Origin of the sequence: Pseudomonas nicosulfuronedens (assembly GCF_005877905.1) — a bacterium.
Classification (GTDB): Bacteria; Pseudomonadota; Gammaproteobacteria; order Pseudomonadales; family Pseudomonadaceae; genus Pseudomonas; species Pseudomonas nicosulfuronedens.
The window spans coordinates 56,939-113,342 of the sequence record NZ_SWDV01000022.1; the positions used below are offsets into that span (position 1 = coordinate 56,939).

A 56,404-nucleotide genomic window follows, 5' to 3' on the forward strand; every position below is an offset into this window, starting at 1 on the left:
GAAACTGAACACCAGCGCCGGGACGATGATCAACCCGCCGCCGACGCCGAACAGGCCGGCGAGCACGCCAGCGCAGGCGCCAAGCACCAGGTAGAGCACGAACTCCATGGGCAACCTCGGGCAACAAAGCGGGCATGGTAGCCGAAGGCTCCCGGGCGCTCCAGCCACTCCGGGACATCGGCGGATGTTGATAGACTGCCGGAACACCACGGAGTTCGACCCATGTGCCTGATCGTCTTCGCCTGGCGTCCCGGCCACGCCACGCCCCTGATCGTCGCGGCCAACCGCGATGAGTTCTATGCCCGCCCGACGCTGCCGCTGGCAGCCTGGGAGGACTACCCCGGCCTCTACGCCGGCCGAGACCTCGAGGCCGGCGGTACCTGGCTGGGCGTGGCGCCGGATGGCCGCTTCGCCGCCCTGACCAACGTGCGCGACCCCGGCCAGCCGGTAGGCCCGCGCACCCGTGGCGAGCTGGTGGCGGCCTTCCTGCAGGGCCGGCAAACACCGCTGGAGTACCTGCAGCAAGTCGCCCGCCGCGCGGCAGACTACAGCGGCTTCAACCTGCTGGTGGGCGACGCCGCGCAGCTCTGCTACTTCAATCCTCGCGTCGGTCCGCCGGTGGCGGTGGCTCCGGGTGTGCACGGGCTGTCCAACGCCGCGCTGAACACGCCCTGGCCCAAGCTGCTGAATGCCCGTAACGGGCTGGAAGCTGTATTGGAGAGGCCGGCCACCGGCTCACTGGTGGCGCTGCTGGCCGACAATCGCCAACCCAGCGAAGCCGAACTGCCGGACACCGGCGTCGGCCTGGCGACGGAGCGCCTGCTTTCCAGCGTGTTCATTGCCAGCCCGACCTACGGCACCCGTGCCAGCACCGCGCTGATCGTCCACGCCGACGGCCGCCGCGAGCTGCTGGAACACAGTTTCGGCCCCAGCGGTGCGCGCCTGGGCGAAGTCGTTCTGTCTCTCTAGCAGGTGACGATGCAGTCGCGCTGACGCTTGGCGCGGTAGAGCCCGTCGTCCAGACGGCGCAACATCACCATCAGGTCCTCGCCGGGCCGCATCGCGGTCACCGAGAAACTGGCGGTGAGCTGGGTGGGTAGTGAGATATCCGCCCGACGCAGGCTCAGGCGCAGCCGCTCGGCCAGCTCGCGCGCTGCCTCGCAGGCGGTCTCCGGCAGCAGCACGATGAACTCCTCGCCGCCCCAGCGGGCGAAGCAGTCCTCTTCGCGCAAACGCCGCCGCACCACCTCGGCCACCGCCACCAGTACGCGGTCGCCAGCCTGGTGCCCGAGGCTGTCGTTGATCCGCTTGAAGTGGTCGAGGTCGAACATCATCAGCGAGCAGCCGTGGCCATGCCGCTGCAGTCGCTGCCATTCCGCATGCAACTGATGCTCGAAGCGCCGCCGGTTGGCGATCTGCGTCAGCGGGTCGATTTCGGACAGGCGCAAGGCAACAGCGGCCTGTTCGGCCAGCGCCTGGTTCGCTTCGCGCAGGGCCTCGGTGCGGGTCTGCACCAGCAGTTCCAGGCTCAGGTTGAGCTGGTGGAGCTCGTGGTTCTTCTCCTGCAGCGCCAGTTCCGCCAGCTTTCGCTCGTGGACGTTACGGTGAGCACCGATCATCCGTGTTGGCTTGCCGTCATCATCGAACTCGAAGAAGCGCCCGTGATCGCTGACCCAGAGGTAGTTGCCATCCAGGCAGCGGCAGCGATATTCCTCGCGGTAGACACCGCTGCGCCCCTGCACATAGGCATCGAAGGCGAACATGACCCGACCGAAATCCTCAGGGTGGATAATCTCGTGCCAGGTGGCGACGTTCTCCGGAAGGCTGTCGGGGTCATAGCCCAGCATGACGTACCAGCTCGGGCTACGAGTGACATGGTTGCTGCGGATGTCCCAGTCCCAGATGCCATCACTGACGATGCTCAGGGCGTAGCGCAGGGTGCGGGCGCTGGTATCGGCCTCCGTGCAAGGCGTGACGTCGAGCTCTTCCATAAGCTTCGTCCTGGCCGGTGTGCCGGCCTTGTCGTCTTCGAGCCTCCCGGAAATGCACGGCTCCGGGGGCGTTGTTCGCCAGCGTCAGGCCTGGATGGTCGCCGCCGGGTTGATCACGCGGCCGAGGCCGAGGTTGCGCAGGGCCAGGTGCAGCGAGCTATGGATAACCTGCGGGTTGTCGAAGGTCATCAGCTGGCCGAGCAGTTCGCGGGCCCTGGAGAGAGTCATCTGGCGCAGCAGCCATTTCACCTTGGGCAGGTTGGTGGCGTTCATCGACAGGGAATCGAAGCCCATGGCCATCAGCAGCACGGCAGCCGCCGGATCGCCAGCCATCTCACCACAGATGCTGACTGGTTTGCCTTCGGCATGGGAGTCGTCAACCACCTTCTTCAGCGCCTGCAGAACCGCCGGGTGCAGGTAGTCGTAGAGGTCGGCGACGCGCGGGTTGTTGCGGTCCACGGCCAGCAGGTACTGGGTCAGGTCGTTGGAGCCGACCGAGAGGAAGTCCACCTGGCGCGCCAGCTCGCGGGTCTGGTACACGGCCGCGGGGATCTCCACCATCATGCCGATCGGCGGCATGGGGATGTCGACGCCCTCGTCGCGCACTTCGCCCCAGGCGCGGTGAATCAGGTGCAGCGCCTCTTCCAGCTCGTGAGTACCGGAGATCATCGGCAGCAGGATGCGCAGGTTGTCCAGGCCTTCACTGGCCTTGAGCATGGCACGGGTCTGCACCAGGAAGATTTCCGGGTGGTCGAGGGTGACGCGGATGCCGCGCCAACCGAGGAAGGGGTTGTCTTCCTTGATCGGGAAGTAGGACAGCGCCTTGTCGCCGCCGATGTCCAGGGTACGCATGGTCACCGGCAACGGATGGAAGGCGGAGAGCTGCTCGCGGTAGATGGCGAGCTGTTCCTTCTCGCTGGGGAAGCGGTCGTTGATCATGAACGGCACTTCGGTGCGATACAGCCCGACACCCTCGGCACCGCGCTCCTGGGCGCGAGCCACGTCCGCCAGCAGGCCGGTGTTGACCCACAGCGGCATGCGATGGCCGTCCAGTGTCTCGCAGGGCAGCTCGCGCAGCGCGGCCAGGCCCTTGCTCAGCTCCTTTTCTTCGGCGACCACTTCGCCGTACTGCTTGACCAGCTGCGGCGACGGGTTGGTGTAGATCTCGCCGTGGTAGCCATCGACGATCAGGTCGATGCCGTCGACCTTGGAGTACGGCAGGTCGACCGCGCCCATCACCGTGGGAATACCCATGGCGCGGGCGAGGATGGCAACGTGGGAGTTGCCCGAACCCAGTACCGAGATCAGACCCACCAGCTTGCCCTCGGGCACCTCGCCGAGCATGGCCGGCGACAGCTCCTCGCTGACGATGATGGTCTGGTCGGGGTAGGTCAGGGACTGCTTACGCTCTTCCTGGAGGTAGGCAAGAATGCGCCGGCCGATGTCCTTCACGTCCGATGCGCGCTCGCGCAGGTAGGCGTCGTCCATCAGCTCGAAGCGCTGCACGTGCTCCATGACCACCTGGCGCAGCGCGCCCTGTGCCCACTGGCCGGTACGGATGATGCGTTTGACTTCCAGCCCGATGGAGGCGTCATCGAGCATCATCAGGTAGACATCGAACAGCGCCCGCTCTTCCTTGCGCAGCTGGGTAGCCAGCTTGCTGGAGAGGTTGCGCATGTCTTCGCGGACCGATTCCAGCGCCTGCTTGAAGCGCTCGACCTCGGCCTCGACGTCGTCGATGGGTTTGTCCGGGACTACTTCCAGGTCGGCCGGCGGCAGCACCACGACGGCCTTGCCCACGGCCACGCCGGGGGCGCCGGGAACGCCGACGAACTTGGCTTCGCTGATGCCCTTGCCCATCTTGCCCAGGCCGCGGATCGAGCCTGTCGCCTCGGCGTGGGCGATAACGCCCGCAAGCTGGGCGCTCATGGTGACGAGGAAGGCTTCCTCGCCTTCGTCGAACTGGCGTTTTTCCTTCTGCTGCACGACCAGAACGCCCATCACCCGACGGTGGTGGATGATCGGTGCGCCGAGGAAGGAGGCGTAGCGTTCCTCGCCGGTCTCGGCGAAGTAGCGGTAACGGGGGTGTTCGGAGGCGTTCTCGAGGTTCAGCGGCTCCTCGCGGGTGCCGACCAGGCCGACCAGGCCCTCGTTGGGCGCCATGCTGACCTTGCCGATGGAGCGTTTGTTCAGGCCCTCGGTGGCCATCAGCACGAAGCGGTTGCTCTCCGGGTCGAGCAGGTAGACCGAGCACACCTGGGTGCCCATCGCCTCCTTCACGCGCTGCACGATGATGCCCAGCGCCGCCTTGAGGTCCTTGGCGGAGTTCACTTCCTGGACGATCTTACGCAGCGTGTTGAGCATGGCGTGGGGGTCTAACTCCTTGAACTTCGTGCTAGTCGCGCGCCAATAGGCGCGGTGCCAATTCCTTCAGGGCCCGGCGGTAGACCTCGCGCTTGAAGGTCACGACCTGGCCCAGCGGGTACCAGTAGCTCACCCATTTCCAGCCGTCGAACTCGGGTTTGCCGGTGACATCCATGCGCACCCGGCTTTCCTCGCCGGTCAGGCGCAGAAGGAACCACTTCTGTTTCTGCCCGATGCACAGCGGCTGGCTGTTGGTACGCACCAGGCGTTGCGGCAGGCGGTAACGCAGCCAGCCCCGGGTACAGGCAAGGATCTTGACGTCCTGCTCTTCCAGGCCGACTTCTTCGTTCAGTTCGCGGTACAGCGCTTCCTCAGGGGTTTCTCGGGCGTTGATGCCACCCTGGGGAAATTGCCAGGCTTCCTGGTTGATGCGCCGTGCCCACAGTACCTGTCCGACATCGTTGCAAAGGATGATGCCGACATTGGGGCGAAAACCATCGGGATCGATCACGGCGGTACATCCTCGAAATCGCGTGTGCCCGCATTGTTCCATAAAGCTTGTGACAGCGGCAACGCGGGCTGCGGCGTCCTGTGCTGGGTGGGCAAAAGCCGTTACTCTAGGCGACTTTTCCGTATTGGCAACTGGCGGTAATTCATCGTGCGACTGGCTCTCTTCGATCTCGACAACACCCTCCTGGCCGGCGACAGCGACCACAGCTGGGGCGAATGGCTCTGCCAGAAGGGGCTGGTGGATGCCGGCGAGTACCAGGCGCGCAACGATGCCTTCTACGCCGACTACGTCGCCGGCACGCTAGACGTGTTCGCCTACCAGGCCTTCACCCAGGCCATTCTCGGCCGCACCGACCTGGCCCAGCTGGCCACCTGGCACCGCCAGTTCATGGACGAGGTCATCGAACCCATCATCCTGGCCAAGGGCGAAGCCCTGCTGGCCGAGCACCGCGCCGCGGGCGACAAGTTGGTGATCATCACCGCCACCAACCGCTTCATCACTGCGCCCATCGTCGAGCGCCTGGGCGTGGAAACCCTGATCGCCACCGAGTGCGAGATGCAGGACGGCCTCTATACCGGCCAGACCTGCGGCGTACCCTGCTTCCAGGGCGGCAAGGTGACCCGCCTGAACCGCTGGCTGGAAGAAACCGGTCTGACGCTGGACGACGCCTACTTCTACAGCGACTCGCGCAACGACCTGCCGCTGCTGGAACAGGTCGCCAATCCGGTGGCCGTCGACCCCGACGACACCCTCCGCGCCACCGCTATCGAGCGCGGCTGGCCGGTGATCAGCCTGCGCTGACTCGCCGCCGCCAGATAAGGGACCAAGAGATGAAGCGGATACTGGTTCTTCTACTTGGCATGCTGGCGCTGCCTGCTTGTAGTACCGGCCCCTACCTGCACCCCGAATCGGAGTCGGGCCAGCTCCGCAGTATCGACAGAACGTGCCCTGGCGCCCAGCAGGCGCTGCAGTATTTCAATGCGGATCGCTCGGAAAGCTTGCTCGTCTATGTGGCCTTGCCCATCGCGGGCCAGTCCGAAGGCACCGAGTTGAGACTCTTCACCTGGCGCTACGGCAAATCTGACGCGAAACCTGCAAGGATCAGTGCCGACTCTCCCGATGTCGAGTGGGTGCTGCCCTCAGGAGAGCGCCGGACCGTTCGCGCGTCTTTGCTGGAAGGCGGTTTCCAGAGCAACGATCCACGGATCAACAATCGCTCCCGCGGTACCAAGCTCTACGAAGGTGATCTGGAGGAGTTCATCCTGTTCTTGCCAGTCATCAGGGTGAACGGCGAAGCCCTCGATATCCGCCCCATCCACTTTCACAAGACACAGTCGCGCTACGCGCCCGTATTCAATTGCTGATAGGCGACCGGGCCAGCCTGTCCTATGGTGACTTGTTGACCATCAGGTAGAAGATCGCCAGGAAGGCCAGGAACGCCGGCCAACCCAGGGCGAACCACCAGCGCATATAGAGGAAGGCTCGCGGCGGCAACGCGGCGCCTTCCCGGTGCGCAGTCTCAGCCATGTCCCGCATGCGGATCTGCAGCCAGACCACCGGCAGCCAGCAGGCGCCCGCGAACACATAAAGCCCCAGACTCCACAGCAACCAGCCCGAATCCAGCGGCCAGCCGGCCATGTGCGCCATGGCGATGCCGCTCAACGGCTGGAACACCGCCGTGGTAGCGATGAACAGCCAGTCGGCGGTAACCAGGTGGCGGAAGGTGATGCGGATCGCTTCCAGGTTGCCGCTGCGCCAGGCGCGCCAGCTGTAGTAGGCCGAACCCAGCCCGGTACCGAACAGCAGCGTGGAAGACAGGATGTGCAGGGTCTTGAGCAGCAGGTAGAGGTTCACGCGGCGGGCATCACACCGGCTTGCTGATCATCAGCACCAGGATGGCAATCACGCACAGCAGCGCCAGTGCGAAGAAGGCCAGGCCGAACTTCCACTGCCGTGCCGCGCCGGCGGCGATTGGCTCGCCACTGCCCTGTGCCGCCAGTGCCAGATTGCGGATCCGCCACAGGCGGGTGGTGAACAAAAGCCAGAAGATCGTCGCGACGATCAGCAGACAGGCGCTCCCCAGCAGCCAGGTCTGCCCCAGCGGCCAGCCGATGGTCTGCACCATGCGATAGCCGGTGACCGGCAGGCTGGCGACGCTGCCGGCGACCAGCACCCAGCCGATCAGGCCGATGCGCTGCAGCGCCTTGGCGATCACCCCGGCGTCGCCACCGCGCCAGCTGCGCCAGCCGTACCAGGCCAGGCCGATGATGGCCAGGAATGGCAGCACGGCGGCGATGCCGTGGAGGATGCGCAAGGTCTGCAGGCTTTCCATTTCAAGTCCCTGTGAAGAAGGCGGCGTTCCGACAAGCCTAGCAGCAGTCGCGCCGCCTCGGCCTGATCCTCAGCCGAGGAACAGGCGATAGGCCGGGTTGTCCGTCTCGTCCCAGTAGGGATAGCCGATCTCTTCCAGCGCAGCCGCCACCAGGTGACGCTCGTCTTCCGGAACCTGCAGGCCCGCCACCACGCGACCATCGGCCGCGCCGTGGTTGCGGTAGTGGAACAGGGTGATGTTCCAGCGGCCGCCCAGGCGGTTGAGGAAGTTGAACAGCGCGCCGGGGCGCTCAGGGAACTCGAAGCGGAACACCTGCTCGCCGGAAACGCGCGGCGAATGGCCGCCAACCATGTGGCGGATGTGCAGCTTGGCCAACTCGTTGTCGGTCAGGTCGAGCACCGGGAAGCCCTGCTCCTGCAGCTGCTGCACCAGCGCCGCGCGCGGGTCGTTCTCCGGGTGCGTCTGCACGCCGACAAAGATGTGCGCTTCGCTGTCGGTGTTGTAGCGGTAGTTGAACTCGGTGATCTGGCGCTTGCCGATGGCCTCGCAGAAAGCCTTGAAGCTGCCCGGACGCTCCGGGATGGTCACCGCGATGATCGCCTCGCGCTTCTCACCCAGCTCCGCGCGCTCGGCCACGTGACGCAGGCGGTCGAAGTTGATGTTGGCGCCCGAGTCGATGGCCACCAGAGTCTCGCCCTTCACGCCTTCGCGCTCGACGTACCGTTTGATCCCGGCCACCGCCAGCGCGCCGGCCGGCTCGGTGATCGAACGGGTGTCGTCGTAGATGTCCTTGATCGCCGCGCAGATCTCGTCGGTGCTGACGGTGATCACCTCATCGACGTAGTCCTTGCACAGCTCGAAGTTGTGCTTGCCGATCTGCGCCACGGCCACGCCGTCGGCGAACAGCCCGACCTGGCTGAGCACGACGCGCTCGCCGGCGGCCTTGGCGGCCTGCAGGCAGTTGGAGTCGTCCGGCTCGACACCGATGACCTTGATCTCCGGGCGCAGGTATTTGACGTACGCGGCGATGCCGGCGATCAGGCCGCCGCCGCCGACGGGCACGAAGATCGCGTCGATGCGGCCGGGATTCTGGCGGAGGATTTCCATGGCCACGGTGCCCTGACCGGCGATCACGTCCGGATCGTCGTAGGGGTGGATGTAGACGTAGCCCTTCTCTTCCACCAGCTTCAGCGAGTGCGCCAGGGCGTCGGGGAAGGCATCACCGTGCAGCACGGCCTTGCCGCCACGGGCGCGTACGCCCTGGACTTTCAGCTCCGGCGTGGTGCGCGGCATCACGATGGTGGCCTTGATGCCCAGCTCGCGGGCGGCCAGCGCCACGCCCTGGGCATGGTTGCCGGCGGAGGCGGTGACGACGCCACGGGCGAGTTCTTCCGGGCTCAGCTGCGCCAGCTTGTTGTAGGCGCCGCGAATCTTGAAGGAGAACACCGGCTGCAGGTCTTCGCGTTTCAGCAGAATCTGGTTGCCCAGGCGCTCGGAGAGCTGGCGGGCGGGCTGCAGGGGCGTTTCCACGGCAACGTCGTAGACACGCGAGGTGAGGATCTTCTTGACGTAGTGTTCGAGCATCGGAAGGGCTATATCGGCGGCTTTTCGAGGAACCGCGAGTCTACTCCAGCGGGCGCGGCGCGGGCCACCGAACAATCCGCGCGCAGATGACCGTAACAGTTGCCCGGCGGCGCAACACCGGCACGCCCCGGGCCGCTATAATCCGCCCTCTCGACTATTCCCCGGCGCTTTTGCGCCCAGCCAGGTAAGAAGACCCTTCGCCATGAACCAGGATCAGCTCAAGCAGGCAGTGGCCCAGGCCGCCGTCGACCACATCCTTCCGCACCTCGACAGCAAGAGCATCGTCGGCGTGGGCACCGGCTCCACCGCCAACTTCTTCATCGACCTGCTGGCCAAGCACAAGGCCGAGTTCGACGGCGCCGTGGCCAGCTCCGAAGCCACTGCCCAGCGCCTGAAGGGTCACGGCATCCCGGTCTACGACCTGAACACCGTCAGCGAGCTGGAGTTCTACGTCGATGGCGCCGACGAGACCAACGAGCGCCTGGAGCTGATCAAGGGCGGCGGCGCTGCGCTGACCCGCGAGAAGATCGTCGCGGCGGTCGCCAAGCAGTTCATCTGCATCGCCGACGCCAGCAAACTGGTGCCGATCCTCGGCGGCTTCCCGCTGCCGGTGGAAGTCATCCCCATGGCCCGCAGCCACGTGGCGCGCCAGTTGGTGAAGCTGGGCGGCGACCCGGTGTACCGCGAGGGCGTGCTGACCGACAACGGCAACATCATCCTCGACGTGTACAACCTGCGCATCGACAGCCCGGTGCAGCTGGAAGAGGCGATCAACAATATCGTCGGCGTGGTCACCAACGGCCTGTTCGCCGCGCGCCCCGCCGACCTGCTGCTGCTGGGCACCGCTGAAGGCGTGAAGACGCTCAAGGTCTGAGCCCGCGAGGCGCCTTCCGCCGGATGGCGCCTTCCAGAGCCACTGCTGCGGTCTACGCTGGGATGACCTCAATCCCCAAGGGAGATGCAGCATGGCCGCCAAATACCATCTGAAGAAGGCCAGTGATGGCCAGTTCCACTTCAACCTGCACGCCAGCAACGGCGAGATCGTCCTGACCAGCGAGCTGTACAAGGCCAAGACCTCGGCCGTGGACGGCATCGAGTCGGTGCGCAAGAACTCCCAGCGCGAAGGCGCCTTCGAGGTCAAGGTCGCAGCCAACGGCAAGCACTACTTCGTGCTCAAGGCCACCAATGGCCAGGTTGTCGGGCAAAGCCAGATGTACGCCAGCAAGGCCACTGCCGAAGCCGGCGTGGCGGCGGTCAAGCGCTACGCGCCAGACGCACCTATCAGCGACGACACCTGATAACGCACCGTTTCGGTGAGCGCTTCGGCGCACCCGCTGCGCACGGCCGACCTTGTCGCCGGCCGTGTATCACCGCTGTTACAGTGACGCGACACCCTCGGTCACTGACGCGTCAAATTCCGTCCATCTCCGGCGAACCGGCCTGCATCCTGCTTTCCTCCGGCGCACGTATCGAAGACCGATGCGATTCCAATCGACACAGAGGAAAGTGCCGTGTTCAAACCTTTAGCCGTTGCGGTCAGCCTGGGCTGCGCTGCGCTGGCGACCGACGCCAACGCTTATGAATACGGGGAGTATGCCGGGGACACCCTCGACACCCTGATCAACGATTACCCCGGCCGTTACCGTGGCACCGCCAGCTTCGCCGGCGCCACAACACTGATGCAGTCACGCCTGGCCTTCGGCTACCAGACACAGCTCCAGGACTTCACCTGGGCCGGTAACCGCAGCTCGCAGAACGTCATCGCCAGCGCTCCGGGCAGCAGCGGTCAGTACGTGGTCCTCGGCGCACACTACGACACCTACTACGGTCGTCCGACCCTGCAGGGCCTGGACGACAACGGCTCGGGTGCCGCCGTGCTCACCGAGATCGCCCGCAACCTGGGCGGCATCGAACTGGAGAACGGCCTGGAAGTGGTCGGCTTCGGCGCCGAGGAAGAGGGCCTGCGCGGCTCCCGCGCCTATGTCGCCTCACTCAGCGACGAGCAGCGCAGCAACCTGCTGGGCATGATCAACCTCGACAGCCTGATCACCGGCGACAAGATGTACGCCCACGCCGGCTTCAACAGCGTCGACAACCCCGCACTGGGCGCCTACCGCGACCAGCTGCTGCGCATCGCACAGGAGCTGAAGATCCCGCTGTTCACCAACCCCGGCCTGAACGAGGAATACCCCGCCGGCACCGGTTGCTGCAGCGACGGAGAAAGCTTCGAAGGCCTGAACGTCCCGGTGCTGTTCATCGAGGCCACCAACTGGGAGCTGGGCGACCTGGATGGCTACGAGCAGACCGACAATCCCGCCATTCCCGGGGGCGCCACCTGGCACAACCCGACCCTGGACAACGAACAGGTGCTCACCAACGCTTTCGGTCAGGAGCGCATCGACCAACGCCTGCGCGACTTCTCCCGCCTGCTCACGCGACTGGTGCTGGAACTGACCAATGCCGACCTGCTCGCCTCTACGGCTTCGGGCGGTGCCATGGCCCGGCAGATGGAAGACCAGCTGCAACGCCAGCACCTGGCCCTGACCCGCCTGCACGACCGCCGCTGGCTGACCCTGCTGGGCAGCTCGCGCCCCGTCGGCAGCTTTGACGGCGCCGTCGGCGTCGAAGGCGAAACCACCCCCGAGAGCGGCTTCGATATGCCCGGCGACCCGCGCTCGCACCGCGCCGGCGTGAATCTGCTGGGTGACTACCGCGCGAGCGAAGCTGTGACGGTCGGCGGCAGCCTGAGCTTCCAGCGCAGCCGCGACAACCTGGACCACAGTGCCCGCCTGGAAGCGGAAACCTGGCAGCTGGGTCTCTACGGCCTGTTCAACGATGGCGGCCCGGCCTGGCTGGGCGGCGAGCTGAGCGCCGGCTATGCCGACCTCGACAGCAAGCGCTCGGTTTACCTGAAAGCGAACAATGGTCCGGTGCTGCTCGACCAGCGCATCGACGGCGACACCAACGCCTGGTTCTGGGGCGCACGGGTCGACGGCGGCTACGATTTCGACATCGCCGGCATCAGGACCGGGCCGCAGGGTGGGCTCGACTTTGTGCACTACAAAATCGACGACTTCAACGAAGACGACGACCTGCGCACTGCACTGGGCTATGAGAAGCAGGACTACGATTCGGTAGAAGCCAGCCTCGGCTGGGGCCTGCGCGGCGAGCTACCGCTGGGTAACCGCATGGCCGTGCAGCCCTATGCCAGCGTGCGCTGGGTGAAGGAACTGGCCGACGGCCGCCTGGACGATATCGCGCTGACCGCCCTGGGTGATGGTCGCACCCGCAACGCCGGCCTGGGCGACGTGGACAAGGACTTCGGCCGCGCCCAGGCCGGCGCCCTGCTGGCCGTCACCGAGCAGTTGGGCGTGTTCGCCGAGGCCAATTCGCGCTTCGCTCACAGCGAAGGCAGCCAGGCGTCCTACTCCCTTGGCGTGCAGTGGCAATTCTGATCGAAGGAAAGCGAGGCGCCCTCAGGGTGCCTCGCGCTTCTTGAACACATAGAAGAGATTGGGCTCGCTGACCAGGTACAGCGTGCCCTGATCGTCCATGGCGATACCCTCGGCCTGCGGCACGCTGCGCCGCAGGCCCTGCATGCCGCGCAGCAGGGACAGCGAGCTGATCGGCTCGCCATTGGCACTCAGCTCCAGCACCAGCCGGGACTCGTCGGACAGCGCCAGCAGGTGCCCGCTGCGCTCGTCGTACTGCAGGCTGGACAGGTCGCGGACGAACAGGTTGCGATTGTGCTCGAGGTCTTCCACCACATGCACCGCGGTCGGCTGCGCCGACTGCTCGTAGGGGAAGCCACGCACCTCATAGATATGCACCGGGTTACGTTCCTTGGCGACGAACAAACGCTTGCCCAACGAGTCGTAGGCCAGCCCCTCGAAGCCGCTGTTGCCGCCGCGCCCCAGGGCCAGGGCGAGCTGCTGAGCGTCCTCGGCGTGCAACTCCTTCGTGTCATCGTGCAGTTCCACACGCAGCAGGCGCTGGTGGGTCTCGTCGGTGATCACATAGACGTTGCGGCTGATGTATTCGATGGCCTCGGTATCGCCGAAGCCGTGCAGCGCGATCCTGCGCAGCACCTTGCCTTCCAGCGATAGCTCGACCAATTCGTTCTGCTTGTTGGTGACGGTGAACAGGGTCTGCCGGTCCGGATCGTAGGTCAGTGCCGAGACGTTGTCCTCCAGCCCCTCGATCGGCTGCGCCTCCAGCACCACGCGGTAGTCGGGCAGCCAGATTGACTGTTCCTGCCACTGCGCGGCATGGCGCCACTCGTTGAACTTGAACCAGACGCGCTCGTAGACCCGGAAGCTCTGGCCCAGCGCAAGCAATGCAGCCAGGGCCAGCAGCGCCAGCAGCGAAAACAGGCGGCGGGGTTTGAGCAGACGGCGCATGGAGGACTCGGGCTGGGGATGGCGTGGCAGAGTGACAGCAGCGCCTGAAGCCAAACTTAAAGGCCACCAGGCACTGCGGGCAGGCTAGAGTCAGCTTAGCGCAAGCCCGTCCGATCCCTCGCAAGAGACGCACCGATGGCCCAGCATCTGCTTCCCGAACAACGCCAGCAGGCGACCCTGCACACCGTGGTGCTGGCAACCGAAGTGCTGCACCACGCTGGCGTGCCGCGCCCGAAGCTGCTGGAGGGCAGCGGCATCGGCGAGGCGGACCTGCTGACGCCGGAGAAGCTGATCACCCATGCACAGGAACTGCGGGTCTTCGCCAACGCCCTGAATTGCCACCACGATCCAGCGCTGGGCCTCTACCTCGGCCTGCGCATGCATGTCTCGGCGTACGGCATCCTCGGCTACAGCATGCTCGCCAGCCGCACCCTGCGTGATGCTCTGCAACTGGCACTGTCGTTTCCCGAGCTGCTCGGCACCTACTTCCGCCTGGCGCTGACGCCGCAGGGCGACGAAGTCCACCTGACCGCCGACGGCTACCGCTACGCGCCGGAGCTGACAGTGTTCAACACCGAGCTGTGCCTGACCTCACTGCTGACGGTGATCCGCGACCTGCTCGGCGAGTCTGTCCGCCCCCGGCGGCTACTGCTGGCCTATCGACCGCCGCTGCACGCGGAAACCTACACCGAGCGCCTGGGCTGCCCGGTGGATTTCGGCGCCCCCACCAGCGCGCTGTGCTTCAGCCCGGCGCTGCTGGACCGGCCACTGCCGCTGGCCGACCCGGTCAGTTGCCACAACGGCGTACAACAGTGCCTGCGCATGAGCGGGCTACTCAGCGCCCGTGGCGATGTGATCGACCAGTTGCGCCAGCACTTGGCCAGCCACCTGCAGGACACCGCCAGCCTGGACAACGTGGCGCGCCACCTGCACCGCTCCACCCGCACCCTGCGGCGCCACCTGCAGCAGCAGAACACCAGTTATCAACAGGTCCTCGACGAGGTGCGCTTCGACCGCGCGCGGCAACTGCTCAAGGACACCGACCTGCCGATCTACCTGATTGCCGAGCAGCTGGGCTACAGCGAGACGGCCAGTTTCCGGCATGCCTTCCAGCGCTGGAGCGGGGCGAGTCCGAGCTTGTACCGAGGCTGATGCCCAGACGCCCATCCTACAACCTGCCACGCCCATTGTTTCTCACCACCTCCACGCCCCCAGACCGTCCAGCACAGCAATCCGCTGACGCCCGAAATCCAGCATGTCAGAGTGCATTTTCAACTTGGCCTGATTTATCCCTTATTGGCCTGATCTATCGTTCTGCGTATCCCGGCGCTTGGTCATTATCAATCCGCAGCTAGGTGAAACGGTCCTAGAAACCGTAAAACCTCAACAATAACAACTGCTTAACTGCATGGTACGAGCATGACCAGCGCGATCACCATCGAGCGGATATGCATGGAGTTCGGTACACCCGGACAAGGCCTCAAGGCCCTGGACGACGTGTCACTGGAAATCCGCGCCAACGAATTCTTCACCCTCCTCGGCCCATCCGGCTGCGGCAAGACCACCTTGCTGCGACTGATCGCCGGCTTCGAACAACCCTCCTCCGGCAGCATTCGCCTGTATGGCGACGCGATGGAAGGCCTTCCGCCCTTCAAGCGCCCGGTCAATACCGTCTTCCAGAGCTACGCCCTGTTCCCCCACATGACCGTGGCGGAGAACATCGCCTTCGGCCTGGAAATGCAGGGCAAGCAGCGCAGCGACATCGACGCCACCGTGCAGAAGATGCTCGACCTGGTGCGCCTGCCCGACGTCGGCAAGCGCCGCGCCGACCAGCTCTCCGGCGGACAGCAACAGCGCATCGCCCTGGCCCGTGCCCTGGCCAGCCGGCCCAAGGTGCTGCTGCTCGACGAATCGCTTTCCGCGCTGGACCTGAAGCTGCGCAAGGAAATGCAGATCGAGCTCAAGCGCCTGCAGCACGAGACCGGCATCACCTTCATCTTCGTCACCCATGACCAGGAAGAAGCGCTGACCATGTCCGACCGCATCGCGGTGATGAGTCGCGGCAAGGTCATGCAGATCGGCACACCCACCGAGATCTACGAGGCGCCGGTCAACCGCCTGGTGGCCGACTTCATCGGCGAGACCAACTTCCTCGAAGGCGAATCCAGCGGCGACAGCGTGCGCCTGGCTGACGGCCAACTGCTCCCGGCCGCCACCACCCTGCCGGGCAAGGTGACCCTGGCGATTCGCCCGGAGCGCACCGAGCTGGCGCAGGACGGCCAGCTCGAAGGCGTGGTCGAGAACATCGTCTACGTTGGCACCGACACCGTGTACCACCTCAATGTCGCCGGTCAGGGCGGCTTCCGGGTCCGTCAGCAGAACCGCGACGGCGCCCTTTCCACCCACGCGCCCGGCGCGCGGGTGCGGGTCCGCGTTCCCGCCACCGCCATCCGGGTGCTGGCCGAATGAGTACAACACTACGCGCACAAGCGGAACGCAAATCGCTGTTCAACCGCCTGGCCCTGACCAGCCCGGCGATGATCATGCTGATCGTATTCCTGGTCCTGCCGCTGGGCATCATGTTCGCCGTGTCGATCCAGGCACCGGGGGACTACGGCGGCGTGAAGTGGGGCCAGCACACCGTCGAGGCCTACATCAACTTCCTCTGGGAACGCGACCTGGACGACAGCCTGTCGTTCAACGCCGACTACCTGGGCATCTTCCAGCGCTCGTTCTGGCTGTCGATCCTGACTACCCTGGGATGCGTGCTGATCGGTTTCCCCACTGCGCTGTACCTGGCGCTGCAGGACGAACGCCGGCGCAACCTGCTGCTGTTCCTGGTCACGGTGCCGTTCTGGACCAACCTGCTGGTGCGGGTCTATGCCTGGATGCTGCTGCTGCGCAATGGCGGGCTGATCGACGAAGGCCTGCACGGGCTGGGCTTCTCCGACGCCTCCCTGGGCATCCTCTACACCGACAACGCGGTGATCATCGGCCTGCTCTACACCTACCTGCCGTTCATGGTCCTGCCCATCTACACCAGTCTGGAGAAGATGGACTGGCGCCTGGTGGAGGCGGCCTTCGACCTGGGGGCCAACCGCTGGAAGGCGCTGAAGCGAATCATCATCCCGCTGGCCATGCCCGGCATCGTCGCCGGTTGCATTCTGGTGTTCATTCCCTCGCTGGGCAGCTACATCATTCCCGAGTTGCTGGGAGGCGGTAAGTCGCTGATGATCGGCAACCTGATCCAACTGCAGTTCGGCACGGCACACAACTGGCCGTTCGGCGCAGCGCTGTCCTTCGCCCTGCTGGCCTTCGTGCTGCTGGCGATGATGATCTACAGCATGCGGTTCAAACAGGGCGCGTCGGGAGGTCATCCATGAAGTCGGCCAACCCGCTCTGGCGCTTCACCGGGGTCCGGCCCGCCGCCTGGCTGTTCTTCGCCTTCCTCTACATCCCGATCTTCGTGCTGGTGGTGCTGAGCTTCAACAGCGGCCAGTCAGCCACGCTGTGGGAAAGCTTCAGCCTGAAGTGGTACTCGGTCGTCGCGGACGACCCGGAGATCCTTCGCGCGGCGAAGAACTCGCTGATCGTCGCCACCCTGGCCACCGTCGTCGCCACCACCCTGGCCACGCTCGCCGCACTGGGGATGCGCGGTCGCTCGTTCCGCGGGCAGACGCTGATGAGCGGCGTACTGGGCCTGCCATTGCTGGTGCCGGAGATCGTCACCGCCGTGGCGACCCTGATGTTCTTCGCCTTCATCGGCCTGAAGCTGTCGCTGTTCACCATCCTGCTGGCGCACATCGTCTTCTGCATTCCCTTCGCCTACCTGCCGATCCGCGCCCGCCTCGAAGGCATGGACCCACGGCTGGCGGAAGCGGCGGCGGATCTCTATGCCTCGCCGTGGAAGACCTTCTGGAAGGTGACCTTCCCCCTGCTGACGCCGGGGATCGTGTCGGGGGCGATGCTGGCGTTCATCATCTCGATGGATGACTTCGTCATCACCTACTTCGTCGCCGGCGCCGGGGCCACCACCCTGCCGGTGTACATCTTCAGCTCCATTCGAATGGGGATTTCCCCGAAGATCAACGCCATATCTTCAATAATACTGTTGATTTCCATCGCGTTCGTTGCGTTGTCGTACTACGTCGGCCAGCGTCGCCGCTGACCTCCTGCCGCCAAACAAAACAACATTGCAAGGAGCTTCACCGATGAAATTCCGCCGTACCCCCATCGCCCGCGCGCTCGTCGCCGCCAGCCTGCTGCTGGCCGGCAGCGCCCACGCCGAAGGCACCCTGCACTTCGCCAACTGGTCCGACTATTTCCCGCCGGAGCTGCTGAAGAAGTTCGAGAAGGACACCGGCATCCACGCCACCCTGGACTCCTACGACAGCAACGAAACCCTGCTGGCCAAGCTCAAGGCCGGCGGCGGCGCCTACGACGTGGTCGTGCCGTCGGACAGTTTCATCGAGATCTTCGTCAAGGAAGGCCTGCTGCAGAAGCTCGACAAGTCGCAGCTGCCGAACCTGGCCAACCTGAAGGACAAGTTCAAGACCCTGACCTACGACCCGGGCCACGACTACTCCGTGCCCTATCTGTGGGGCACCACCGGCTACAGCTACGACAGCGCCAAGGTCCCCGGCGGCAAGCTGGATGAGAGCTGGAAGCCGTTCTTCGAGCCGCCGGCCGAGCTGAAAGGCAAGGTCGTCGCGCTCAACTCCATCGAAGAGCTCTACGCCCCGGCATCCTATTACCTGGGCGTCGACGAGTGCACCGAGGACCCGAAAGAGGCGGCGAAGATCCAGGACCTGCTGCTCAAGCAGAAACCGATGCTGGCCATGTACAACAGCGACGGCACCATCGAGCGCATGGCCGCCGGCGAGGTCTCCATGCACCAGCAATGGAACGGCGCCTTCCACCGCGCCCACGCCCAGCGCGCCAGCCTGGTCTACGTCTATCCCAAGGAAGGCGTGCGCCTGTTCATCGACAACCTGACCATTCCCAAGGACGCCACCAACATCAAGGAGGCCCATGCCTTCCTGAACTGGATGATGCAGCCTGAGAACATCGCCCTGGCCTCCAACTTCGCCAAGTACAACAACGCGATCGAAGGCTCGGACAAGTTCATGGACAAGGAGCTGTTCGACGACCCGGCGATCAACACCCCGGCGGACAAGCTGGATCGCCTGAAGCCCTTCAAGCTCTGCTCGCCCAAGGCCCTGCAACTGCGCTCCAAGGTCTGGACCAAGCTGAAGAAATGACCCACAGGTCACCCGGCGCGGCGGTGCGCGCCGGGTGATTCTGACAGCCATTTTGGCCATTTCGATCCCTTTTTGACCCTTTGCAGGGTTCTGCCCGACACCCTCGGTTGCTAGAGTCGGGCGGCTCGCGCAGGGAGCGGCTGGAAAGGCGGCCAGCCCTTGCACCATCACAGATGGCGCAGGGATTTCCCGAGGGAACGCGAGCGCGTTATCCACAAGAACAAATGCCCCGAGAACGCCCATGACCAGCTTTTGCGTCAACCTGCAGCACACACCCTCATTCCTCGCGCGTCGTCAGCACTGCGGCTGAGCCGTAAGCCGACGACATCAGGACGGCCACCGAACGCCGCCCGCAAGCCATCATAAAAATCGCGAGGATTCCCCCATGGCCAGCCAACACAGCGCCAGCACTGCACCTACTCCAAAGACCGCTCCAAAGAGCGCTCCACAGAACACCCAACAGGGCACCCCGGCCAGCGCCGACGCCCGCCTGAAACGCGTCCTGGGCCTGCCCGCCCTGGTCTTCTTCGGCCTGGTCTACATGGTCCCACTGACCATGTTCACCACCTACGGCGTGGTCACCGAGATGACCGGCGGCCGTACCGCCACCGCCTACCTGATCACCCTGCTGGCGATGCTGTTCACTGCAGCCTCCTACAGCTTCATGGTGCGCAAGTACCCGATCTCCGGCTCCGCATACTCCTACACCAGCCTGAGCTTCGGCCCGGTGGTCGGCTTCCTGTCCGGCTGGTCGCTGCTGCTCGATTACCTGTTCCTGCCGATGATCAACTACCTGCTCATCGGCCTGTTCATGAACATCGCCTTCCCGGAAATCCCGGCCTGGATGTTCGTGGTCGCCTCCATCGCCCTGGTGACCGTGCTCAACGTGGTCGGCATCAGCCAGGTCGCCGGCATGAGCAACGTGATCGTCGGCGCGCAACTGGTGTTCATCGTGGTGTTCGTGGTCATGTCGATCAAGACACTGTCCGGCGGCGCGGCGATCGACTTCAGCCTGCCCTTCGTCGGTGATGGCAGCCAGCCTGGCTTCGCCCCGCTGATGGCCGGCGCCGCGGTGCTGTGCCTGTCGTTCCTGGGTTTCGACGCGGTATCGACCATGGCCGAGGAAACCCGCGACGCCCGCCGCGACATTCCCCGCGCGATCATCATCACCACCGTCATCGCCGGCCTGATGTTCACCCTGCTGGCGATCATCAGCCAACTGGTGTTCCCCGGCAGCGTGTTCCAGAACGCCGACTCGGCGGCCAACGAGGTGATGCTCAAGGCCGGTGGCCAGTTCCTCGGCAACTTCTTCACCTCCGCCTACATCGCCGGCTGCATCGGCTCGGCGCTGGCGTCCCAGGCTTCGGTGTCGCGCATCATCTTCACCATGGGCCGTGACGGCATCCTGCCGCGTAGCCTGTTCGGCGTCCTGCACGCACGTTTCCAGACCCCGGTGGTGGCGATCCTGGTGGTCTCGGCGGTTTCCCTGCTGGCCATCGTGCTGGACCTGACCACCCTTGCCTCGATGATCAGCTTCGGCGCGCTGGTGGCCTTCTCCGTGGTCAACCTGGCAGTGATCCGTACCTACCTGGGGGTCGAGCGCCGCCGCGGCGCGAAGAACGTCCTGCTGTACGGGGCGATTCCGTTCATCGGCCTGTGCCTGACCCTGTGGCTGTGGACCAGCCTCTCGCAGCTGACGCTGGTCGTCGGCCTGAGCTGGTTCGCGGTCGGCTTCGCTTACCTGGCGGTGCATACCGGCGGCTTCCGTCGCAAGGCACCGAGTGTGAATTTCGAGGAAAACGCCTGACAACCAGAACCCAACGGGCGCCCGGAGGCGCCCTCAGGAGCGCGTGATGTTGACGATCTATACCGACGACCATCGCTTGCACCACGGTCAGCACGAGCTGATCGGCGGCCAGTTCACCCCCTGCTTCGAAAAGCCCAGCCGCGCCGACATGGTGCTGGACCGGGCCAAGGCGGTAAAACTGGGCGACATCCAGGCCCCGCGCGACTTCGGCCTGGACCCCATCCTGAGGGTGCACAGCGAAGGCTTCGTGCGGTTTCTGCAACACGCCTGGCGTGACTGGCTGGCCACCGGCCGGACCCACGACATGCTGCCGATCTGCTGGCCGACCCGCCGCCTGCGGCAGAAGGAACCGGACAGCATCGACGGGCGCCTGGGCTACTACAGCCTGGACGCCGGCGCGCCGATCACCGCCGGCACCTGGCAGGCGGTGCTCAGCTCGGTGAACGTAGCGATGACCGGCCAGGCCGAACTGGCCAAGGGCGCGCGCTCGGTGTTCTCGCTGTGCCGTCCGCCGGGTCACCACGCCTCGGCGGACTTCATGGGCGGCTACTGCTTCTTCAACAACGCGGCCATCGCCGCCCAGTCGATCCTCGACCAGGGCGCCAACCGCGTGGCCATCCTCGACGTCGACTACCACCACGGCAACGGCACCCAGGACATCTTCTATGACCGCGCCGACGTGCTGTTCACCTCGATCCACGGTGACCCGCGCTTCGAGTATCCCTACTTCCTCGGCTACGCCGACGAAAAGGGACAGGGCGTGGGCGAAGGCTTCAACTTCAACTATCCGCTGGCCTCGGGCAGCGACTGGTCGGTGTGGAGCCTGGCGCTGCAGGCGGCGATCCGGCAGATCTCGGCGTACAAGCCCGACGTGCTGATCGTGTCGCTGGGCGTGGACACCTACAAGGAAGACCCGATCTCCCAGTTCAAGCTGGACAGCCCGGACTACCTGCGCATGGGCGAAGCCATTGGCAAGCTGGGCCTGCCGACCCTGTTCGTGATGGAAGGCGGTTACGCGGTGGAAGAGATCGGCATCAACGCGATCAACGTGCTGCAGGGGTTTGAAAGCATCGGTTGAAGTGCTGTGGGATTGAACGCCTGAGCCTTCGGCGCGGGCCGGAGAGCCCCTCTCCCTAACCCTGGCTACGCGCCCCGCTCCGAAGGGAGAGGGGACTGAGCGGCATCAAGCGAAACTCCACACTTTCCGGCAACGCCGAACGACTCCCTCGCCCTTCAGGGAGAGGGCCGGGGAGAGGGAGCCAAAGAGTCTTCCAGCGCGACCACCAAGGGCAAGGAATGCAAAAAAAGCCGCGCCGGGGATGGGGTTCCCGGCGCGGCTTTTTATCGAGAGTGGGTTACTGGAGGATTTCCACGCGGTCCACATCGATGTCCGTGGGCTTCTGCTTGTGGTGATCGACTTCACCGGTCAGACGCACCTTGGTGTTCTCGGAAACCGAGGTACCGGCCGGCCAATCGTCGTGGTCGATCTCGACCTGGATGCTGCCGGTGGCGTCCTTGAACTCGTAGTGCTCGCTGCTGATGCGCTTGGTGATGGTGCCTTCGAGTACGACCTTGGTGTCATCGGCGGCGGCCTGGGCCTGTTTCACCGTGGTGATCTGGCCGGCGGCAGCGGCCGCGGGCTGGGCATCGCTGCCCGGGCCGGTGTAGCCGCCAGCGGCGAAGGTGACGGTGGAGAACAGGCCAACGGCGGCGATCAGCGGGAGGTGAGTCAGTTTCATGGAAGTGCCTCCTGGGGCGTTTTTGATGGGTTCAGCTTAGTGCCGACGGCTGAAACCATCCTGAATCGGGACTTAATCCAAGCTTAAGACCGCAAACGCCCGCATTGCTCCGATCTGGATCAGTTCCCCTCGCCGGACTGCGCCTCGCGCTTGAACACGTAGAACAGGTCCGGCTCGCTGACCATGTAGATGGTGCCCTGCTCGTCGATGGCCACGCCCTCGGCACGCGGGATGCGGTCGTCCAGGCCGTTGAGCCCGCCGAGCAGGCTGATGAAGCTGATCGGTTCGCCCTTCTCGTCCAGCTCCAGCAGCAGGTGTGACTCCGCCGACAACACCAGGGTATGGCCGGTCCGCGGGTCGATGCTCAGCGCCGAGACGTTGGTCATCAGCAGATCGCTGGGCATGGGCTGGAGCGCACCGCTCAGGCTGGCCCCGCCGTCACTGGCGAGGCTGAACAGCGCCAGTGGGTCACGCTCCTGGCCCAGCACCAGGCGATGCTGGCGGGGGTCCCAGGCGATGCCCTCGATGCCCTTGTTCTTCTTGCCGCGCGGACCGAGGTCGAAACTGGACAGCTTTGCGGTGCTCAGTTCGCGTGTCTGCGGGTCGACGTGGAAGATGGTCAGGGAATTCTGGCGCTCGTCGGTCACGGCGATATTGCCGTTCTCCAGCACCGCCACGCCTTCGGGGTTGGACATGCCCAGCAGGGGGATCACCCGCAGAACGTCACCGGTGAGCGACAGCTCGGCCAGCAGCGGTTTCTTGCCGGTCACGGTGAACAGGGTGCGGGTCACCGGATTGTAGGCCAGGTCGGAGGTCTCCTGCCCTTCGATGCCACCCCGGAGCGGTTTGGCCTGGATCACCGCCCGGTAACCGGGCAGCCAGATGCTTTCCGAGCGCGCCTGGGTACTGGTGTCCTGTTCGCGCAACCAGAGACGCGCGCGGTCATCCCAGTGGAAGCGGGACGTCAGGTAGCCGAGCACCACCAGGATGAACAGCAGGGCCAGCAGCAGCCAGCGAGGACGAAGGATGGACATGGTCATGAAGACTCTTGTTGGTCAGCACGGCGAGGTGCCCCGCAACAAGCGAAGGCCGCACAAACGGCGGCCTTCGGCGGGACAACGGAGTTAAAGCACGCGGCTTTCGAATCGGCTGGCACCGGGAAGTTCCAGCACCACGTCACTGCCGCTCTTGAGCGGGCCGACGCCGACCGGGGTGCCGGTGGAGACCACGTCGCCGGGCTGCAGCGAGAAGTGCCCGCAGATGTGCTGGATCAGCGGCACGATGGGGTTGAGCATGTCGCGGCTGTTGCCGTCCTGGCGGACTTCGCCGTCGATCACCAGGCGGATGCCGATGTCGGTCGGGTCAGGGAAATGATCAGCACTGACGAAGGGCGCCAGCACGAAGGCGCCGTCGAAGGACTTGGCCAGCTCCCAGGGCAGGCCCTTTTCCTTCAGCTTGGCCTGTACGTCGCGCAGGGTCAGATCCAGCGCCGGGGCATAACCGGAAATGGCATCCAGCACTTCCTCGGCGCTCGGCTTGCGCGACAGCGGCTTGCCGATCAGCACGGCGATTTCCGCCTCATAGTGCACCGAGCCACGATCTTCCGGAATGGCGAAGCCACCCGCCTGGGAGACGGTGCAGGAACCCGGCTTGATGAACAGCAGCGGCTCGGTCGGTACCGGGTTGTTCAGCTCCTTGGCGTGCTCCGCGTAGTTGCGGCCGACGCAGACCACCTTGCCCAGGGTGAAATGGATCGGGGTGCCATCGACATACTGGTGCTGGTAACTCATGACCGACTCCTGAACGCATGGAAGAGATGATCCGCGCGGGCCTCGTGATCCCAGGCGGTTGCCCGCATCCTGCCGGCGCACGCGCCACTTCCCGTGACGCTGACGTACGAAGGGCCGGCCCCTCTATTCCAAAGAGCCGGCCCTTCTGGATACCGCAGCTTATTCGGCGAAGATCTTGCCCGGGTTCATGATCCCGTTGGGATCGAACACCGCCTTGACTGCCTTCATGTAGCCGATTTCAGCCTCGGAGCGAGAGTAACCCAGGTAGTCGCGCTTGGTCATGCCCACACCGTGCTCGGCCGAGATGGAGCCGTTGTACTTTTGTACCGTCTCGAACACCCACTTGTTGACGGTCGCGCACTTGGCGAAGAACTCGTCCTTGGTCAGGTTCTCGGGCTTGAGGATGTTCAGGTGCAGGTTGCCGTCGCCGATGTGGCCGAACCAGACCACTTCGAAGTCGGGGTAGTTGGCCGCGACGATATCGTCGATGTCCTTGAGGAAGGCCGGGACCTTGCCGACGGTGACGGAGATGTCGTTCTTGTACGGCGTCCAGTGGGAGATGGTCTCGGAGATGTACTCGCGCAGCTTCCACAGGTTCTGCAGCTGCTGCTCGCTCTGGCTCATCACGCCATCGAGGACCCAGCCCTGCTCTACACAATGTTCGAAAGTGGCCAGTGCCTCGTTGGCCACTTCCTCGGTGCTCGCCTCGAACTCCAGCAGGGCATAGAACGGGCAGTCGGTCTCGAAGGCCGGCGGCACGTCACCACGGGCCATGATCTTGGCCAGGGCCTTGTCGGAGAAGAACTCGAACGCGGTCAGGTCCAGCTTGTTCTGGAAAGCGTGCAGCACCGGCATGATCGAATCGAAGTCCGGGGTGCCCAGGACCATCGCGGTGAGGTTCTTCGGCTGGCGTTCCAGGCGCATGGTGGCCTCGACCACGAAGCCCAGGGTGCCTTCGGCGCCGATGAACAACTGGCGCAGGTCGTAGCCGGTGGCGTTCTTGATCAGGTCCTTGTTCAGCTCCAGCAGGTCGCCCTTGCCGGTGACGACCTTCATGCCAGCGACCCAGTTGCGGGTCATACCGTAGCGAATGACCTTGATCCCGCCAGCATTGGTGCCGATGTTGCCGCCGATCTGGCTGGAACCCGACGAAGCGAAGTCCACCGGGTAGTACAGGCCGTGCTCTTCGGCGAAGGTCTGCAGCTGCTTGGTGATCACGCCCGGCTGGCAGACCACGGTGCGATCGAACTCGTTGAATTCCAGCACCTTGTTCATGTAGTCGAAAGCCACGACCACTTCGCCGTTGGCCGCGACAGCAGCGGCGGACAGGCCGGTACGACCACCGGAGGGAACCAGCGCGACCTTGTGCTCATTGGCCCAGCGGACGATGGCCTGGACCTGCTCGGTGCTCTTGGGGAAGGCGATCGCCAGGGGCGCCGGGGCGAAATGCTTGGTCCAATCCTTGCCGTAGGTGTCGAGGGAATCGGCGTCTGTCAGCAGCTTCCCGGCATCCAGCAGGGGCTTGAGCGATTCGATCAGGGCGTCGCGGGTCATTGGAGGAACTCTCAAATGGTTCATGGTCGTCCTGAGAACAGCTCAGGTCGCAACCGGGCAAGGAAAAGGGAGAACATGCTAGCATACGCACCCCACGCAGATCGCCACCTGGCGCCAAGCTTGGCACCGGCCGGTCCGGCCTGAGCTGTTCAATTTCTCGCCACATCCCGGGACTACAGGTTCAAAGCAGATGAGCAAGACTTCTCTCGACAAGAGCAAGATCAAATTCCTTCTCCTTGAAGGCGTGCACCAGAACGCCGTCGACACCCTCAAGGCAGCCGGCTACTCCAACATCGAGTACCTCAAGACCGCTCTGTCCGGTGACGAGCTGAAGGAAAAGATTGCCGATGCCCACTTCATCGGTATCCGCTCCCGCACCCAGCTGACCGAAGAAGTCTTCGACGCTGCCAAGAAGCTGATCGCCGTTGGCTGCTTCTGCATCGGCACCAACCAGGTCGACCTGAACGCGGCCCGCGAGCGCGGCATCGCCGTGTTCAACGCGCCCTACTCCAACACCCGTTCGGTGGCCGAACTGGTGCTGGCCGAGGCCATCCTGCTGCTGCGCGGCATTCCGGAGAAGAACGCTTCCTGCCACCGTGGTGGCTGGATCAAGTCCGCCGCCAACTCCTTCGAGATCCGCGGCAAGAAGCTGGGCATCGTCGGCTATGGCTCGATCGGCACCCAGCTCTCGGTCCTGGCCGAGGCCCTGGGTATGCAGGTGTTCTTCTACGACACCGTGACCAAGCTGCCGCTGGGTAACGCCCAGCAGGTCGGCAACCTGCACGAGCTGCTCGGCATGTCCGACATCGTCTCGCTGCACGTGCCGGAGCTGCCGTCCACCCAGTGGATGATCGGCGAGAAGGAAATCCGCGCCATCAAGAAAGGCGGCATCCTGATCAACGCCGCCCGTGGCACCGTGGTCGAGCTGGACCACCTGGCCGCCGCAATCAAGGACGAGCACCTGATCGGCGCCGCCATCGACGTGTTCCCGGTCGAGCCCAAGTCCAACGACGACGAGTTCGAAAGCCCGCTGCGCGGCCTGGATCGCGTGATCCTGACCCCGCACATCGGCGGCTCCACCGCCGAAGCCCAGGCCAACATCGGCCTGGAAGTGGCCGAAAAGCTGGTCAAGTACAGCGACAACGGCACCTCGGTGTCCTCGGTCAACTTCCCCGAAGTGGCCCTGCCGTCACACCCGGGCAAACACCGCCTGCTGCACATCCACGAGAACATCCCGGGTGTGATGAGCGAAATCAACAAGGTGTTCGCCGACAATGGCATCAACATCTCCGGCCAGTACCTGCAGACCAACGACAAGGTCGGCTACGTGGTGATCGACGTCGACGCCGAGTACTCGGACCTGGCGCTGGAGAAGCTGCAGCACGTGAACGGCACCATCCGCAGCCGCGTGCTGTTCTAAGCGCGGTTAGCAGCAAAGAAAAAGGAGGCCCTTGGGCCTCCTTTTTTCATGCCTGGAAAACGATCACTTCACGTTGACGGTGATCTGCTGCGACTCCACCGGCGGGTCGAAGGGCACGTGGTTCTTGTCGCCCACCAGCAGCTGCAGGGTGTGCTTGCCTGGCGGCAGGGTCACCTGGGTCTCGGTCTGGCCCTTGCCGAAGTGCTTGATCTGGTCGGTCATCGGCAGCGGCAGGTTCATCGCCGGCTGCTCCTTGAGGTCGATCAGCAGGTGGTGGTGGCCGGTGGCTGGCGAGTCCACGCCCGCCGGCGCGACGCCCATGCCCTTGAGGCCGAATTTGACGGTGAAGGTCTTGTCCACCGTGGCACCGTCGGCCGGCTCGATGAAGTACACCTTCGCGCCTTCCGGAGCCGGGGTACGCGGGATATCGGCGGCAACGGCAGAGGTGCCGGCGAGCAGCGCGGCAAGGCCCAGGCAAGGCAGCAGGGTTCTCATGTTCTTCTCCTTCTACATGGAAATCGAAAGGCGAAGGACCCGCTCAGGCCGGCCTCGCCTCACGCATGGAACGCACAAGCATAGGCGCCACGGCGCGAGGCTCAAGCAAAATAGTGCATCTTCGAGTGACGGCGAGCGCTCTAGCCTCCGGCTTCCAGCCCGGCCAGACAGACGGCGGCGGCATCCAGCTCTTCCTCACTGAACACCAGCACGCCCATGCGCTTGAGCGCGGCGGCAGTGACGCCTTCACCGGCAACCTTCTGGCCGCTGAAGCTGCCGTCGTAGTTCTCGCGGTTGCCGCAGGACGGGCTGCGCGCCTTGAGCACCGCCAGGCGAATGTCGTGGCGACGCACCAGCGCCATCGCCTCCTCGGCGCCGAGCAGGAAAGCGTCGCTGACGTCCTCGCCCTCCACCGTCATCACCGGGCGCGCCCGCTCCAGCACCGCCATGCCCTGGCCGCCAGGGATCTCCGCCGGGGCGCGGGGCGTCGGCAGACCACCGGCCACCTCCGGACACAGTGCCACCACCCGCCCCTGGTCCAGCCAGCGCGATAGCAGGTCGAATGGCCCGTGCGCGCCGCCGTCGTAGCGGACGCGATGGCCAAGCAGGCAGCGGCTGACGAGAACCTTCTGCATGGGCGAATCACTCCCTTTTGGAAGGGGACAGACTAGCCGCTCGCCGTTTGCCGGTCACGCCGGGTAACTCAACTTTCATCGGTGCGTCTGTCGCAACAGGTTTCCGCCCCGCCGAAAGTCGGGTCCTTGAGCGGCTCGCCGGCCGTCGGCACAGCGCTGAAACACAACCTTCGACGGGAACAGCCGTCCGGCACTGGCCGCCAGGCAGGCCGCCACCCAGACTCGCGCATCGGCCAATCGCCATGGAGCCTCCGTCATGCCTCGCCTCTTGCTCTGCACCGCCACCTTCGCCGCGCTGTCCTACCTGCCCTTTGCCTTCGCCGAGCTCCAGGCCCTGGATAACGAGCGCCTGGGCGCCATCAGTGGCCAGGACGGCATCAGCATCCGCGCCGACGTGCTGGCGCGCATGGACAGCGTGGCGTGGAAGGATGACGGCGGCAGTGTCTCACTGCGCAACGTGTTCATCGACAACGGCTGCGTGAGCGCCGGGGACTGCCCCGACGGCCGTGGCGGCAGCCTGCCTTATGGGCCCGCGCAACTGGGCCTGAGCCTGCCGATCTTCGGCATCGAGCAACCGACCCTGCAGGTGGACGTGGTGCAGGGTGCCGGCGGCCAGCAGCAACTGGCGCTGACCCTGCCCGACCTGACCACCATCAACCAGCAACTCAATGCCAGCGGGCTACCGTCACAGACTATCCGCCTGCGCGTAGCCGGCGATCTCTACGTGGGCGGCGGAAAGCTGGGAAGCATCGAAGTACGCGACATCCAGGACATCAGCGGCACCCTGAAGATCTGGGGCCACTGACGCCTCGGGGTTCGGAGCGAGGCTTAGCCGCGGCGGCGGAACCAGCCGGTGAGCGACAGACGCTCGTGGCTGGCCGGCAACACCTCGTGGGGGAACTCGCCAGAGAGGAACACCACCAGCCGGCCGGCCAGCGGCGACAGGTCCAGTGTCCGTTCGTCGGAGAGGTACATCCGCAGTTCGCCGCCCTGCGCCACCGGCCAGTCGCGATTGAGGTAGAACACGGCGGAGAGGGCGCGGCGGTCATCGTCGCGGAAACGGTCCAGGTGCTTCTGGTAGAACGCCCCCGGCGGATAGAGCGCGAAGTGCCCTTCGAAGTCTTCCAGGCCTAGGTACAGCGAGCGATTGATTTGCTGGCGCAGCGCGTCCAGCGCGCCCAGGTAGAGGTCACAGGCCTCGGACTGGCCGGGCTCCAGCCACTGGATACGGTCGCCGCGAATGCCTTCGCGCACGGCCTGCCCCTCACCCCTTCCGATGGCCGCGGAGGCCAGCTTGCCGGCCGCGTCGCGGGCACGGCATTCCGTCGCCAGCTGCGCGATCAGGGCATCGGGAAGGAAGGCGTCCTGCTGCGACCAGCCCTTCTCGGCGAGGTCGTCAACGATGCTTTGCAGGAGGGGGCCTTGCACGAATGGAGAAGGGGCGTCGAAATGCATGGCGTATTGTAACGTCCGGCGCCAGTGTCTCGACAAGCGGGGCAAGCCTTGCCGACAATAGCCTCCGGCGAGCGAACCCTGCCGCCCAAAAGGAGTTGCAATGCGCGTACTGCTGGCCCTCACCCTTCTTGTACTGGGCATGCCTGCCCTGGCCGACAACTACCAGCGCCTGTACCAGGCCGCCGGCTGGCCGGAACAGCGAGCGCACTTCAATGACGCCCTGCATGCCGCGCAGAAGCGCTACCAGGGCAACCTGCCGCCGGCGCTGTACCAGACGCTGGTGGACAACAGCAACCAGCGCTTCGCCCCCGCCGACATCGACCAGCGCGCCCTCAACGGCCTGCGCCAGAGCCTGCCGGACAGCACGGCGGCGGTGAATTTCTTCGAATCCCCGCTGGGCCGCAAGGTTGCCGGCGCCGAGACCCTGGCCACCCGCAGCGACCAGTTGCAGAAGTACGCCAACGGCCTGCCACGCCAGCAGGCCAGCGATGCGCGCAAGCAGGTCGTCCATCGCCTGAGCCAGGTGCTCCCTGCCCGCGAAGCCGGCGCCGAAGTCAGCCTGGCGTTGGCCAGCGTGGCCGCCGACAGCCTCAGCCAGATGCTTCCCGGTCTGCTTGGCGGCGGCACCACCCAGGGCATGCTCGAAGGCCAGCGGCAGAAGCTGATGAGCCAGATCGGCGCCGATCTCGACAACACCCTGCTGTACGTCTATCGCGGCCTGAGCGATGCCGAGCTGGGGCAGTTCGCCGACTTCAGCGAGTCGCCGGCCGGCCGCGACTACTACCGCGCCGCCCTGGCCGCCCTCAAGGCTGGATTATCGGTTTCCTCCGACGGACAGTGATCGGAAAAGACCGACACCGCTAGAGGACCACTCCGAGGAACGCTCCTCCTAGAATGGCACCCGCTGTACAGAGGGTGGCGCCTGAGGATCATGGCGCAAGGAGTGAAGGACACACCCTCGACTACAGCGAATCCCTCCCCCGCATCTGCCTCGCTATGCCATCCGCTCACTGAGAAAATCGAAGTAGCGCCTGCGTAACGTCTCGCTTTCGTTTGCAAGGTGGTGCCGTGCACCAGTAAGCAGCAGGCATTCGATCTTCTCGAACTTCTCTTCCAGCACCTTCAGGTTATAACGCCAGTCCACCGTCTCGTCGGCGTCGCCCTGCACCACCAGCAGGCTCTGCGCGCCATGGCCGGCCGCCTCGATGCGGGGAATCCAGCGCGCCAGCGCGCCGACCCAGGCCGTGGGCAGGGTCTTGGGTTGCAGCGGGTCGCGGTCGCGCAGGAAGGCGAGGAATTCGGCGTCGTTGGAATTATCGCTGAAGCGCCGCGGGATCGAGTCCACGAAGGGCCGCAGCAACTGATAGCTGAACTTCGACCAGCCCCAGGCCCGCGGTCGAACCAACGGCGCCAACAGGATGGTACGGCCCAGCTCGGGGCGCGGTGCACCGGTAAGCAGGTAGTCCAGCAGGATCGCCCCACCGGTGCTCTGCCCGCAGAGGTGCCAGGGTTGCGGCAGCTCCAGCGTCTGGGCTTGGTCGAGCAGGGCGCCCAGCACCACCTGGTACTCGGCGAAATCGCCAATGCTGGCGACAGCACCGCCGGAAAGCCCATGCCCCGGCAGGTCGCAGGCCAGCACGGCAAAGCCCATGTCCAGCGCCCAGTCGATCACGTGGCGGTAAAGCCCCATATGGTCGTAGTAGCCGTGCAGCAGTACGACGGTTCCCCGCGCCAGCACCGGTCGCCAGTACTGCGCGGCAATCTGGTAACCGCCGGCCTCGAAGATGCCCAGCCGGCTCTGCAGGCCCGGGTGACGGGCGTGCAGGTCAAGGCCGTAGAAATGCTGGTACAGCGCGATGCCCACCTCGTTCGCCTCTGCGGTCAGAGGTCGCAGCAGGGAGCGCAGCAGATCGGGCTGGAAGGCTTCAGGCATGGGCTTTTCGCTTCTGGCAGGCGGGTGACGAAAGGAGCGCGGGCAGCAGCGGGATATTCTGCCGCGCTCGCCCCCGTGGCAAGCTTGTCGGCTATCTTACCGACTCTGTCACTGGTCGCCGCCATGTCCTCACGCCGAAAATCGCTGCTCACCTGGCTGATCGCCGCGCTCTGCCTGGGCGCACTGCTCGCCACTTACTGGTGGTACGAGAACCGTTTCATCCGCCCGTTCAGCCACCAGCCGCAGCTGTTTTCCGGCGACCACCTGATGCTGCCCGCACAACTGGCCGGCCCCGGCAAGATTCGCCTGGTGCACTTCTGGGACCCGGCCTGCCCGTGCAACGTCGGCAACCAGCAGCACCTCGCCGAGCTGATCCAGCGCTTCGGTCCGCAGGGCGTGGAGTTCTTCGCCGTGCAGAAGCCCGGCAGCCGAGGACATCTCCCCGACACACTGAAATCGATGCGTGCGCTGGACTCCCTGCCCGGGGCCGAACAGTTGCCGGCGAGCCCCGCCGTGGCCATCTGGGACGCGCAGGGCAAGCTGGCCTACTTCGGCCCCTACAGCGAAGGCGCGGTGTGTACCTCAGGCAACAGCTTCATCGAACCGATCCTTGACGCGCTGGTGCAGGGGCGCCAGGTCAACGCGACCCACACCCTGGCGGTGGGCTGCTATTGCCCCTGGGATGGCGCGAAGCACTGAGCCGCATCAACGAAGACGATGGCCAATCCGTGACTACACTTGGATCGCCGGCCCATGAAGGGCCGATCGCTACCAAGGAGCTTTCCGCATGCGTCTTCCTTCCGCCCTCGCCTTCTGCGCCATTCTCTCCACCGGGTTTGTCCTGCCCCTGGCCGCCCACGCCGAAGATGCCCCCAACAGCAAACAGGTGATGGAGCAGCACAAGCAGGCCATCAACAACCGCATCGCCGACATCGACTACAAGCGCAAGCGCATCGTCGAAGCCAACATGAAGCTCACCCCCCAGGAAACCGAGAAGTTCTGGCCGATCTACAACAGCTACCGTACCGAGGCGGACAAGCTGAGCAAGCAGACCCTGGCAATCATCATCGATTACGCCAACAGCTATAACACCGGCTCGGTGAGCAACGACGACGCGGCAAAACTGCAAAAGCAGGTGCTGGAGCTGCAAGACGACAAGCAGGACCTCAAGGAGAAGTACCTCAAGCGCATCGCCAAGGAAGTCTCGCCGCAACGCGCGCTGCGCTTCCTGCAGATCGAGGACCAGCTCGACGCCATGGCGCTGCTGGAAGTCAGCCGCGAAATCCCGCTGGCCGAGTAATCCTCAACCTTCGGTGCCGCCCTGCAGGCGCTGGCGATAGCGTTCGGGCGGCATCGCATACCAGCGTTTGAACGCGCGATAGAACGGCGACAACTCGGCGAACCCACAGGCCCGCGCCACTTCGCGGATCGCCTCGCCCTGCTCCAGCAATTGCGCCGCACGCTGCCGGCGCACCTCCTCCCGCACTTCCCTGAAGGTCTGCGCGCGGCTCGCCAGGTTGCGCTGCAGCAATCCAGGGCGCACGCCCAGCTCGCGGGCGCAGCTTTGCAGCGTGCATTCCTCCTCCCCCAGGCGAATGCCGAGCAGGTAGCGCAGGCGGTTGAGCAGGTCGTTCTCGTCCAGCGTCCCCAACTGTTCCCGCGCATGCTCGGTGAGCAAACGGTGCAGCACCGGGTTGCCGGTGCGCGAAGGCCGGGCCATTTGGGCACGGTCGAACAGCAGTGCGTCATTAGGCTTGCCGAAGCTCGGCGTCAGGCCGAACAGCCGCCGGTGCTCACTCAGCCGACGCGGCTGCGGATGGCGGAACTCAATGGCCTGGACGCGGAATTCATCGTCGGTGATCAGCGCCAGCAGCTTGAGGAACAGCAGCATCAGGCACTCCATCTGCTGCCGCAGGTTGCTGGTGCCCAGGTAGTTGAGGTCGAGGATCAGCCGAATCTGCTCACCCTCCTCGCGCATCTGCGCGGCAAAGCCACCGGAGAGGATGTGCTGGAAGCGCAGGAAGCTGTGCAGCGCCTCGCGCAGGTCGCTGCTGGCCATCAGCAGGTAGCCGACCACGTCGAGTAACCGCGGCTTCATCGCCTCGCCCAGGTGCAGGCCGATATCGGCGTCGCCGGTAATCTCGTCCAGCGTCGTCCAGAACAAGGGGGCGTCGTCGTGCACCAGACGACCGCTCTGCGCCGGCGGCGGCAAGCGCACCTTCTGCAGGGCCTGGCGGTAGATGTCGGTGGGGTCGAAGCCCAGCACCGAAAGCGCCTCATACAGCTGGCGGCGCAGGGTAGCGGACTGGGTCAGCGCCGGGGTGGCGGGAAAGTTCAACTTGGGGGCGGCCATGGTCACTCCTGGAATTGACCGGAGAATTCCAGCCACGAGACATTTGGTCAATGAGCGACGAGCGGCATCCACTGCAAAATCGCCGCATAACAACAAGGAGTTGCCGCATGAAACGCACTTTGACTGTCCTCGCTGTCGTCATCGCCGCTGCAACGGCCGGTGCCGGCTGGTACCTGCACGGCAAGCAGCCGGTACGCGATGGACAACTGCCCCTGGCCGGCCTCGCCAGCGAAGTCACGGTCCGCTACGACGAGCGTGGCGTGCCGCACATCAAGGCCGGCAGTGAGGAGGACATGTACCGGGCGATTGGTTATGTCCACGCCCAGGACCGCCTGTTCCAGATGGAAATCCTGCGGCGTCTGTCCCGTGGCGAGCTGGCCGAGGTGCTCGGGCCCAAGCTGGTGGACACCGACCGCATGTTCCGCAGCCTGCGCATTCGCGACCACGCGGCGGAGTACGTGAAGACCCAGGACAAGAATTCCCCCGCGTGGAAGGCGCTGGTCGCCTACCTCGATGGCGTCAACCAGTTCCAGGACAGTCACCCGCGCCCGGTGGAGTTCGACATCCTCGGCATTCCCAAGCGCGCCTTCACGCCCGAAGACACCGTCAGCGTTGCCGGCTACATGGCCTACAGCTTCGCCGCCGCCTTCCGTACCGAGCCGGTGCTGACCTACGTGCGCGACGAGCTGGGCGCGGACTACCTGAAGGTCTTCGACTTGGACTGGCACCCCGAAGGCGTGATGACTCCCAAGGCGCTGGCCGCCGCCGACTGGCAGGACCTCAGCGCCATCGCCCGGCTGAGCCACGCGGCGCTGGAGAAGGCCGGCCTGCCGCAGTTCGAGGGTAGCAACGCCTGGGCCGTTTCCGGTAGCCGCACCAAGAGCGGCAAGCCGCTGCTGGCGGGCGACCCGCACATCCGCTTCGCCGTGCCGGCGGTGTGGTACGAGATGCAGGCCAGCGCACCGGGCTTCGAACTGTATGGCCACTACCAGGCGCTCAACCCCTTCGCCTCGCTCGGCCACAACCTGCAGTTCGGCTGGAGCCTGACCATGTTCCAGAACGACGACGTCGATCTGGTCGCCGAGAAGGTCAACCCCGACAACCCCAACCAGGTCTGGTACCACGGCCAGTGGGTGGACCTGAAGAGCGAGGAGCAGAGCATCGCAGTGAAGGGCGAGGCGCCGGTGAAGATTACCCTGCGCAGCTCGCCCCACGGCCCGCTGGTCAACGACGCGCTGGGTACCGCCTCGGGCAAGACCCCAGTGGCGATGTGGTGGGCCTTCCTGGAAACCCAGAACCCGATCCTCGACGCCTTCTACGAACTGAACCGCGCCGACACCCTCACCAAGGCGCGCACGGCGGCGTCGAAAATTCAGTCGCCGGGACTCAACGTGGTCTATGCCAATGCCCACGGCGACATCGGCTGGTGGGCCTCGGCGCAGTTGCCGGTACGTCCGGACGGGGTCAACCCGAACTTCCTGCTCGACGGCGCCAGCAGCCAGGCCGACAAGACCGGTTTCTACCCCTTCAGCGAGAACCCGCAGGAAGAGAACCCGGCGCGCGGCTACATCGTCTCCGCCAACTTCCAGCCGGTGCCGGCCAACGGCCGACCGGTGCCCGGTTACTACAACCTGCCCGATCGAGGCCAGCAGCTGAACAAGCGCCTGTCCGACAACTCGGTGAAGTGGGACCTGCAGAACAGCCAGGCGCTGCAACTGGACACCGCCACCGGCTATGGCCCGCGCTTCCTCAAGCCGCTGCTGCCAATCCTGCGTGAGGCCGCTGCGACCGACGAAGAAAAGGCGCTGGTGGAGAACCTGGCCAACTGGCAGGGCGACCATCCGCTGGATTCCGTCACCGCGACAGTTTTCAACCAGCTGCTCTACCAGGTGGCCGATGGCGCCATGCGCGACGAAATGGGCGACGCCTTCTTCGACAACCTGCTGTCCACCCGCGTGCTCGACGTGGCCCTGCCGCGTCTGGCCGCCGACGAGCAGTCGCCCTGGTGGGACAACCGCAAGACGCCGCAGCGGGAAACCCGCGCCGATATCGTCAAGGCCGCCTGGAAGGACAGCCTGGCGCACCTGCGCGCAAAACTCGGCCAGGACTCGGAGCAGTGGCAGTGGGGCAAGGCGCACACCCTCACTCACGGCCACCCGCTGGGCCAGCAGAAGCCGCTGGACCGACTCTTCAATGTCGGCCCGTTCGCCGCGCCGGGCGGCCACGAGGTGCCGAACAACCTCTCCGCCCGTGTCGGCCCGGCGCCCTGGCAAGTGGTCTACGGCCCGTCCACTCGTCGCCTGATCGACTTCGCCGACCCGGCCCATAGCCTGGGCATCAATCCGGTCGGCCAGAGCGGCGTGCCGTTCGACAAGCACTACGACGACCAGGCCGAGGCCTATATCGAAGGCCAGTATCTGCCACAGCACTATGACGACAACGAAGTGAAGGCCAATACCCACGGCATCCTGCGACTGATCCCCGTCCGTCGCTGATTCGTTCTGTTAGAAATGAAAAACCCCGCTTCGGCGGGGTTTTTCATGGGTGGATGTAGAGAGTGCTGCGGGAGATGCCAGAGGCTCCCTGGCGCGGTATTTCCCCTGGGATAACGATCGGGGTGTTGTATTGGGCGCCGTCTCCCGCACGGAGTGCCAAAAGGCGTCACTGGAAGTTTGCCGGCTGCGCGGCCCGGCCCTGGTTCGGGGGGTGACCGGACAACGCATCCGAACACTTCAAGCGTAGTTGGCAATCGGCCGGGAGCGAGACTTTGCGACCCACGGATTTTTCCGATAAGTCCCGATTTTCCAAGCACTTCGGAATAACGTGTGAGCAAAAAACACGGGCCACCCGAAGGTGGCCCGTGGTTCGACAATCGCCGGATACAACCGGCCGACAAGACGGCGTCAGGCGGTGGCTGTCGAACCCTTCTGCCAATCGGTCGCGTTGGACTCCATGGCTTCCTGGATCGCACGCTTGCGACGTTCCTCGGCCTGACGGGTGAAGTACCAGGCGAAGAAGGTGAACAGCGAGACAGTCAGCAGGATCAGGCTGGCGACGGCGTTGATCTCCGGCTTCACGCCCAGACGCACGGCGGAGAACACTTCCATCGGCAGGGTGGTGGAGCCAGGGCCGGACACGAAGCTGGCCAGCACCAGGTCATCCAGCGACAGCGCGAAGGACATCATGCCGCCCGCCGCCAGCGACGGGGCGATCATCGGGATGGTGATCAGCATGAACACTTTCCAGGGCTTGGCGCCCAGATCCATGGCCGCTTCCTCGATGGACAGGTCCAGCTCACGCAGACGCGCCGACACCACCACTGCCACGTAGGACGAGCAGAAGCTGGTGTGGGCGATCCAGATGGTCACGATGCCGCGTTCCTGCGGCCAGCCAATCAGCTGGGCCATGGCAACGAACAGCAGCAGCAGCGACAGGCCGGTGATCACCTCGGGCATGACCAGCGGCGCGGTCACCATGCCGCCGAACAGCGTACGGCCACGGAAGCGCGGGATGCGGGTCAGCACGAAGGCAGCCAGGGTACCCAGGGCCACCGAGGAGATCGCGGTGTAGCAGGCGATCTCCAGCGAGCGGAACACCGAACCGACCAGCTGCTGGTTGTCCAGCAGGCCGACGTACCATTTCACCGACCAGCCGCCCCACACGGTCACCAGTTTGGAGCCGTTGAAGGAGTAGATGACCAGGATGATCATCGGCACGTAGATGAAGAGCAGGCCCAACACCAGCATGATGTTGGAGAACGACCAACGCTTGTTCATACCTTGCCCTCCAGCTCTTTAGCCTGGTTCTTGTTGAACAGGATGATGGGGATGATCAGGATCGCCAGCATCACGACAGCAAGGGCAGATGCCACCGGCCAGTCACGGTTGTTGAAGAACTCCTGCCACAGCACCTTGCCGATCATCAGCGTCTCGGGGCCACCCAGCAGTTCCGGGATCACGAACTCGCCCACCGCCGGGATGAACACCAGCATGCAGCCGGCGATGATGCCGTTCTTGGACAGCGGGACGGTGATCTTCCAGAAGCTGGTGAAGCTGCGCGCACCGAGGTCGGACGCGGCTTCCAGCAGGCTCATGTCGTGCTTCACCAGGTTGGCGTAGAGCGGCATGACCATGAAGGGCAGGTACGAGTAGACGATGCCGATGTACACCGCGAAGTTGGTGTTCAGGATCGTCAGCGGCTCGTTGATGATGCCCAGCCACATCAGGAAGCTGTTGAGCAGGCCGTTGTTGGACAGAATGCCCATCCAGGCGTACACGCGGATCAGGATCGCCGTCCAGGTCGGCATCATGATCAGCAGCAGCAGGACGGTCTGCATTTCCTTGCTGGCGCGGGCGATGGCGTAGGCCATCGGGTAACCGATAACAAGGCAGAGGAAAGTGCTGATCGCCGCCATCTTCAGCGAGCCCAGGTAGGCATCGATGTAGAGCGGGTCGTCCGTCAGCATCAGGTAGTTGCCCAGGTTCATCACGACCTGGAGCGTCTGGTCGGCGTACTGGAACACTTCGGTGTACGGCGGAATGGCCACGTCTGCGGCTGCCAGACTGATCTTCAGCACGATGGCGAAGGGCAGCAGGAAGAACAGGAACAGCCAGAAGAACGGCACACCGATCACGGCATGCCGGCCCGTAGGCAGGCGCTTCATGAGCGATTTGCTGATGTTCATGATTGCAGTACCACACCGCTGTCGTCGTACCAGCTGATGTAAACCGGCTGGTCCCAGGTCGGACGCGCCACGTGGCGCTCGGCGTTGGCCATGAAGGCCTGGACGATGAAGCCGGAGGCCAGCTTGATGTAGTACACCGAGTGGCCACCCAGGTAGGCGATGTCGTGGACGGTGCCCTGGGCGACGTTGAAGCCTTCGTGCTCGAGGTTTTCCGGCTTCTGCGCGCTGACCATGACCTTTTCAGGACGCAGCGCGTAGGTCATGCGCTTGTTCTCGGCACGGGTGCTGATGCCGTGGCCGATGTAGATCGGGTTTTCCAGCTGCGGGCAGGCAATGACCGCGTGATCCTGCAGGTCCTCGACGATCTCGCCATCGAACAGGTTGACGTTGCCGATGAACTCGCAGATCAGGCGGCTGGCCGGCGTCTCGTAGATGTCCATCGGGCTGCCGATCTGCTCGATGCAACCCAGGTGCATGATGGCAATGCGCTGGGCCATGGTCATGGCCTCTTCCTGGTCGTGGGTCACCATCACGCAGGTCACACCTACGCGCTCGATGATCTCTACCAGTTCCAGCTGCATCTGCGAACGCAGTTTCTTGTCCAGGGCGCCCATGGGCTCGTCGAGCAGCAGCAGCTTCGGGCGCTTGGCCAGGGAGCGGGCCAGGGCGACACGCTGACGCTGGCCACCGGAGAGCTGGTGCGGCTTGCGCTTGGCGTACTGGGTCATCTGCACGAGCTTGAGCATCTCGTCGACGATCTTGTCGATCTCCGCCTTGGGCAGGCCGTCCTGCTTCAGGCCGAAGGCGATGTTCTGCGCCACGCTCATGTGGGGGAACAGGGCGTACGACTGGAACATCATGTTGATCGGCCGCTCATAGGGCGGCAGGTCGGTAATGTCCTGGCCATCGAGGAAGATGCGACCTTCAGTGGGACGCTCGAAACCAGCCAGCATGCGAAGCAGGGTCGACTTGCCCGAACCCGAACCACCCAGCAGGGCGAAGATCTCGCCCTTCTTGATGTCCAGGGACACGCTGTCCACAGCCAGCGTTTCGTCGAACTGCTTGCTGACCCGGTCGATTTTTACCAGAACCTCTTTAGGCTTCTGGTCGCCACTCAAGGCTTTCTTGTAGGCACCGGAGGCTATTGCCATTACCACAACTCCCAAATCATAGAGGCCCGGCCCCCGCGGCCGGGCATGCTTGGTATTACAGGGCTGGCGCAGTTTACGTGCGCCGGAAAACCTTTCGAGAGGCTCTCCGACGCTCCGTGCCCGCGCGGACGGATTTGGGGAAAACCGTCTTACTTGCCCGACTTGATCTTGGTCCAGGAACGGGTCATGAGGCGCAGGATCTTCGGCGGCAGCTCATGCTGCACGAAGAGTTTGTCGAGAACCTCCTGGGATGGGTACACCTCAGGATTGTTGCGCACGGACTCATCCATGAATTCGCCAGCCTTGGGGTTCGGGTTGGCGTAACCGACGTAATCGCTGACCTTGGCGATCACTTCGGGTTTGAGCAGGTAATTGATGAACGCGTGGGCCGCCTTCGGGTTGGAGGCATCCTTCGGCACAGCGAGGATGTCGAACCAGAGGTTGGCGCCTTCCTTGGGAATGGCGTAGGCGATGTTCACGCCCTTGCCGGCTTCCTTGGCGCGGTTGGCGGCCTGGAATACGTCACCGGAGAAACCGGCGGCCACACAGATGTTGCCGTTGGCGAGGTCCGAGATGTACTTGGAGGAGTGGAAGTAGGTGACGTACGGACGCACCGCCATCAGCTTCTCTTCCACCTTCTTGTAGTCATCCGGGTTGGTGCTGTTGGGGTCCAGCCCCATGTACTTGAGCACAGCCGGCATCATCTCGTCGCCCGAATCGAGGAAGGCGACGCCACACTGGCTGAGCTTCTTCATGTTCTCGGGCTCGAAGAGCACAGCCCACGAATCGATCTTGTCGACACCCAGCACGGCCTTGACCTTCTCGACGTTGTAGCCGATGCCGTTGGTGCCCCACAGGTACGGCACGCCGTACAGGTTGCCCGGGTCGTTGGCCTCGAGCTGCTTCATCAGGTGCGGGTCGAGGTTCGACCAGTTCGGCAGCTGGCTCTTGTCCAGCTTCTGGAACGCGCCGGCCTTGATCTGGCGACCGAGGAAGTGGTTGGACGGCACGACCACGTCATAGCCGGTGCGACCGGCCAGCAGCTTGCCTTCCAGGGTTTCGTTGGAGTCGAAGACGTCGTACACCGGCTTGATACCGGTTTCCTTCTCGAAATCGGCGAGGGTGGTTTCACCGATGTAGTCCGACCAGTTGTAGATGTGGACGGTCTGTTCCGCCTGGGCCAGCGAAGTCAGGCCGAAGACGGAGACTGCAGCGATCAGGGTTCTGCGGAAGGGAATGCGCACACGTGAGTCCTCTCGTTGTTTTTAACTACTTCAGTCGGTTGCTGCCGGGGTTTCGACGGCCGGTCCGTGGATAGCGCCGAACCCATCATCAGCACGAGAGCGCCGGGGCTTGCGCAGCCATTCCACCGATGGAAGCTGTTTGTTGCTACCGGTAGCGAGCGAGGGAGCGCACTCCCCCGCCGCTGTCCCGGTACATCCGCTGCCACACAGGCGACAGCGACTACCCAATTACTTGCCGGACTTGATGGTGGTCCAGCTGCGGGTCATCAGACGCTGGGTCTTCGCCGGCAGGTCCGGGAAGGCGTACAGCTTCTTCATGGTTTCCGGAGTCGGGTAGATGCCCGGGTCGTTGCGGATCGCGTCGTTCACCAGCGGGGTGGCGGCGGCGTTGCCGTTCGGGAACTGCACGACGTTGGTGATCTCGGACATGACCGCCGGCTCGAGCAGGAAGTTGATCCACTTCAGCGCGGCTTCCTGGTTCTCGGCATCCTTCGGAATGGCAACGGTGTCGAAGAACGCGCCGGCACCTTCCTTCGGAATGTTGTACTTCACAGTGACCTTGTTCTTGGCTTCTTCAGCGCGGGACTTGGCCTGGTACACGTCACCCGAGTAACCGATAGCCACGCAGATGTTGCCGTTGGCGATGTCGGAGATGTACTTGGAGGAGTGGAAGTAGGAGACGTACGGACGAATCTTCAGGAACAGCGCTTCGGCTTCCTTCAGCTCTTTCGGGTCCTGGCTATCAGGCTTGTAGCCCAGGTAGTGCAGGGCGGCCGGAAGCATTTCGGTCGGCGAGTCGAGGAAGCTCACACCGCAGGCCTTCAGCTTCTGGATGTTTTCCGGCTTGAACACCAGGTCCCAGGAATCCACCGGGGCGTTGTCGCCCAGCGCGGCCTTGACCTTGTCCGGGTTGTAGCCGATGCCGATGGTGCCCCACATGTAGGGGATCGCGTACTGGTTGCCCGGGTCGCTGATCTCCAGCGTCTTCATGATGTCCGGGTTCAGGTTCTTCCAGTTCGGCAGCTTGGACTTGTCCAGCGGCTGATAGACGCCAGCCTTGATCTGCTTGGCCAGGAAGGAGTTGGACGGCACCACGATGTCGTAGCCCGACTTGCCGGCCAGCAGCTTGGCCTCCAGCACTTCGTTGCTGTCGTAGACGTCGTAGACGACCTTGATTCCGGTTTCCTTGGTGAACTTGTCGACCGTGTCCGGCGCGATGTAGTCCGACCAGTTGTAGACGTGCAGCACCTTGTCATCTGCCTGCGCCATACCAGCCACAGCGCCCGCCAGCGTTACAGCGAGCAGGGATTTGCCGAAGGTCTTGAACATGCGGGTAGCTCCAGTTGTTTTTCTTGATGTTCCGGGTGGCGTGGACATCTCCTTCCGTCACCACCCGGTGAGCCTGGCCAACGCACAGGCGCAGTCTGTCAAAGGTCCGGTGAAAGACTCAAGACAGAACGGCTGCGGCGGTTTGATCGAGGCACTTGCGCGCCAGGGTGATCAGGTCATCGATCTGCGATTTCTCGATCACCAGCGGCGGCGAGATAATCATAGTGTCTCCCACCGCGCGCATGATCAGACCGTTGCGGAAGCAGTGCTCGCGGCACAGCATCCCGACACCCTTGCCTTCGAAGCGCTCGCGGGTCTTCTTGTTCTTCACCAGCTCCAGTGCTGCCACCAGGCCTACCCCGCGGGCTTCGCCTACCAGGGGATGGTCGGCCAGCTCTTGCCAGCGCTGCTGCAAATACGGTGCCGTTTCGTTCTTCACGCGCTCGACGATTTTCTCTTCGCGCAGGATACGGATGTTCTCCAGCGCCACCGCAGCGGCTACCGGGTGACCAGAGTAAGTGAAGCCGTGATAGAACTCCCCACCCTCATTCAGGGTATGGACGATCTCGTCGCGAACGATCACGCCACCCATGGGGATGTAGCCGGAAGTCAGGCCCTTGGCGATCGGCATCAGGTCCGGGGCGTTGCCGAAGTACTGGCTGCCGAACCATTCGCCGGTACGGCCGAAGCCGCAGATGACTTCGTCGGCGATGAACAGGATGTCGTACTTGGCGAGGATCTCGCGGATCTTCGGCCAGTAGGATTTCGGCGGAATGATCACGCCGCCCGCGCCCTGCAGGGGCTCGGCGATGAAGGCGGCAACCTTGTCTTCGCCGACTTCGAGGATCTTCTTCTCCAGTTGCTCGGCCGCCCAGACGCCGAACTCTTCCGGGTCCATGTCGCCGCCTTCGCCGAACCAGTACGGTTGGGCGATGTGCTCGATGCCGGGGATCGGCAGGTCACCCTGCTCGTGCAGAGCCTTCATGCCGCCCAGGCTGACGCCGGCGACGGTGGAACCGTGGTAGCCGTTCCAGCGGCCGATGACCACTTTCTTCTGCGGCTGGCCCTTGATGCTCCAGTAGTGGCGGACCATGCGCAGCACGGTGTCGTTGGACTCCGACCCCGAGCCGGTGAAGAACACGTGGTTCATGCCTTCGGGGGCGATGTCGGCGATGGCCTTGGACAGCTCCAGTACCGGCGGGTGGGCAGTCTGGAAGAACAGGTTGTAGTAGGGCAGTTCCTGCATCTGCTTGTAGGCGACTTCAGCCAGCTCCTTGCGACCGTAGCCGACGTTCACGCACCACAGGCCAGCCATGCCGTCGAGGATCTTGTTGCCCTCGCTGTCCCACAGGTACACGCCTTCGGCCTTGGTGATGATGCGCGCACCCTTCTCGTTCAGCTGCTTGTAGTCGGTGAACGGAGCCAGGTGGTGATCACGGCTGAGCGCCTGCCAGTGTTGGGTGTTGGCGCTGGTCTGGTTAGTCATCTTGATAAAACCTCTTTTCTAAGAAACACGGGGCCCGGCCACGCGCCGGACCCCACGCCGATCAGACAGAAAGCAGGAGGAACTCGCGCTCCCAGGAACTGATTACTCGCTTGAAGTTCTCGTGCTCGGCGCGCTTCACCGCGACGTAGCCTCGAATGAACTTGTCACCCAGGTATTTCTCCAGGGTCTTGCTGCCTTCCATGCACTCCAGTGCGGCCTCGATGGTCAGCGGCAGGCGCAGGTTACGCCGTTCATAGCCGCGGCCCTTGACCTGGGCACTGGGTTTGAAGCCTTCGACCATGCCGATGTAGCCACACAGCAGGCTGGCGGCGAGGGCCAGATAGGGGTTGGCGTCGGCGCCGGCCAGGCGGTTCTCCACGCGGCGGTTGTCCGGGGTGGAATCCGGTACGCGCAGGCCCACGGTACGGTTCTCCTCGCCCCACTCCACGTTCACCGGCGCCGAAGTATCGGGCAGGAAGCGGCGGAACGAGTTGACGTTCGGGGCGAACAACGGCAGCGCCTCGGGGATCAGCTTCTGCAGGCCGCCGATGTGGTGCAGGAACAGCTCGCTCATGCTGCCGTCGGCGTTGGAGAAGATGTTCTTGCCGGTCTTGAGGTCGACGATGCTCTGGTGCAGGTGCATGGCACTGCCCGGCTCGCCGGTCATTGGCTTGGCCATGAAGGTCGCGGCCACGTTGTGCTTGAGGGCGGCCTCGCGCATGGTGCGCTTGAACACCACGATCTGGTCGGCCAGGTCCAGGGCATCGCCGTGACGGAAGTTGATCTCCATCTGCGCGGTGCCTTCTTCATGGATCAGGGTGTCCAGGTCCAGGCCCTGCAGCTCGCACCAGTCGTACATGTCCTCGAACAACGGGTCGAACTCGTTCGCCGCGTCGATGGAGAAGGACTGGCGACCAGTCTCCTGGCGGCCGGAACGGCCGATCGGAGCCTGCAGCGGGTAGTCGGGGTCATCGCTGCGCTTGGTCAGGTAGAACTCCATCTCCGGCGCCACGATCGGCTTCCAGCCCTTGTCGGCGTAAAGCTGGAGCACGCGCTTGAGCACGTTGCGCGGCGACAGCTCGATGGGGTTGCCCAGCTTGTCGTAGGTGTCGTGGATGACCATCGCGGTCGGCTCGATGGCCCAGGGGACGAGGAACACGGCATTCTCGTCCGGGCGGCAGACCATATCGATGTCGGCCGGGTCCAGCAGGTCGTAATAGATGTCGTCTTCGACGTAATCACCGGTCACGGTCTGCAGGAGAACGCTCTCCGGCAGGCGCATGCCCTTCTCGTTGAGGAATTTCGCGGTCGGCGCGATCTTGCCCCGGGCAATCCCGGTCAGGTCGGCGATCATGCATTCCACTTCGGTGATCTTGCGTTCCTTCAACCAGCCACTGAGCTGGTCTAACTTGCTAGTCATAAAGACCTCAGGGTTTGAGAGCCCGGCCCCAACGCCGGACTCAGCGGTTCCCCGCCCTCTTGCTGCAGGCTTTGCCGAATGCCTGGAAGATAGCGAGATAGTTGGGGTTCGTTTCGACCTGCCATTCCGGGTGCCACTGCACCCCGACGGCGAAGGCCACACCTTCGACGGAGAAGGCTTCAACCAACCCGTCAGGCGCCAGAGCTTCTACACGAAGGCCGGGCGCCAGACGATCAACGCCCTGGCCGTGAATAGAGTTGACCTGGAACTGCGAGGGTAGCCCGATACCGGCGAAAACGCCGCCCGGCTGCACATCGACGACGTGCCGCAGACCATATTGGATTTCGATCGGCTCACCCGCGGGTTCGCGGTGGTCCATGAAACCTTCGACTTCGTGCACCTTCTGGTGCAACGAACCGCCGAAGGCGACGTTCATTTCCTGGAAGCCACGGCAGATGCCCAGCACCGGAATCCCGGCCGCGACGGCGCGGCGAATCAGCGGCAGCGTCGTGCTGTCGCGCTCGGGATCATGAGGAGTGCCTGCAATGCTGGCGGAGCCACTATAATGATGGGGTTCGACGTTCGACGCCGAGCCCGTGAAGAGCAGGCCGTCGAACGCGGCCAACATGTCTTCCTGGTCGATGGCATCGCCCAGGGAGGGAATGATCAAAGGAATGCCCGAGGCCCCGGAGATCAGCGCTCTGAGGTATTTGTCGCCAGCAACATGGTAGGGTTTGGAACCGATCTGCTTGATGCAGGCGGACACGCCGATTAACGGCAGGCGAGACATGGGACACCCGTGTTTGTAAGTGTTATGGGCTTGAGGCCGAGCTTAGCCTTGTTCATTTTTTTACACAATAGCCATGTAAAAAATCAAACACGCCCCACTGAACAGCCCGCCAGCAAAGGCTCTCCGCTCATCAAAAGCGGCTCGAAACGCCCCAAAAACGGCCCATCACGACCGATGCGCCCCACTTTGGTGCGACATTGACAACCCTTGCCAATTCGGATTGACTCACACCTCAGCTTTCGAATGATTGAAATTTTTAACAATAAAGGTGTTACATCATGTCGGTACCCCAGAGTGCCGTGTCGCTCGAAGAAGCGAGTGAGTTCCTGAAGGAACACCCCGAGGTCCAATTCGTCGACCTCCTTATTGCAGACATGAATGGTGTGGTCCGCGGCAAGCGCATCGAACGCACCAACCTGCCCAAAGTCTATGAGAAGGGCATCAACCTCCCCGCCTCTCTCTTCGCTCTCGACATTACCGGCTCCACCGTAGAAAGCACCGGCCTCGGCCTGGACATTGGCGACGCGGATCGCGTCTGTTTCCCCATCCCCAACACCCTCTCCATGGAGCCCTGGCAGAAGCGCCCGACCGCGCAGCTGCTGATGACCATGCACGAGATGGAAGAACGCACACCGTTCTTCGCCGACCCGCGTGAAGTACTGCGTCAAGTGGTGCAGAAGTTCACCGACATCGGCCTGACCATCGTCGCGGCCTTCGAGCTCGAGTTCTACCTGATCGACCAGGAGAACGTGAACGGCCGTCCGCAGCCGCCGCGCTCGCCGATCTCCGGCAAGCGTCCGCAATCGGTCCAGGTCTACTCCATCGACGACCTCGACGAGTACGCCGACTGCCTGCAGGACATCATCGACGGCGCCCGCGCCCAGGGCATCCCGGCCGACGCCATCGTCAAGGAAAGCGCCCCGGCCCAGTTCGAAGTCAACATGCACCACGTTGACGACGCCCTGAAGGCCTGCGACTACGCAGTCCTGCTCAAGCGCCTGATCAAGAACGTCGCCTACGACCACGAGATGGACTCGACCTTCATGGCCAAGCCCTACCCGGGCCAGGCAGGCAACGGTCTGCACGTCCACGTCTCGCTGCTCGACAAGGACGGCAAGAACATCTTCACCAGCGAGGATCCCGAGCAGAACGCCGCGTTGCGCCACGCGATCGGCGGTGTGCTCGAGACCCTGCCGGCGTCGATGGCGTTCCTTTGCCCGAACGTCAACTCGTACCGCCGTTTCGGTTCGGCCTTCTTCGTGCCGAACGCACCGAGCTGGGGCCTGGACAACCGCACCGTCGCCCTGCGCGTACCCACTGGAGCGCCGGAAGCGGTGCGCCTGGAACACCGCGTCGCCGGCGCCGATGCCAACCCGTACCTGCTGCTCTCGGCGGTACTGGCCGGCGTCCACCACGGCCTGACCAACAAGGTCGAGCCGGGCGCGCCGATCGAAGGCAACGCCTACGAGCAGCTGGAACAGAGCCTGCCGAACAACCTGCGCGATGCCCTGCGCGAGCTGGACGACAGCGACGTGATGAACAAGTACATCAGCCCCGAGTACATCGACATCTTCGTCGCGTGCAAGGAGCATGAGATGCAGGAGTTCGAATATTCGATCTCCGACCTCGAGTACAACTGGTACTTGCACACCGTATAAGTGGTAAACGAAACGCCGGCCCTCGTGCCGGCGTTTCCTTGTGCCTCTGGCACACCAAGGAGACTGCGATATCGCAACGGCGAGGAGGGGCGCTGCGGCGAGCCACATCCGTATCTCCTTCCTGTCCGCGATGTCTCCATCCGCCTGCCCGGGCGTCCATCGCGTCTGTCGTGTCTTTGCTGTCGCGCTATCGAGCGGCGATTGATTGCCGCATCCGCTGATTACGTGGTTCATTCAGGGAGATCGCCAATGCCACGCCTGTACGCTTTGATTCTGATGCTGTTGTGCCCGCTGTCCGCCTGGGCCGACCAGGTCATCCGCGTCTACAACTGGAATGACTACATCGCTCCCGAAGTGCTCAAGGACTTCGAGAAGGACACCGGCATCCGGGTCGAGTACACGACCTACAGCACCGCCGAAGAGGTCAAGAAGGCCCTGGAGAGCGGTGAGAAGATCGATGTCGCGGTACCTTCGCACAACGACCTGCCGGCGCTGATCCGCGACAAGCGCATCCAGGCGCTGGACTTCAGCAAGCTGCCCAACCGCAGCCACCTCGACACCCAGTTGCTGAGCAAGCTGGCCGCCGTGGACCCCAACAACCAGCACGCCGTGCCCTACCTGTGGGGTGCCGTGGGCCTGGCAATCAACGAACCCGAAGCGGAGAAGGCCTACGGCGGCAAGCTGCCCGACAGCTGGAGCGTCATGTTCGACCCGCAGCAGAGCCAGCGCCTGAAGGCCTGCGGCATGAGCCTGCTGGACGCCCCGGACGAAGCCTTCTCGGTGCTGATGAACTACCAGGGCCGCAACTTCGCCCGCAGCGCCCCGTCGCAGATCCGCCGTGCCGGCGAAGTCCTCGCCGAGCTGCGCCCGAACCTGCGCTACATCGACAGCGAGCGCTACATCCAGGACCTCAATGCCGGCAAGCTGTGCGTCGCCATGGCCTGGGTCGGCGACGCCCTGGGCGCCGCCAACGCCGGCCAGCCGGTGCGCTTCGTGGTGCCGCAGGAAGGCTCGGTGCTGTTCATCGACAACCTGGTGGTCCCCACCGCCGCCGAACACCCGGACCTGGCGCTCAAATTCATCGACTACCTGATGCAGCCCAAGGTCGCCGCGCAGATCACCGCCGCCACCCTCTACCCCAACGGCAACAAGGATTCCGCGCAGTTCCTCGACGCTGCCCTGCGCGACCAGCCGGGCCTGTACCCGGACCAGGAGACCAAGCGCCGTCTGTTCGCCCTGGAAACCGCGCCGGAGAAGACCGCCCCGGTGATCAACGAAGTCTGGGACAAGCTGCGCGCCGGCGGCAGCTGACTTGCCGAGTACCCCGGAGCTGGCGTCCAATAGCCGCCCAGCTCCGGAGGTCGTCATGCCCGCACCCTCGCCCACTCGCAAGCCCCGCGCCAGCAGCCAGGCACGCATCGCCGTGATCCTCGAGGCTGCCCGCGCCCTGCTGGCCGAGAGCGGCGCAGCGAGCCTGTCGATCTACGCCGTAGCCGAGCGCGCGGACATCCCGCCCTCCTCCGTCTACCACTTCTTCCCCAGCGTGCCGGCCCTGCTGCAGGGGCTGACCAGCGACGTCCACGCCGCCTTCCGCGCCTGCCTGGACGAGCCCGTAGAGCACGCCGCCCTGCGCGACTGGCGCGACCTCGCACGGCTGGTCGAACAACGCACGCTGGCCGTGTACGCCGAGGACGCCGCTGCGCGCCAGCTGATCCTCGCCAGCCACGGTCTCGCCGAAGTCACCCAGGCTGACAGCCAGCACGACGTGCAACTCGGTCACGCCATGCGCGAACTCTTTGAACGCCACTTCGAGCTGCCGCCACTGCCGCAGGACATCGAGGTCTTCAGCCTGGCCATCGAGCTGGGCGACCGCGTATACGCCCTCTCCGTGCAGCGCCACGGGCAGATCACCGAACGCCTGGCCGAAGAAGGCATGCGGGTGATTGACGCTTACCTGTCGCTGTACCTGCCGCCCTGCCTGCCAAAACGGCCGTCGCCCCTTAAATAATCGATTTTTATCCGATAAAAATCCGGATATTCGGGCGATATATTTCAAAATCACGCTTCATAAATCGATTTTTATCGGCTATAAATTCTCCCACCTGGAGACGTGTCGCCGCGGAGCTTTGCCGAGCGACCTATACTGGCCCCTCGCGGCACTCGACGGCGACGCCTCCTCGAATGACACAGCCCATTGCGTAGGATGGGTGGAGCGCAGCGATACCCATCGATAAGTATCCGCGTGCGCCCATCCTGCGAAGCAACCCTCAAGGACCGCCCCATGACCACGCTGACCAGCACTCCCCGCGCCGATGGCTTCCGCATGCCGGCGGAATGGGAACCCCAGACCCAGACCTGGATGGTCTGGCCCGAACGCCCGGACAACTGGCGCCTGGGCGGCAAGCCCGCGCAGGCCGCCTTCAGCGCCGTGGCCCGCGCCATCGCCCGCTTCGAGCCGGTGACCATCGGCGTTTCCGCTGGCCAGTACGAGAACGCCCGCGCGCAGCTGGCTGACGCGGCCAACATCCGCGTGGTGGAAATCAGCAACGACGACGCCTGGGTGCGCGACACCGGCCCGACCTTCGTCACCAACGACCAGGGCGACGTGCGCGGCGTGGACTGGACCTTCAACGCCTGGGGCGGCCTGGAAGGCGGCCTGTACTTCCCCTGGCACCGTGACGACCAGGTGGCGAGCAAGATCCTCGGCATCGAGCGCTGCGACGGCTATCGCACCGAAGGCTTCGTGCTGGAAGGCGGCTCCATCCACGTGGACGGCGAAGGCACCCTGATCACGACCGAGGAATGCCTGCTCAACCACAACCGCAACCCGCACATGAGCCGCGAAGAAATCGAAGCCGTGCTGCGCGAGCACTTGGCCATCGACACCGTGATCTGGCTGCCGGACGGCCTGTTCAACGACGAGACCGACGGCCACGTCGACAACTTCTGCTGCTACGTACGCCCGGGCGAAGTGCTGCTGGCCTGGACCGACGACGTGAACGACCCGAACTACGAGCGCTGCCAGGCCGCCATGCGCGTGTTGGAAAGCGCCCGTGACGCCAAGGGCCGCCAGCTGACCGTACACAAGATCGTCATCCCCGGCCCGATCCACGCGACCGAAGCCGAATGCGAAGGCATCGACCTGGTGATCGGCACCCAGCCGCGTGATCCGTCGATCCGCCTGGCCGGCTCCTACGTCAACTTCCTGATCGTCAACGGCGGCATCATCGCTCCGCGCTTCGACGACCCGGCGGACGCCGAGGCCGAAGCCACCCTCAAGCGTATCTTCCCCGAGCACGAGATCGTCATGGTGCCGGGCCGCGAGATACTCCTGGGCGGCGGCAACATCCACTGCATCACCCAGCAGCAGCCGGCGCCGCAAAAGCGCTGATTCGCTGAAGCAAGAAAAAAGGCCGTCGCCCCGGAAGGAGCGACGGCCTTTTCATTTTGCAGAGGGAAATTCTGCAGGATTACAGCAGCGGAATGCTGTAGCTGACGATCAGGCGGTTCTCGTCCTGGTCGCGCTGGGTGGCGGAGCCCGGCGTGGTCGACGCCGGCAGGCCACTGCGCAAGGAAGCGTTCTTCCAGGCGACGCCCAGGTTCTTCAGCGGACCGTCCTGGATGGTGTAACCCAGGCTGATATCGCGCTCCCACTCGGTCTTGTCACCGTAGGCCGTGTCGATGTTGTCGCCGCGCAGGTAGAGGGTCTGGAAGTTCAGGCCCGGCAGGCCCAGCGCCGCGAAGTCATAGCCATATCGAACCTGCCAGGTGCGCTCGCCGGCATGCTGGAACTTGCCGATCTGCACATCGGTACTCAGGTAGGAAGAAGCCCCGTCGCCGTCGTTGATGAACGGGAAGTCACTGTCGCCCTTGAGCACCTGGTGCCCGGCACTGATGCTGTGGCCCTTGATGGTGTAGGTAAACAGGCCGCTGAACGCCTGGTTGTCGACCTTGCCGCGGGTCAGGCCGTTACCGTAGTAGCCGGTGGTGTAGTAGGACGGGTCATGGCTGCCGTTCTTGCCGTCACTGCTGCTGTGGAAGTAGCGCAGGTCGCTCTTGAGCACGCCCTCGCCAATCTCCCAGTTGTGCTGGAGGCCGAGGAAGTGCTGTTTGTAGAAGTCCTTCAGGTTGCCGTAGTAGTACTGCAGCGTGGTGTCCTTGCCCAGCTTGTAGTCGGCACCACCGTAGTAGAACTTGTTGGTGTACTGGGCGTACTGCGACTTGCCGCCGGCGTTCGCCCCGGCGATCGACAGGCCCTGGTCGGAGTTGCTCGAGTTGCGCCCCTTCATGTGCTCCAGTTGGCCGGCGACGAAGGTCAGGTCCTTGAACTCATTGGAGGTGACCTGGCCACCACTGAAGGTCTGCGGCAGCAGGCGGCCGTCGTTGTACGTCACCACCGGCAGCTTGGGCTGCAACGTGCCATAGCGCAGCTCGGTCTGCGAGACCTTGGCCTTGCCGGTCAGCCCAAGGCTGGCGAAGTCGTCCACCGCGCGGCCATGGCTGTCCGTGGGGAAGACGATGCCACCCAGGCTGCTGCTGTCCGGGTTGTAGTGCTTGCCCTTGCCGCTGTCGAGCTTGACGCCCAGCAGACCCAGCGCATCGATACCGAAACCGACCGTACCCTGGGTGAAGCCGGACGCGTAGTTGAGCAGGAAGCCCTGCCCCCACTCCTCTTGTTTGCTCGGCGCCGCCGAGCCGTTGCGGTTGTCCTGGTTGATGTAGAAGTTGCGCAGGCCGAGGCTGGCCTTGCTGTCTTCGATGAAGCCATCGGCGAGTGCGACCTGGGCCATTCCGGCTGCGGCAATGGCCACGGCCAGGCTCGAATGCTTGAGATTGCGGTAATGCATAGCTTTCCCCATGACAGGATCGTGAGCGCGTCATCGGGCTTCGGGCACGATGCGCCCGGCAGGGATGACGACAGTGTCGATCACGACGGCCATGGGGAGGAGTGAGAGAGACGAGCCAGACGGGGCGATCTGCGCCGCCTTGTCACTGCAGCGCCGGCCGGGCGCTCGTTCAGCGAGGTACTCCCGAGCGACGCACGCTCCATAAACCCCTACCGGAAGGCCTGCTCGATGCCTCTCCCGCCGGTCCGCGCGACCGGCGCCACGATAAGAGCAAGGCCGGCTGCCGCGCGGCGGATAGCCCCGTTACAGGAGGCCTGTTGCACAATCTTTGACCAGGCTCACGCTTGGATTTCCAGGCAGGCACGGACCACCTCGGAAATGAAGGAGAAGCCTCCGAACACTACCGGAAGAACACCGAATGCGGACAGGAAAATTCGGCCCCATTAGCGAGCGCACTACTCTCCCGCGCACCACGAAAAAAGCCGCCGCCTCTGACGAGGACGGCGGCTTCTTTTCAGCCCGCAGAAATTACAGCAGCGGGATGGTGTAGCTGACGATCAGGCGGTTCTCGTCCTGGTCGCGCTGGGTCGGAGTACCCGGGTTGCCAGCGGAAGCGGCCGGCAGGCCACTACGCAGCGCCGCGTTCTTCCAGGTGAAGCCCAGGCCCTTGAAGGTGCCGTCCGGGATCACGTAGGCCAGGGAAATGTCGCGCTCCCACTCGCTCTTGTCGCCCTGGGCGGTGTCGATGTTGTCGCCGCGCAGGTAGAGGGTCTGGAAGGTCAGGCCCGGCAGACCGGCCTGGGCGAAGTCGTAAGCGTAGCGAACCTGCCAGGTGCGCTCGCCAGCGCGCAGGAACTTGCCGATCTGCACGTCGGTGATCAGGTAGGCCGTGGCGCCGTCGCCGTTGTTGATGAACGGGAAGTCGCTGTTGCCGCTGAGCTGCTGGTAGCCGGCGCCGAAGCTGTGGCCGCTGACGGTGTAGGTGAACAGGCCGCTCCAGGCGCGGTTGTCGACTTCACCCTTGAGGGTGTTGCCGCCGTAGTAACCGCTGGTGTAGTAGCTCGAATCGTGGCCGTTCTTGCCATCGTCGCTGCTGTGGAAGTAGCGCAGGTCGCTCTTCAGCACGCCCGGGCCGATGGCCCAGTTGTGTTGCAGGCCGAGGAAGTGCTGTTTGTAGAAGTCCTGCAGGTTGCCGTAGTAGTACTGCAGCGTCAGGTCCTTGGTCAGCTTGTAGTCGGCGCCGCCGTAGTAGAACTTGTTGACGAACTTGCCGGTCTGGGCGTTGTTGGCGCCGGCGATCGACAGGCCTTCGTTGTTGCTCGAGTTACGGCCCTTGGCGTGCTCCAGCTGGCCGCCGAGCAGGGTCAGGTCCTTGAACTCGTTGGAGGTGACCTGGCCGCCCTCGAAGGTCTGCGGCAGCAGGCGACCGTCGTTGTAGGTCACCACCGGCAGCTTGGGCAGCAGGGTGCCGTATTGCAGCACGGTATTGGAAACCTTCACCTTGCCGGTGGCGCCCAGGTGGGCGAAGTCATCCACCGCGCGGCCATCGCCATCGGTGGGGAACACGGTGCCGGCATAGGCAGAACTTGTCGGGTTGTAGTGAGTGCCCTTGCCACTGTCCAGGCGCACGCCCAGCAGGCCCAGGGCATCGACGCCGAAACCGACGGTGCCTTCGGTGAAGCCGGAGGTGTAGTTGAGCAGGAAGCCCTGCCCCCACTCTTCCTGCTTGCTCGGCTCGGCGGGGCCGTTGCGGTTGTCGGAGTTGATGTAGAAATTGCGCAGGGTCAGGTTGGCCTTGCTGTCTTCGATGAACCCACCGGCGACGGCGGATTGAGCGAGGCCTGCGGCAGCGATGGCGAGCGCGAGGCTCGATTGCGTGAGAGTGCGGCGTTTCATTGGAATTTCCCCATTTTATTGATCTTGGAAAGCAGGCCATTCAAGACGACGACTGGCTCCAGCGGAGCCCGACCGAACGGCAAGCAGCGGCCATGGCGTGCCAGGCACGCTCGGCATGCGGTAATTCGGCGGTGTACGGCGCTCCCCTAGACGGGGCTCAAGCGCAGGCAAGCAGGCGGGAGGGCGGCAGAAGAATGGAATGGCATGGATCGGATCTCGTGTCTTGTTGTTGTGGCAATGCGCTGGGCATGCGTCAGTGGCTAGGCAATCCCCAGGCCAACCGGCCTTTCCCGCCTGACACCCCGTCATTTCCGACACTCGGAACGATCTGCAAGCAAATTCCTTCAGAAAAATCAGCGGAAAACCGCCACGAGCCCCCTTCGCCTTGGCGGATAACCGCCATCCCCTTTTCGCTGTCACGGCAACGCTGGGGAGCAAGATAAAAGAAGCTCTATAAATCAAAAAAGAATTAATTATTACTATGTAATTTCTTTTAGGAATATATGATAGCACGCTGCTCGACTGGCGACGCCTCCCGGACGGGGTACCCAGTTCGTATGATTTGGATGACTACTAGGAAGAAGACGAAGGATTTAGCCCACAGAGTCCAAGAAGGCCCTCCGGCAAGCCCGGACGATGGACAAAAAAAACCCGCCAGCGCTGCAACGCGGGCGGGTTCGGGACCCTGTGCTAGGGGAAGGTCCCAAAGGAGAGCGGCGGAATGGAGCCCGCCTAGGAGTGGTGCGTCCCTGCACCCGATGGCGGCGATGATGGCCAGCATCGGGTGCGGAGTCGATTCCAGCGGTACGCTCGACGCTGTAGGAATTACCCGTACCCTGACGCCTTGCGCCGGGCACCGCCGGGTCAGTTGTTGCCAACCGCGGCGCTGGTGCCGATGAAGGCAGCCGACGGCAGCAGCTGACTGATGAAGCGGTTCCAGCGGGTGATGTTGGCCGGGCCGATGAACACGACATCCTGCGGCTGCATGGCAAACTCCTTGGCCAGGGCATAGGCGGTCGGACGCTTCGCTTCCAGGTGGAAGACCTGGGCCTGGAAGGCGCCCGGTGCAGTACCGGCGACCGACTCCGGGTTACCGCGGATCACGTAGACCGAGTCGCCATCGGAGGTTTCCGGGCTCAGGCCCCCGGCGTTGCCGAGTACTTCCAGCAGCGACAGGCCGGTGGTGCGGTAGGTAACCACCTGCGGACGCTCGACCTCACCCACCACGTAGACTTTCTTGCGGTCGTTGTAGGGCAGGTGGATCTGGTCGCCGTTCTTCAGGTAGATGCCGGTCAGAGTCGAACCGGAGCGGTTCAGTGCGTCAACGTCGAGCACATACTCGCGGCCATCACGCTTGAGCGTCAGCCCGGAAAGATCGGCTTCACCGGTGATCACACCAGCCTTGCTGACCGCCTGCACCAGGGTGGTCGGCGTATTGTTCAGCTCGACCTGCCCACCGTTCTGGAAAGCCCCGGAGAGCACCACGTGCTGGCTGGCATACCGCAGCACGGTGACATCCACCTGCGGGTCGACAATACCCTTCTTCGCCAACTGGCTGGACAGGCGCTTGCGCAACTGCGCTGGAGTCTGCCCTTCGGCGCGTACGACACCGGCATAGGGGAAGAAGATATTGCCATCGGCACCGACCACGCGACCGTTGGCTTCCATCTGCTGGGTCGAGCCGGGACTGGTCAGTTCAGGGTGGTCCCAGACGGTGACCAGCAGCACGTCGCCGCCACCGATCAGGTAGTCCTCCTGCGGCGGGCGATAGTTCAGCAGCTCTGCGGGCACGCCGGGTTTGGCGGCGAAGTCGGCCTCCTGGCGTTGCAGCACCTGGGGCGTGATGGGCACGAGGGTGATGTTCATCCCCTCCTTCTGGGCCTCGCGCTGGATATCGGAATCCGTCATGTGCTGACCGGGAGAGAACACGCAGCCTTGTAGCGCCAGACTGCCGACTACAAAGCTGAAAGCGAGCAGGTTTTTCATGGCAATCCTTCCTTGAAGCTTGTGTGGAAACTCAATAGGCATTGCGGTGTACGAAACCCTTGAACAGGGTCAGCAAGACGATCTTCAGGTCCCACCAGACGGACCAGTTCTCGATGTAGTCCAGATCGAACTCGATGCGTTTCTGCATCTTCTCCAGGGTGTCTGTTTCGCCACGCCAGCCGTTCACCTGGGCCCAGCCGGTAATGCCTGGCTTGACCTTGTGACGCAGCATGTAACGGCTGACCTGACGCCGGTATTGCTCGTTGTGCGCCACGGCGTGGGGGCGTGG

52 protein-coding genes (2 of these 52 cut by a window edge) are annotated in these 56,404 nt (G+C 64.1%); 23 read left to right on the forward strand and 29 right to left on the reverse strand.

Going from position 1 to position 56,404, the window contains the following annotated elements:
• A protein-coding gene (locus tag FAS41_RS17205; protein ID WP_138524360.1) for a sulfite exporter TauE/SafE family protein crosses the window boundary here: on the reverse strand, positions 1–108 show its 5' portion. 675 nt of this gene lie to the left of the window's left edge; 108 of the gene's 783 nt are visible here — the first part of the coding sequence; its start codon is at positions 106–108; the stop codon falls past the left edge of the window.
• A gap of 114 nt (positions 109–222) precedes the next feature.
• Here FAS41_RS17205 and FAS41_RS17210 point away from each other — a divergent pair, with 114 nt between their 5' ends.
• Complete coding sequence (locus FAS41_RS17210) at positions 223–969, forward strand: NRDE family protein (protein WP_138524362.1); 747 nt, start codon at positions 223–225, stop codon at positions 967–969.
• Here FAS41_RS17210 and FAS41_RS17215 read toward each other — a convergent pair.
• The 3 genes from FAS41_RS17215 to FAS41_RS17225 all read right to left on the reverse strand — a co-directional run bounded on the left by FAS41_RS17215 (position 966) and on the right by FAS41_RS17225 (position 4,866).
• On the reverse strand, positions 966–1,991 hold the full coding sequence (locus tag FAS41_RS17215) for a sensor domain-containing diguanylate cyclase (RefSeq protein WP_138524364.1): 1,026 nt from the start codon (positions 1,989–1,991) through the stop codon (positions 966–968). The two genes, FAS41_RS17210 and FAS41_RS17215, sit on opposite strands and share 4 nt — an antisense overlap.
• Before the next feature lie 84 nt (positions 1,992–2,075).
• Complete coding sequence (gene ptsP, locus FAS41_RS17220; protein ID WP_138524366.1) at positions 2,076–4,355, reverse strand: phosphoenolpyruvate--protein phosphotransferase; 2,280 nt, start codon at positions 4,353–4,355, stop codon at positions 2,076–2,078.
• 31 nt (positions 4,356–4,386) lie between these two features.
• Positions 4,387–4,866 (reverse strand): RNA pyrophosphohydrolase, encoded by a 480-nt coding sequence (locus FAS41_RS17225; protein ID WP_017520843.1) that lies wholly within the window; start codon positions 4,864–4,866, stop codon positions 4,387–4,389.
• 147 nt (positions 4,867–5,013) lie between these two features.
• On the opposite strand from FAS41_RS17225, the gene FAS41_RS17230 reads away from it, so the two are divergent.
• Both FAS41_RS17230 and FAS41_RS17235 read left to right on the forward strand, forming a co-directional pair.
• Positions 5,014–5,667, forward strand: coding sequence for a histidinol-phosphatase (locus tag FAS41_RS17230; protein ID WP_138524368.1), 654 nt, complete (start codon positions 5,014–5,016; stop codon positions 5,665–5,667).
• Positions 5,668–5,696: 29 nt separating this feature from the next.
• Positions 5,697–6,230 (forward strand): hypothetical protein, encoded by a 534-nt coding sequence (locus FAS41_RS17235; RefSeq protein WP_138524370.1) that lies wholly within the window; start codon positions 5,697–5,699, stop codon positions 6,228–6,230.
• A gap of 22 nt (positions 6,231–6,252) precedes the next feature.
• Here the strand turns inward: FAS41_RS17235 and FAS41_RS17240 are convergent, their stop codons facing one another.
• From FAS41_RS17240 to ilvA, 3 genes are all read right to left on the reverse strand, one after another.
• Entirely contained in the window at positions 6,253–6,720 is a 468-nt protein-coding gene (locus FAS41_RS17240; protein WP_138524372.1) for a DUF2269 family protein, read from the reverse strand.
• A gap of 10 nt (positions 6,721–6,730) precedes the next feature.
• Positions 6,731–7,198, reverse strand: a complete 468-nt coding sequence (locus FAS41_RS17245) for a DUF2269 domain-containing protein (RefSeq protein WP_138524374.1) — start codon at positions 7,196–7,198, stop codon at positions 6,731–6,733.
• Positions 7,199–7,267: 69 nt separating this feature from the next.
• Positions 7,268–8,794, reverse strand: coding sequence for a threonine ammonia-lyase, biosynthetic (gene ilvA / locus FAS41_RS17250; RefSeq protein WP_138524471.1), 1,527 nt, complete (start codon positions 8,792–8,794; stop codon positions 7,268–7,270).
• Between the two features lie 190 nt (positions 8,795–8,984).
• Here ilvA and rpiA point away from each other — a divergent pair, with 190 nt between their 5' ends.
• The 3 genes from rpiA (at position 8,985) to FAS41_RS17265 (ending at position 12,237) form a co-directional block, all read left to right on the forward strand.
• Positions 8,985–9,656: a ribose-5-phosphate isomerase RpiA gene (rpiA, locus tag FAS41_RS17255; RefSeq protein WP_138524376.1), complete on the forward strand. Its 672-nt coding sequence runs from the start codon at positions 8,985–8,987 to the stop codon at positions 9,654–9,656.
• Positions 9,657–9,747: 91 nt separating this feature from the next.
• Positions 9,748–10,080, forward strand: a complete 333-nt coding sequence (locus FAS41_RS17260) for a YegP family protein (RefSeq protein ID WP_138524378.1) — start codon at positions 9,748–9,750, stop codon at positions 10,078–10,080.
• A 213-nt stretch (positions 10,081–10,293) separates the two neighbouring features.
• The gene (locus tag FAS41_RS17265) at positions 10,294–12,237 is read left to right on the forward strand and encodes an autotransporter outer membrane beta-barrel domain-containing protein (RefSeq protein ID WP_138524380.1); all 1,944 of its coding nucleotides are present in this window, start codon (positions 10,294–10,296) and stop codon (positions 12,235–12,237) included.
• 21 nt (positions 12,238–12,258) lie between these two features.
• On the opposite strand, the gene FAS41_RS17270 is transcribed toward FAS41_RS17265, so the two are convergent.
• Positions 12,259–13,182, reverse strand: a complete 924-nt coding sequence (locus tag FAS41_RS17270; RefSeq protein WP_138524382.1) for an SdiA-regulated domain-containing protein — start codon at positions 13,180–13,182, stop codon at positions 12,259–12,261.
• Between the two features lie 135 nt (positions 13,183–13,317).
• Here FAS41_RS17270 and FAS41_RS17275 point away from each other — a divergent pair, with 135 nt between their 5' ends.
• The 7 genes from FAS41_RS17275 to FAS41_RS17305 all read left to right on the forward strand — a co-directional run bounded on the left by FAS41_RS17275 (position 13,318) and on the right by FAS41_RS17305 (position 21,328).
• Positions 13,318–14,334 carry an AraC family transcriptional regulator gene (locus tag FAS41_RS17275; protein WP_138524384.1) on the forward strand — a complete coding sequence of 339 codons (1,017 nt, stop codon included), beginning with the start codon at positions 13,318–13,320 and terminating at the stop codon, positions 14,332–14,334.
• Positions 14,335–14,601: 267 nt separating this feature from the next.
• Positions 14,602–15,651 (forward strand): ABC transporter ATP-binding protein, encoded by a 1,050-nt coding sequence (locus FAS41_RS17280; protein ID WP_045215592.1) that lies wholly within the window; start codon positions 14,602–14,604, stop codon positions 15,649–15,651.
• The gene (locus FAS41_RS17285) at positions 15,648–16,565 is read left to right on the forward strand and encodes an ABC transporter permease (protein ID WP_138524386.1); all 918 of its coding nucleotides are present in this window, start codon (positions 15,648–15,650) and stop codon (positions 16,563–16,565) included. Before FAS41_RS17280 ends, FAS41_RS17285 begins: the two co-directional genes overlap by 4 nt.
• A complete protein-coding gene (locus FAS41_RS17290; RefSeq protein ID WP_045215587.1) occupies positions 16,562–17,350 on the forward strand; it encodes an ABC transporter permease in 789 nt (262 codons plus the stop codon). Before FAS41_RS17285 ends, FAS41_RS17290 begins: the two co-directional genes overlap by 4 nt.
• 43 nt (positions 17,351–17,393) lie before the next feature.
• Positions 17,394–18,443, forward strand: a complete 1,050-nt coding sequence (locus FAS41_RS17295) for an ABC transporter substrate-binding protein (protein ID WP_017520829.1) — start codon at positions 17,394–17,396, stop codon at positions 18,441–18,443.
• A 385-nt stretch (positions 18,444–18,828) separates the two neighbouring features.
• Positions 18,829–20,250, forward strand: a complete 1,422-nt coding sequence (locus FAS41_RS17300) for an APC family permease (protein ID WP_138524388.1) — start codon at positions 18,829–18,831, stop codon at positions 20,248–20,250.
• Between the two features lie 46 nt (positions 20,251–20,296).
• Positions 20,297–21,328: a histone deacetylase family protein gene (locus FAS41_RS17305; protein ID WP_045215578.1), complete on the forward strand. Its 1,032-nt coding sequence runs from the start codon at positions 20,297–20,299 to the stop codon at positions 21,326–21,328.
• Positions 21,329–21,605: 277 nt separating this feature from the next.
• On the opposite strand, the gene FAS41_RS17310 is transcribed toward FAS41_RS17305, so the two are convergent.
• The 4 genes from FAS41_RS17310 to FAS41_RS17325 form a co-directional block, all read right to left on the reverse strand.
• Positions 21,606–21,989 (reverse strand): NirD/YgiW/YdeI family stress tolerance protein, encoded by a 384-nt coding sequence (locus FAS41_RS17310; RefSeq protein ID WP_138524390.1) that lies wholly within the window; start codon positions 21,987–21,989, stop codon positions 21,606–21,608.
• A gap of 119 nt (positions 21,990–22,108) precedes the next feature.
• Positions 22,109–23,029 (reverse strand): SdiA-regulated domain-containing protein, encoded by a 921-nt coding sequence (locus tag FAS41_RS17315; protein ID WP_138524392.1) that lies wholly within the window; start codon positions 23,027–23,029, stop codon positions 22,109–22,111.
• Positions 23,030–23,113: 84 nt separating this feature from the next.
• Positions 23,114–23,779, reverse strand: coding sequence for a fumarylacetoacetate hydrolase family protein (locus tag FAS41_RS17320; RefSeq protein WP_045215570.1), 666 nt, complete (start codon positions 23,777–23,779; stop codon positions 23,114–23,116).
• A gap of 159 nt (positions 23,780–23,938) precedes the next feature.
• A complete protein-coding gene (locus FAS41_RS17325; RefSeq protein ID WP_138524396.1) occupies positions 23,939–25,333 on the reverse strand; it encodes an FAD-binding oxidoreductase in 1,395 nt (464 codons plus the stop codon).
• A 190-nt stretch (positions 25,334–25,523) separates the two neighbouring features.
• Here FAS41_RS17325 and serA point away from each other — a divergent pair, with 190 nt between their 5' ends.
• On the forward strand, positions 25,524–26,753 hold the full coding sequence (serA, locus tag FAS41_RS17335) for a phosphoglycerate dehydrogenase (protein WP_045215566.1): 1,230 nt from the start codon (positions 25,524–25,526) through the stop codon (positions 26,751–26,753).
• 63 nt (positions 26,754–26,816) lie between these two features.
• On the opposite strand, the gene FAS41_RS17340 is transcribed toward serA, so the two are convergent.
• Both FAS41_RS17340 and FAS41_RS17345 read right to left on the reverse strand, forming a co-directional pair.
• Positions 26,817–27,248, reverse strand: coding sequence for a DUF4399 domain-containing protein (locus FAS41_RS17340; RefSeq protein ID WP_138524398.1), 432 nt, complete (start codon positions 27,246–27,248; stop codon positions 26,817–26,819).
• Positions 27,249–27,388: 140 nt separating this feature from the next.
• Positions 27,389–27,883, reverse strand: coding sequence for a 2-thiouracil desulfurase family protein (locus tag FAS41_RS17345; RefSeq protein WP_045215561.1), 495 nt, complete (start codon positions 27,881–27,883; stop codon positions 27,389–27,391).
• Positions 27,884–28,139: 256 nt separating this feature from the next.
• Here FAS41_RS17345 and FAS41_RS17350 point away from each other — a divergent pair, with 256 nt between their 5' ends.
• On the forward strand, positions 28,140–28,688 hold the full coding sequence (locus tag FAS41_RS17350; protein ID WP_138524400.1) for a DUF6160 family protein: 549 nt from the start codon (positions 28,140–28,142) through the stop codon (positions 28,686–28,688).
• A gap of 23 nt (positions 28,689–28,711) precedes the next feature.
• Here the strand turns inward: FAS41_RS17350 and FAS41_RS17355 are convergent, their stop codons facing one another.
• Positions 28,712–29,338, reverse strand: coding sequence for a 2OG-Fe(II) oxygenase (locus FAS41_RS17355; protein WP_138524402.1), 627 nt, complete (start codon positions 29,336–29,338; stop codon positions 28,712–28,714).
• 100 nt (positions 29,339–29,438) lie between these two features.
• Between FAS41_RS17355 and FAS41_RS17360 the strand changes: the two genes are divergently transcribed.
• Positions 29,439–30,179: a hypothetical protein gene (locus FAS41_RS17360; RefSeq protein WP_138524404.1), complete on the forward strand. Its 741-nt coding sequence runs from the start codon at positions 29,439–29,441 to the stop codon at positions 30,177–30,179.
• Positions 30,180–30,332: 153 nt separating this feature from the next.
• On the opposite strand, the gene bipL is transcribed toward FAS41_RS17360, so the two are convergent.
• Positions 30,333–31,271, reverse strand: a complete 939-nt coding sequence (bipL, locus tag FAS41_RS17365) for a phospholipase BipL (RefSeq protein WP_138524406.1) — start codon at positions 31,269–31,271, stop codon at positions 30,333–30,335.
• 123 nt (positions 31,272–31,394) lie between these two features.
• Between bipL and FAS41_RS17370 the strand changes: the two genes are divergently transcribed.
• Entirely contained in the window at positions 31,395–31,970 is a 576-nt protein-coding gene (locus FAS41_RS17370) for a DUF6436 domain-containing protein (RefSeq protein ID WP_138524408.1), read from the forward strand.
• Between the two features lie 88 nt (positions 31,971–32,058).
• Entirely contained in the window at positions 32,059–32,571 is a 513-nt protein-coding gene (locus FAS41_RS17375) for a transcriptional regulator (RefSeq protein ID WP_138524410.1), read from the forward strand.
• Between the two features lie 3 nt (positions 32,572–32,574).
• Here FAS41_RS17375 and FAS41_RS17380 read toward each other — a convergent pair whose 3' ends face one another.
• Positions 32,575–33,624 carry an AraC family transcriptional regulator gene (locus tag FAS41_RS17380; protein ID WP_138524412.1) on the reverse strand — a complete coding sequence of 350 codons (1,050 nt, stop codon included), beginning with the start codon at positions 33,622–33,624 and terminating at the stop codon, positions 32,575–32,577.
• 107 nt (positions 33,625–33,731) lie between these two features.
• Between FAS41_RS17380 and FAS41_RS17385 the strand changes: the two genes are divergently transcribed.
• Positions 33,732–36,119 (forward strand): penicillin acylase family protein, encoded by a 2,388-nt coding sequence (locus tag FAS41_RS17385; protein WP_138524414.1) that lies wholly within the window; start codon positions 33,732–33,734, stop codon positions 36,117–36,119.
• Positions 36,120–36,527: 408 nt separating this feature from the next.
• On the opposite strand, the gene FAS41_RS17390 is transcribed toward FAS41_RS17385, so the two are convergent.
• The 8 genes from FAS41_RS17390 to FAS41_RS17425 form a co-directional block, all read right to left on the reverse strand.
• A complete protein-coding gene (locus tag FAS41_RS17390) occupies positions 36,528–37,400 on the reverse strand; it encodes an ABC transporter permease subunit (protein WP_024762146.1) in 873 nt (290 codons plus the stop codon).
• Complete coding sequence (locus tag FAS41_RS17395) at positions 37,397–38,278, reverse strand: ABC transporter permease subunit (RefSeq protein ID WP_171049503.1); 882 nt, start codon at positions 38,276–38,278, stop codon at positions 37,397–37,399. Before FAS41_RS17395 ends, FAS41_RS17390 begins: the two co-directional genes overlap by 4 nt.
• A gap of 26 nt (positions 38,279–38,304) precedes the next feature.
• Positions 38,305–39,459, reverse strand: a complete 1,155-nt coding sequence (locus tag FAS41_RS17400) for an ABC transporter ATP-binding protein (RefSeq protein ID WP_015479458.1) — start codon at positions 39,457–39,459, stop codon at positions 38,305–38,307.
• 149 nt (positions 39,460–39,608) lie between these two features.
• Positions 39,609–40,703 carry a polyamine ABC transporter substrate-binding protein gene (locus FAS41_RS17405; RefSeq protein ID WP_138524418.1) on the reverse strand — a complete coding sequence of 365 codons (1,095 nt, stop codon included), beginning with the start codon at positions 40,701–40,703 and terminating at the stop codon, positions 39,609–39,611.
• Between the two features lie 228 nt (positions 40,704–40,931).
• The gene (locus tag FAS41_RS17410; protein WP_138524420.1) at positions 40,932–42,032 is read right to left on the reverse strand and encodes a polyamine ABC transporter substrate-binding protein; all 1,101 of its coding nucleotides are present in this window, start codon (positions 42,030–42,032) and stop codon (positions 40,932–40,934) included.
• A 118-nt stretch (positions 42,033–42,150) separates the two neighbouring features.
• Entirely contained in the window at positions 42,151–43,518 is a 1,368-nt protein-coding gene (locus FAS41_RS17415; protein WP_138524422.1) for an aspartate aminotransferase family protein, read from the reverse strand.
• A 61-nt stretch (positions 43,519–43,579) separates the two neighbouring features.
• The gene (locus tag FAS41_RS17420; protein ID WP_138524425.1) at positions 43,580–44,938 is read right to left on the reverse strand and encodes a glutamine synthetase family protein; all 1,359 of its coding nucleotides are present in this window, start codon (positions 44,936–44,938) and stop codon (positions 43,580–43,582) included.
• Between the two features lie 40 nt (positions 44,939–44,978).
• Positions 44,979–45,728 carry a gamma-glutamyl-gamma-aminobutyrate hydrolase family protein gene (locus FAS41_RS17425; RefSeq protein WP_138524427.1) on the reverse strand — a complete coding sequence of 250 codons (750 nt, stop codon included), beginning with the start codon at positions 45,726–45,728 and terminating at the stop codon, positions 44,979–44,981.
• Positions 45,729–46,006: 278 nt separating this feature from the next.
• On the opposite strand from FAS41_RS17425, the gene FAS41_RS17435 reads away from it, so the two are divergent.
• The 4 genes from FAS41_RS17435 (at position 46,007) to aguA (ending at position 50,777) form a co-directional block, all read left to right on the forward strand.
• On the forward strand, positions 46,007–47,386 hold the full coding sequence (locus FAS41_RS17435) for a glutamine synthetase family protein (RefSeq protein ID WP_024762139.1): 1,380 nt from the start codon (positions 46,007–46,009) through the stop codon (positions 47,384–47,386).
• Between the two features lie 249 nt (positions 47,387–47,635).
• Entirely contained in the window at positions 47,636–48,697 is a 1,062-nt protein-coding gene (locus tag FAS41_RS17440) for a polyamine ABC transporter substrate-binding protein (protein ID WP_138524431.1), read from the forward strand.
• Between the two features lie 55 nt (positions 48,698–48,752).
• Positions 48,753–49,394, forward strand: a complete 642-nt coding sequence (locus FAS41_RS17445; protein ID WP_138524433.1) for a TetR/AcrR family transcriptional regulator — start codon at positions 48,753–48,755, stop codon at positions 49,392–49,394.
• A 273-nt stretch (positions 49,395–49,667) separates the two neighbouring features.
• Positions 49,668–50,777, forward strand: coding sequence for an agmatine deiminase (aguA, locus tag FAS41_RS17450; protein WP_138524435.1), 1,110 nt, complete (start codon positions 49,668–49,670; stop codon positions 50,775–50,777).
• A gap of 79 nt (positions 50,778–50,856) precedes the next feature.
• Here aguA and FAS41_RS17455 read toward each other — a convergent pair whose 3' ends face one another.
• The 4 genes from FAS41_RS17455 to FAS41_RS17470 all read right to left on the reverse strand — a co-directional run.
• Complete coding sequence (locus tag FAS41_RS17455; RefSeq protein WP_138524437.1) at positions 50,857–52,233, reverse strand: OprD family porin; 1,377 nt, start codon at positions 52,231–52,233, stop codon at positions 50,857–50,859.
• A gap of 528 nt (positions 52,234–52,761) precedes the next feature.
• Positions 52,762–54,129 carry an OprD family porin gene (locus FAS41_RS17460; RefSeq protein WP_138524439.1) on the reverse strand — a complete coding sequence of 456 codons (1,368 nt, stop codon included), beginning with the start codon at positions 54,127–54,129 and terminating at the stop codon, positions 52,762–52,764.
• 864 nt (positions 54,130–54,993) lie between these two features.
• Entirely contained in the window at positions 54,994–56,115 is a 1,122-nt protein-coding gene (locus FAS41_RS17465; RefSeq protein WP_138524441.1) for a polysaccharide biosynthesis/export family protein, read from the reverse strand.
• A 31-nt stretch (positions 56,116–56,146) separates the two neighbouring features.
• Positions 56,147–56,404: the 3' portion of an undecaprenyl-phosphate glucose phosphotransferase gene (locus FAS41_RS17470; protein WP_138524443.1), read on the reverse strand. 1,143 nt of this gene lie beyond the right edge of the window; 258 of the gene's 1,401 nt are visible here — the last part of the coding sequence; the start codon falls outside the window, past its right edge; the stop codon is at positions 56,147–56,149.

Coding starts and splice junctions, on each gene's coding strand:
- FAS41_RS17210 (WP_138524362.1), top strand. CDS start 223: ATGTGCCTGATCGTCTTCGCCTGGCGTCCCGGCCACGCCACGCCCCTG.
- FAS41_RS17215 (WP_138524364.1), bottom strand. CDS start 1,991: ATGGAAGAGCTCGACGTCACGCCTTGCACGGAGGCCGATACCAGCGCC.
- ptsP (WP_138524366.1), bottom strand. CDS start 4,355: ATGCTCAACACGCTGCGTAAGATCGTCCAGGAAGTGAACTCCGCCAAG.
- FAS41_RS17235 (WP_138524370.1), top strand. CDS start 5,697: ATGAAGCGGATACTGGTTCTTCTACTTGGCATGCTGGCGCTGCCTGCT.
- FAS41_RS17245 (WP_138524374.1), bottom strand. CDS start 7,198: ATGGAAAGCCTGCAGACCTTGCGCATCCTCCACGGCATCGCCGCCGTG.
- rpiA (WP_138524376.1), top strand. CDS start 8,985: ATGAACCAGGATCAGCTCAAGCAGGCAGTGGCCCAGGCCGCCGTCGAC.
- FAS41_RS17260 (WP_138524378.1), top strand. CDS start 9,748: ATGGCCGCCAAATACCATCTGAAGAAGGCCAGTGATGGCCAGTTCCAC.
- FAS41_RS17270 (WP_138524382.1), bottom strand. CDS start 13,182: ATGCGCCGTCTGCTCAAACCCCGCCGCCTGTTTTCGCTGCTGGCGCTG.
- FAS41_RS17275 (WP_138524384.1), top strand. CDS start 13,318: ATGGCCCAGCATCTGCTTCCCGAACAACGCCAGCAGGCGACCCTGCAC.
- FAS41_RS17280 (WP_045215592.1), top strand. CDS start 14,602: ATGACCAGCGCGATCACCATCGAGCGGATATGCATGGAGTTCGGTACA.
- FAS41_RS17285 (WP_138524386.1), top strand. CDS start 15,648: ATGAGTACAACACTACGCGCACAAGCGGAACGCAAATCGCTGTTCAAC.
- FAS41_RS17290 (WP_045215587.1), top strand. CDS start 16,562: ATGAAGTCGGCCAACCCGCTCTGGCGCTTCACCGGGGTCCGGCCCGCC.
- FAS41_RS17295 (WP_017520829.1), top strand. CDS start 17,394: ATGAAATTCCGCCGTACCCCCATCGCCCGCGCGCTCGTCGCCGCCAGC.
- FAS41_RS17300 (WP_138524388.1), top strand. CDS start 18,829: ATGGCCAGCCAACACAGCGCCAGCACTGCACCTACTCCAAAGACCGCT.
- FAS41_RS17305 (WP_045215578.1), top strand. CDS start 20,297: ATGTTGACGATCTATACCGACGACCATCGCTTGCACCACGGTCAGCAC.
- FAS41_RS17310 (WP_138524390.1), bottom strand. CDS start 21,989: ATGAAACTGACTCACCTCCCGCTGATCGCCGCCGTTGGCCTGTTCTCC.
- FAS41_RS17315 (WP_138524392.1), bottom strand. CDS start 23,029: ATGACCATGTCCATCCTTCGTCCTCGCTGGCTGCTGCTGGCCCTGCTG.
- FAS41_RS17320 (WP_045215570.1), bottom strand. CDS start 23,779: ATGAGTTACCAGCACCAGTATGTCGATGGCACCCCGATCCATTTCACC.
- FAS41_RS17325 (WP_138524396.1), bottom strand. CDS start 25,333: ATGACCCGCGACGCCCTGATCGAATCGCTCAAGCCCCTGCTGGATGCC.
- serA (WP_045215566.1), top strand. CDS start 25,524: ATGAGCAAGACTTCTCTCGACAAGAGCAAGATCAAATTCCTTCTCCTT.
- FAS41_RS17340 (WP_138524398.1), bottom strand. CDS start 27,248: ATGAGAACCCTGCTGCCTTGCCTGGGCCTTGCCGCGCTGCTCGCCGGC.
- FAS41_RS17345 (WP_045215561.1), bottom strand. CDS start 27,883: ATGCAGAAGGTTCTCGTCAGCCGCTGCCTGCTTGGCCATCGCGTCCGC.
- FAS41_RS17350 (WP_138524400.1), top strand. CDS start 28,140: ATGCCTCGCCTCTTGCTCTGCACCGCCACCTTCGCCGCGCTGTCCTAC.
- FAS41_RS17355 (WP_138524402.1), bottom strand. CDS start 29,338: ATGCATTTCGACGCCCCTTCTCCATTCGTGCAAGGCCCCCTCCTGCAA.
- FAS41_RS17360 (WP_138524404.1), top strand. CDS start 29,439: ATGCGCGTACTGCTGGCCCTCACCCTTCTTGTACTGGGCATGCCTGCC.
- bipL (WP_138524406.1), bottom strand. CDS start 31,271: ATGCCTGAAGCCTTCCAGCCCGATCTGCTGCGCTCCCTGCTGCGACCT.
- FAS41_RS17370 (WP_138524408.1), top strand. CDS start 31,395: ATGTCCTCACGCCGAAAATCGCTGCTCACCTGGCTGATCGCCGCGCTC.
- FAS41_RS17375 (WP_138524410.1), top strand. CDS start 32,059: ATGCGTCTTCCTTCCGCCCTCGCCTTCTGCGCCATTCTCTCCACCGGG.
- FAS41_RS17380 (WP_138524412.1), bottom strand. CDS start 33,624: ATGGCCGCCCCCAAGTTGAACTTTCCCGCCACCCCGGCGCTGACCCAG.
- FAS41_RS17385 (WP_138524414.1), top strand. CDS start 33,732: ATGAAACGCACTTTGACTGTCCTCGCTGTCGTCATCGCCGCTGCAACG.
- FAS41_RS17390 (WP_024762146.1), bottom strand. CDS start 37,400: ATGAACAAGCGTTGGTCGTTCTCCAACATCATGCTGGTGTTGGGCCTG.
- FAS41_RS17400 (WP_015479458.1), bottom strand. CDS start 39,459: ATGGCAATAGCCTCCGGTGCCTACAAGAAAGCCTTGAGTGGCGACCAG.
- FAS41_RS17410 (WP_138524420.1), bottom strand. CDS start 42,032: ATGTTCAAGACCTTCGGCAAATCCCTGCTCGCTGTAACGCTGGCGGGC.
- FAS41_RS17415 (WP_138524422.1), bottom strand. CDS start 43,518: ATGACTAACCAGACCAGCGCCAACACCCAACACTGGCAGGCGCTCAGC.
- FAS41_RS17420 (WP_138524425.1), bottom strand. CDS start 44,938: ATGACTAGCAAGTTAGACCAGCTCAGTGGCTGGTTGAAGGAACGCAAG.
- FAS41_RS17425 (WP_138524427.1), bottom strand. CDS start 45,728: ATGTCTCGCCTGCCGTTAATCGGCGTGTCCGCCTGCATCAAGCAGATC.
- FAS41_RS17435 (WP_024762139.1), top strand. CDS start 46,007: ATGTCGGTACCCCAGAGTGCCGTGTCGCTCGAAGAAGCGAGTGAGTTC.
- FAS41_RS17440 (WP_138524431.1), top strand. CDS start 47,636: ATGCCACGCCTGTACGCTTTGATTCTGATGCTGTTGTGCCCGCTGTCC.
- FAS41_RS17445 (WP_138524433.1), top strand. CDS start 48,753: ATGCCCGCACCCTCGCCCACTCGCAAGCCCCGCGCCAGCAGCCAGGCA.
- aguA (WP_138524435.1), top strand. CDS start 49,668: ATGACCACGCTGACCAGCACTCCCCGCGCCGATGGCTTCCGCATGCCG.
- FAS41_RS17455 (WP_138524437.1), bottom strand. CDS start 52,233: ATGCATTACCGCAATCTCAAGCATTCGAGCCTGGCCGTGGCCATTGCC.
- FAS41_RS17460 (WP_138524439.1), bottom strand. CDS start 54,129: ATGAAACGCCGCACTCTCACGCAATCGAGCCTCGCGCTCGCCATCGCT.
- FAS41_RS17465 (WP_138524441.1), bottom strand. CDS start 56,115: ATGAAAAACCTGCTCGCTTTCAGCTTTGTAGTCGGCAGTCTGGCGCTA.